48 protein-coding genes (1 of these 48 running past the window's edge) are annotated in these 56,883 nt (G+C 71.3%); 21 read left to right on the top strand and 27 right to left on the bottom strand.

From position 1 onward, the window contains the following. Window positions 1-65: 65 nt before the first annotated feature. The 4 genes from ACUYMY_RS04670 to ACUYMY_RS04655 all read left to right on the top strand — a co-directional run bounded on the left by ACUYMY_RS04670 (window position 66) and on the right by ACUYMY_RS04655 (window position 4,617). Entirely contained in the window at window positions 66-2,219 is a 2,154-nt protein-coding gene (locus ACUYMY_RS04670) for an McrB family protein (RefSeq protein WP_481702457.1), read from the top strand. 38 nt (window positions 2,220-2,257) lie between these two features. Then, window positions 2,258-3,403 carry a 5-methylcytosine restriction system specificity protein McrC gene (locus ACUYMY_RS04665; protein ID WP_481702456.1) on the top strand — a complete coding sequence of 382 codons (1,146 nt, stop codon included), beginning with the start codon at window positions 2,258-2,260 and terminating at the stop codon, window positions 3,401-3,403. 13 nt (window positions 3,404-3,416) lie between these two features. Then, on the top strand, window positions 3,417-3,770 hold the full coding sequence (locus ACUYMY_RS04660) for an iron chaperone (RefSeq protein WP_481702455.1): 354 nt from the start codon (window positions 3,417-3,419) through the stop codon (window positions 3,768-3,770). Window positions 3,771-3,897: 127 nt separating this feature from the next. Next, a complete protein-coding gene (locus ACUYMY_RS04655) occupies window positions 3,898-4,617 on the top strand; it encodes a DNA alkylation repair protein (protein ID WP_481702454.1) in 720 nt (239 codons plus the stop codon). A gap of 6 nt (window positions 4,618-4,623) precedes the next feature. On the opposite strand, the gene ACUYMY_RS04650 is transcribed toward ACUYMY_RS04655, so the two are convergent. Together ACUYMY_RS04650 and ACUYMY_RS04645 are read right to left on the bottom strand one after the other, a co-directional pair. Further along, complete coding sequence (locus tag ACUYMY_RS04650) at window positions 4,624-5,346, bottom strand: HNH endonuclease family protein (protein ID WP_481702453.1); 723 nt, start codon at window positions 5,344-5,346, stop codon at window positions 4,624-4,626. A 131-nt stretch (window positions 5,347-5,477) separates the two neighbouring features. Then, entirely contained in the window at window positions 5,478-6,425 is a 948-nt protein-coding gene (locus ACUYMY_RS04645; RefSeq protein WP_481702452.1) for a pullulanase X25 domain-containing protein, read from the bottom strand. Window positions 6,426-6,665: 240 nt separating this feature from the next. Here ACUYMY_RS04645 and ACUYMY_RS04640 point away from each other — a divergent pair, with 240 nt between their 5' ends. Continuing rightward, the gene (locus ACUYMY_RS04640; protein ID WP_481702451.1) at window positions 6,666-10,250 is read left to right on the top strand and encodes a TM0106 family RecB-like putative nuclease; all 3,585 of its coding nucleotides are present in this window, start codon (window positions 6,666-6,668) and stop codon (window positions 10,248-10,250) included. A 76-nt stretch (window positions 10,251-10,326) separates the two neighbouring features. Here ACUYMY_RS04640 and ACUYMY_RS04635 read toward each other — a convergent pair whose 3' ends face one another. The 11 genes from ACUYMY_RS04635 to ACUYMY_RS04585 form a co-directional block, all read right to left on the bottom strand. Beyond that, window positions 10,327-11,208 carry a DUF4190 domain-containing protein gene (locus ACUYMY_RS04635; RefSeq protein WP_481702450.1) on the bottom strand — a complete coding sequence of 294 codons (882 nt, stop codon included), beginning with the start codon at window positions 11,206-11,208 and terminating at the stop codon, window positions 10,327-10,329. A gap of 132 nt (window positions 11,209-11,340) precedes the next feature. After that, the gene (locus ACUYMY_RS04630) at window positions 11,341-11,790 is read right to left on the bottom strand and encodes an acyl-CoA thioesterase (protein ID WP_481704960.1); all 450 of its coding nucleotides are present in this window, start codon (window positions 11,788-11,790) and stop codon (window positions 11,341-11,343) included. A gap of 102 nt (window positions 11,791-11,892) precedes the next feature. Then, window positions 11,893-12,060 (bottom strand): hypothetical protein, encoded by a 168-nt coding sequence (locus ACUYMY_RS04625; RefSeq protein WP_481702449.1) that lies wholly within the window; start codon window positions 12,058-12,060, stop codon window positions 11,893-11,895. A 469-nt stretch (window positions 12,061-12,529) separates the two neighbouring features. Then, entirely contained in the window at window positions 12,530-13,186 is a 657-nt protein-coding gene (locus tag ACUYMY_RS04620) for a hypothetical protein (RefSeq protein WP_481702448.1), read from the bottom strand. 92 nt (window positions 13,187-13,278) lie between these two features. Then, complete coding sequence (locus ACUYMY_RS04615; protein ID WP_481702447.1) at window positions 13,279-14,376, bottom strand: HoxN/HupN/NixA family nickel/cobalt transporter; 1,098 nt, start codon at window positions 14,374-14,376, stop codon at window positions 13,279-13,281. Beyond that, window positions 14,376-15,308, bottom strand: a complete 933-nt coding sequence (locus ACUYMY_RS04610) for an urease accessory protein UreD (RefSeq protein WP_481702446.1) — start codon at window positions 15,306-15,308, stop codon at window positions 14,376-14,378. The genes ACUYMY_RS04615 and ACUYMY_RS04610 overlap by 1 nt, the downstream gene beginning before the upstream one ends. After that, entirely contained in the window at window positions 15,305-15,919 is a 615-nt protein-coding gene (ureG, locus tag ACUYMY_RS04605) for an urease accessory protein UreG (protein WP_481702445.1), read from the bottom strand. Before ureG ends, ACUYMY_RS04610 begins: the two co-directional genes overlap by 4 nt. A gap of 9 nt (window positions 15,920-15,928) precedes the next feature. Beyond that, complete coding sequence (locus ACUYMY_RS04600; protein ID WP_481702444.1) at window positions 15,929-16,651, bottom strand: urease accessory protein UreF; 723 nt, start codon at window positions 16,649-16,651, stop codon at window positions 15,929-15,931. Window positions 16,652-16,659: 8 nt separating this feature from the next. After that, window positions 16,660-17,169, bottom strand: a complete 510-nt coding sequence (gene ureE, locus ACUYMY_RS04595) for an urease accessory protein UreE (RefSeq protein WP_481702443.1) — start codon at window positions 17,167-17,169, stop codon at window positions 16,660-16,662. Window positions 17,170-17,207: 38 nt separating this feature from the next. Then, the gene (ureC, locus tag ACUYMY_RS04590; RefSeq protein ID WP_481702442.1) at window positions 17,208-19,388 is read right to left on the bottom strand and encodes an urease subunit alpha; all 2,181 of its coding nucleotides are present in this window, start codon (window positions 19,386-19,388) and stop codon (window positions 17,208-17,210) included. 9 nt (window positions 19,389-19,397) lie between these two features. Continuing rightward, a complete protein-coding gene (locus ACUYMY_RS04585) occupies window positions 19,398-19,700 on the bottom strand; it encodes an urease subunit gamma (protein ID WP_481702441.1) in 303 nt (100 codons plus the stop codon). A gap of 162 nt (window positions 19,701-19,862) precedes the next feature. On the opposite strand from ACUYMY_RS04585, the gene ACUYMY_RS04580 reads away from it, so the two are divergent. The 9 genes from ACUYMY_RS04580 to ACUYMY_RS04540 all read left to right on the top strand — a co-directional run bounded on the left by ACUYMY_RS04580 (window position 19,863) and on the right by ACUYMY_RS04540 (window position 31,254). Next, window positions 19,863-20,309: a pyridoxamine 5'-phosphate oxidase family protein gene (locus ACUYMY_RS04580; RefSeq protein WP_481702440.1), complete on the top strand. Its 447-nt coding sequence runs from the start codon at window positions 19,863-19,865 to the stop codon at window positions 20,307-20,309. Window positions 20,310-21,536: 1,227 nt separating this feature from the next. Continuing rightward, window positions 21,537-22,625 carry a sugar ABC transporter substrate-binding protein gene (locus ACUYMY_RS04575; protein WP_481702439.1) on the top strand — a complete coding sequence of 363 codons (1,089 nt, stop codon included), beginning with the start codon at window positions 21,537-21,539 and terminating at the stop codon, window positions 22,623-22,625. A gap of 57 nt (window positions 22,626-22,682) precedes the next feature. Next, entirely contained in the window at window positions 22,683-24,263 is a 1,581-nt protein-coding gene (locus ACUYMY_RS04570) for a sugar ABC transporter ATP-binding protein (protein WP_481702438.1), read from the top strand. A gap of 88 nt (window positions 24,264-24,351) precedes the next feature. Continuing rightward, window positions 24,352-25,362, top strand: a complete 1,011-nt coding sequence (locus tag ACUYMY_RS04565) for an ABC transporter permease (RefSeq protein WP_481702437.1) — start codon at window positions 24,352-24,354, stop codon at window positions 25,360-25,362. Window positions 25,363-25,412: 50 nt separating this feature from the next. Further along, window positions 25,413-26,363 carry an aldo/keto reductase gene (locus tag ACUYMY_RS04560; RefSeq protein ID WP_481702436.1) on the top strand — a complete coding sequence of 317 codons (951 nt, stop codon included), beginning with the start codon at window positions 25,413-25,415 and terminating at the stop codon, window positions 26,361-26,363. Between the two features lie 43 nt (window positions 26,364-26,406). Next, window positions 26,407-28,059 carry a GMC family oxidoreductase gene (locus ACUYMY_RS04555; protein WP_481702435.1) on the top strand — a complete coding sequence of 551 codons (1,653 nt, stop codon included), beginning with the start codon at window positions 26,407-26,409 and terminating at the stop codon, window positions 28,057-28,059. Window positions 28,060-28,098: 39 nt separating this feature from the next. After that, complete coding sequence (locus tag ACUYMY_RS04550; protein WP_481702434.1) at window positions 28,099-28,812, top strand: gluconate 2-dehydrogenase subunit 3 family protein; 714 nt, start codon at window positions 28,099-28,101, stop codon at window positions 28,810-28,812. A gap of 149 nt (window positions 28,813-28,961) precedes the next feature. Beyond that, the gene (locus tag ACUYMY_RS04545) at window positions 28,962-29,963 is read left to right on the top strand and encodes a LacI family DNA-binding transcriptional regulator (protein WP_481702433.1); all 1,002 of its coding nucleotides are present in this window, start codon (window positions 28,962-28,964) and stop codon (window positions 29,961-29,963) included. A 196-nt stretch (window positions 29,964-30,159) separates the two neighbouring features. After that, the gene (locus tag ACUYMY_RS04540; protein WP_481702432.1) at window positions 30,160-31,254 is read left to right on the top strand and encodes a nitrilase-related carbon-nitrogen hydrolase; all 1,095 of its coding nucleotides are present in this window, start codon (window positions 30,160-30,162) and stop codon (window positions 31,252-31,254) included. A 106-nt stretch (window positions 31,255-31,360) separates the two neighbouring features. On the opposite strand, the gene ACUYMY_RS04535 is transcribed toward ACUYMY_RS04540, so the two are convergent. From ACUYMY_RS04535 to ACUYMY_RS04500, 8 genes are all read right to left on the bottom strand, one after another. Next, complete coding sequence (locus ACUYMY_RS04535) at window positions 31,361-33,307, bottom strand: ABC transporter ATP-binding protein (protein WP_481704959.1); 1,947 nt, start codon at window positions 33,305-33,307, stop codon at window positions 31,361-31,363. Window positions 33,308-33,396: 89 nt separating this feature from the next. Further along, a complete protein-coding gene (locus ACUYMY_RS04530) occupies window positions 33,397-35,139 on the bottom strand; it encodes an ABC transporter ATP-binding protein (RefSeq protein ID WP_481702431.1) in 1,743 nt (580 codons plus the stop codon). A gap of 77 nt (window positions 35,140-35,216) precedes the next feature. After that, window positions 35,217-36,851: an MDR family MFS transporter gene (locus ACUYMY_RS04525; RefSeq protein ID WP_481704958.1), complete on the bottom strand. Its 1,635-nt coding sequence runs from the start codon at window positions 36,849-36,851 to the stop codon at window positions 35,217-35,219. A 13-nt stretch (window positions 36,852-36,864) separates the two neighbouring features. Further along, window positions 36,865-37,410: a MarR family winged helix-turn-helix transcriptional regulator gene (locus ACUYMY_RS04520; protein WP_481702430.1), complete on the bottom strand. Its 546-nt coding sequence runs from the start codon at window positions 37,408-37,410 to the stop codon at window positions 36,865-36,867. A gap of 185 nt (window positions 37,411-37,595) precedes the next feature. Further along, window positions 37,596-39,302 carry a thiamine pyrophosphate-binding protein gene (locus ACUYMY_RS04515; protein ID WP_481704957.1) on the bottom strand — a complete coding sequence of 569 codons (1,707 nt, stop codon included), beginning with the start codon at window positions 39,300-39,302 and terminating at the stop codon, window positions 37,596-37,598. A gap of 77 nt (window positions 39,303-39,379) precedes the next feature. Further along, window positions 39,380-40,447 carry an agmatinase gene (gene speB, locus ACUYMY_RS04510; RefSeq protein WP_481702429.1) on the bottom strand — a complete coding sequence of 356 codons (1,068 nt, stop codon included), beginning with the start codon at window positions 40,445-40,447 and terminating at the stop codon, window positions 39,380-39,382. A gap of 96 nt (window positions 40,448-40,543) precedes the next feature. Continuing rightward, a complete protein-coding gene (locus ACUYMY_RS04505; protein ID WP_481702428.1) occupies window positions 40,544-41,266 on the bottom strand; it encodes a hypothetical protein in 723 nt (240 codons plus the stop codon). Between the two features lie 11 nt (window positions 41,267-41,277). Continuing rightward, the gene (locus ACUYMY_RS04500) at window positions 41,278-42,015 is read right to left on the bottom strand and encodes a hypothetical protein (protein ID WP_481702427.1); all 738 of its coding nucleotides are present in this window, start codon (window positions 42,013-42,015) and stop codon (window positions 41,278-41,280) included. 316 nt (window positions 42,016-42,331) lie between these two features. On the opposite strand from ACUYMY_RS04500, the gene ACUYMY_RS04495 reads away from it, so the two are divergent. Next, window positions 42,332-44,305 (top strand): APC family permease, encoded by a 1,974-nt coding sequence (locus ACUYMY_RS04495; protein ID WP_481702426.1) that lies wholly within the window; start codon window positions 42,332-42,334, stop codon window positions 44,303-44,305. 26 nt (window positions 44,306-44,331) lie between these two features. Here the strand turns inward: ACUYMY_RS04495 and ACUYMY_RS04490 are convergent, their stop codons facing one another. Beyond that, window positions 44,332-44,907, bottom strand: a complete 576-nt coding sequence (locus tag ACUYMY_RS04490) for a helix-turn-helix domain-containing protein (RefSeq protein ID WP_481702425.1) — start codon at window positions 44,905-44,907, stop codon at window positions 44,332-44,334. Window positions 44,908-45,069: 162 nt separating this feature from the next. On the opposite strand from ACUYMY_RS04490, the gene ACUYMY_RS04485 reads away from it, so the two are divergent. Next, a complete protein-coding gene (locus ACUYMY_RS04485; protein ID WP_481702424.1) occupies window positions 45,070-46,587 on the top strand; it encodes a sodium:solute symporter family protein in 1,518 nt (505 codons plus the stop codon). A 256-nt stretch (window positions 46,588-46,843) separates the two neighbouring features. Next, a complete protein-coding gene (locus tag ACUYMY_RS04480) occupies window positions 46,844-47,956 on the top strand; it encodes a VIT1/CCC1 transporter family protein (RefSeq protein WP_481702423.1) in 1,113 nt (370 codons plus the stop codon). A gap of 98 nt (window positions 47,957-48,054) precedes the next feature. Here ACUYMY_RS04480 and ACUYMY_RS04475 read toward each other — a convergent pair whose 3' ends face one another. Continuing rightward, window positions 48,055-49,020, bottom strand: a complete 966-nt coding sequence (locus tag ACUYMY_RS04475) for a LysR family transcriptional regulator (protein ID WP_481702422.1) — start codon at window positions 49,018-49,020, stop codon at window positions 48,055-48,057. 99 nt (window positions 49,021-49,119) lie between these two features. Here ACUYMY_RS04475 and ACUYMY_RS04470 point away from each other — a divergent pair, with 99 nt between their 5' ends. Next, complete coding sequence (locus tag ACUYMY_RS04470; protein WP_481702421.1) at window positions 49,120-50,142, top strand: MBL fold metallo-hydrolase; 1,023 nt, start codon at window positions 49,120-49,122, stop codon at window positions 50,140-50,142. A gap of 45 nt (window positions 50,143-50,187) precedes the next feature. Then, a complete protein-coding gene (locus tag ACUYMY_RS04465) occupies window positions 50,188-51,513 on the top strand; it encodes an MFS transporter (RefSeq protein WP_481702420.1) in 1,326 nt (441 codons plus the stop codon). A 154-nt stretch (window positions 51,514-51,667) separates the two neighbouring features. On the opposite strand, the gene ACUYMY_RS04460 is transcribed toward ACUYMY_RS04465, so the two are convergent. Both ACUYMY_RS04460 and ACUYMY_RS04455 read right to left on the bottom strand, forming a co-directional pair. Next, entirely contained in the window at window positions 51,668-52,786 is a 1,119-nt protein-coding gene (locus tag ACUYMY_RS04460) for an LOG family protein (RefSeq protein ID WP_481702419.1), read from the bottom strand. A gap of 79 nt (window positions 52,787-52,865) precedes the next feature. Then, the gene (locus ACUYMY_RS04455; protein WP_481702418.1) at window positions 52,866-53,924 is read right to left on the bottom strand and encodes a Gfo/Idh/MocA family oxidoreductase; all 1,059 of its coding nucleotides are present in this window, start codon (window positions 53,922-53,924) and stop codon (window positions 52,866-52,868) included. A gap of 144 nt (window positions 53,925-54,068) precedes the next feature. Between ACUYMY_RS04455 and ACUYMY_RS04450 the strand changes: the two genes are divergently transcribed. Further along, window positions 54,069-55,118: a LacI family DNA-binding transcriptional regulator gene (locus ACUYMY_RS04450; protein ID WP_481702417.1), complete on the top strand. Its 1,050-nt coding sequence runs from the start codon at window positions 54,069-54,071 to the stop codon at window positions 55,116-55,118. A gap of 39 nt (window positions 55,119-55,157) precedes the next feature. Here ACUYMY_RS04450 and ACUYMY_RS04445 read toward each other — a convergent pair whose 3' ends face one another. Continuing rightward, window positions 55,158-55,748, bottom strand: coding sequence for a helix-turn-helix domain-containing protein (locus ACUYMY_RS04445; protein WP_481702416.1), 591 nt, complete (start codon window positions 55,746-55,748; stop codon window positions 55,158-55,160). Window positions 55,749-55,835: 87 nt separating this feature from the next. On the opposite strand from ACUYMY_RS04445, the gene ACUYMY_RS04440 reads away from it, so the two are divergent. After that, on the top strand, window positions 55,836-56,780 hold the full coding sequence (locus ACUYMY_RS04440; RefSeq protein ID WP_481702415.1) for an NAD(P)/FAD-dependent oxidoreductase: 945 nt from the start codon (window positions 55,836-55,838) through the stop codon (window positions 56,778-56,780). A 12-nt stretch (window positions 56,781-56,792) separates the two neighbouring features. Here ACUYMY_RS04440 and solA read toward each other — a convergent pair whose 3' ends face one another. After that, on the bottom strand, window positions 56,793-56,883 hold the 3' end of the coding sequence (gene solA / locus ACUYMY_RS04435; RefSeq protein WP_481702414.1) for an N-methyl-L-tryptophan oxidase. The gene runs 1,085 nt beyond the window's last position; only the last 91 of its 1,176 coding nucleotides appear in the window; its start codon lies beyond the right edge, outside the window; the stop codon is at window positions 56,793-56,795.

The raw sequence follows: 56,883 nt of genomic DNA, 5'->3' as shown, positions 1-56,883 counted from the left end.
GCACGTGCTCGGGAGACAGGGAAACGATGGCAGAAGTGGGCGTTCCAGAAGGTCAGTACTGGTTTGTGGGGGCGTATCAGAGCGACCGCGAACCGCACGACCAGACGGAGCGGTTCCTCGCCGAGGGCATCTGGGAGAACGGGTTCGAGGACCGCTACCTCGACACCGTCAAGTCGATGAAGGTCGGCGACCAGATCGCGCTCAAGGCCACCTACGTGCGGAAGAAGAACCTCCCCTTCGACCCGCGCGGGCACGCCGTCTCCGCCATGGCGATCAAGGCGACCGGCACCATCACGGCGAACCCGGGCGACGGCCGCAAGGTCGGGGTCTCCTGGACGCGCCTGGACAGCCCGCGCGAGTGGTACTTCTACACGGGCCGCCACTCGATCTGGAAGGTGACCCCCGGGCACTGGATGCGCGAGGCCCTCCTGCGCTTCGCCTTCTGGGGCGAGGCCCAGGACACCGACAGGTTCCGCAACGACCCGGCGTGGGCCAAGCGCTTCGCCGACCTCCAGCCCAAGCCCGAGCAGAACTTCGAGTGGGCCGCGTTCTACGAGGAGGCGGCGACGGCGCTGCTCGCCTTCCGCAACCGCCGCCCCGAGCTCCTCTCCCACCTGCGCGAGATGCAGGAGCGGCACGAGGTGCTCGGCGTCCTCATGGACCGCGACTGGCGGGACAACCCCGTGCCGCTGCGGGACATCTGCCCGTTCACCGTGATGGGCACGTTCAACCGCGGCTCGACGCCGGAGAAGCGCACCGCGATCGCCGCGGACTGGGCCCAGCTGCTCGGCGTGAGCACGCCGGCGCCGTCGAGCTTCGACGGGATCCCTCTGCTGAACAGCCAGAACTCGTGGTTCTTCCCGACGGCGGGCACCCGGCAGAAGGACGACATCGACACGCTCTGGGACGTCTTCGAGGCAGCGATCGCGGCGGCGGACAGCTCCGAGGACCACGCCCGGATCCGCTTCGCGGCCGCGTACAGCCGCGCTCGAGACATCTACCGGGTGGGCACGAAGCTCACGATGGGCCTCTTCTGGATCCGGCCGTGGAACTTCGTCCCGCTCGACGGCCGCTCGCGCCAGTACCTCAAGACCGAGCTCATGCTCGACCAGGACTTCTTCACGGCCGACGGCACGGCCTACGTGACGCTCATCGACACGCTCGCGTCCAAGTTCGAGGACCCGCAGTTCGCCGTGCATTCCTTCCCCGAGCTGTCCTGGACGGCGTACCTCGAGCGGGACGGCCGGGGCGCCCACGCCGACACCAGCGGTGCCGACGAGGCCCCCGAGCCCGACGACGACGACCCGACGCCCGTCTCGCCGCAGGCCAGCTACACGGTCCACGACATCGTCACCGACGGCTGCTTCCTGCCCGAGTCCGCGCTCAACGGCTACCTCGCGCGCTGGCGCTCGAAGAAGAACCTCATCCTCCAGGGCCCTCCCGGCACCGGCAAGACGTGGCTCGCCCGCCGGCTCGCGTACGCGCTCATCGGCACCAAGGACAACAAGTCCGCCCTGCGCGCCACGCAGTTCCACCCGAACTCGAGCTACGAGGACTTCGTGCGCGGCTGGCGCCCCGGCTCGGACGGCAAGCTCACGCTCGTGGACGGGCCGTTCCTCGAGATGGTCGAGCGGGCCAACGCCAACCCGGACGTGCCGCACGTGGTCCTGATCGAGGAGATCAACCGCGGCAACCCCGTCCAGGTGTTCGGCGAGCTCCTGACCCTCATCGAGGCCGGTAAGCGCTCCCCGCGCGAGTCCCTCCAGCTCGCCTACCCGCGCTCGGGCACCGAGAGCGTCCACGTGCCGAGCAACCTGTACATCATCGGCACGATGAACCTCGCGGACCGCTCGCTCGCGATCATGGACCTCGCCTTCCGCCGCCGCTTCGCGTTCGTCTCGCTCGAGCCGGCCGTGAACGAGGCCTGGGAGGAGTGGATGTCGCTGCGCCACGGCGTCGCGGCGCGCGAGCTCGAGCTCGTCCGGCACCGCTTCGAGGCGCTCAACGACCGGATCGCGTCCGATCCGGCCCTCGGCACGGAGTTCCGGCTGGGGCACTCGTTCGTCACGCCCCCGGCCGAGGAGCGCGTGAACTCGTTCCCGGACTGGTTCCGCGGCGTCGTCGACACCGAGATCGTCCCGACGCTCGAGGAGTACTGGTTCGACGACGCGGCCAAGGCCGAGGCGGCCTCGGAGGCGCTGCTCGAAGGACTCGAGTGACGGAGCCTCCCGGCCACGGCTCCTCTGAGCAACCGGAGGTGCAGCAGCCGACGGCGCAGCAGCCCCCGGCCGCCGCCGACGGGTCCGTCGTCGTCGCCGGCGGCGTGCGCATCCCCGTGCGCAACGTCTGGCTCCTGCTGCTGTACGCCTCGGAGTTCTACCAGTCGGGGCCGGAGGCGTTCGACGGGATCGAGGAGTACCCGGAGAAGCTGCCCGAGCTCCTCGCCGAGGTGCTCGTCGCGAGCACTGAGGACCGGCTGCGGCGGCCGCTCACGCCGTCGTTCGCGAAGACCTCGCGGGACCTCTCGCGGGTCCGCGGCGGCATCGACACCCTGCGCACCGAGTCCCACCAGCTCCTCTCCCGCGGCCTCGTCGCGTGCCGGTTCGAGGAGCTCACGGTTGACACGCCCCGCAACCGCCTCATCCGGACCGCCCTGGACTCGATCGCGCGGCTGTGCTCGGACGAGGAGCTCATCCGCCGCTGCCAGGGCCAGTCGCAGCGGCTCGAGCGGCTCGGCGTCGGCCGGGTCGACCTGCGCGCGGGCCAGCGCGACGCCGGGGTCCGGCTCACGCGCAACGACGCCCAGGACCGCTCGGTGCTCCTCGCCGCCCGGCTCGCCCTCGAGCTCGCGCTCCCGTTCGGGCGCACGAATCCCGGGCACGGGCGGGGCCAGCTCGACGAGCGCCAGTTCCGGCACCTCTTCGAGCGGGCCGTCGGCGGCTTCTACACGGTGCACGGGCGCCCGCGCGGGTGGACCGTGCAGCGCGGGCGCAAGGTCGGCTGGAACGCGCTCAGCCCCACCCCGGGCATGGCCGCCGTCCTCCCCCACATGGTCACGGACGTCTGGATCGACAGCCCCCGCAGCGGGCGGCGCCTCATCGTCGACACGAAGTTCACCCCGGCGCTCCGGGCGGGGCGGTTCGCGCGCGAGACGCTCGACAGCGGGCACCTGTACCAGCTCTACACGTACGTCCGCGAGCAGGAGGACCCGGCCGACGCCGCGTCCCTCGTCGCCGGCGGCCTCCTCCTCTACCCCTCGGCGGGGGCGTCCCTCGCGGAGTCGTTCAAGACCGCGGGGCACCGGCTCGGCGCCGCGACGGTGGACCTCTCGGTCGAGTCTGTGCTCGTGCGGGACCAGCTCATCGCGGTCGTCGCCCCCTACCTCTCGGACCCGTCGGCCTGAGACCATTCCCTTCATGGGTGAGGTCGCCGACTACCTGGAGTCCCTCGACGGGCGGGACCGCGCCGTGCTGGAGCGGATCGTGGAGATGGCCCGGGAGCTCGCACCCGAGGCGACGGAGGGGCGCTCGTACGGGATGCCCGCGCTGCTGCTGCAGGGCAAGGGCTACGTGAGCGTCCTCGCGACCAAGAAGCACCTCGCGATGTACCCGTTCAGCGGCCAGATCCTGCCGCAGCTCGCGGACGAGCTCGAGGGCCGCGACTGGGCGCCCGGGACTCTCCGGTTCACCGCGGACGACGCCGTGCCGGAGCCCCTCGTGCGGCGCATCCTCGAGGCCCGGATCGCCGAGATCGGCCCGCCGCGCGGCTGAGCGGGCTAGTGCCGGACTCCGGGCGGAATGCACGCGTCACGGTTGGCCTGCGCCGCCGAGGGGTACCAGAGGGTCCGGGCGAGGGCTACCCTCGAACCAAGATCTCTGTCGTTGCCTGGGGGTGGGCATGTTCGCCGGGGTGGAGACCGCCGGGGCCTTCCTGGCGGCGCTCGAGGCCCTGAGCTCCGATGACGAGCTCAGGAAATACAAGCGCGCGTTCCCCCTCGCCCGGAAAGGTGGGGACAGGTTCCTGGGCGTCCGCATGGGGGACGTCTTCGAGCTCGCCAAGGCCTCCGGTGACATGCCCCTGGACGAGGTCGAGCGGCTGCTCGAGAGCCCCTGGCACGAGGCCCGGGCCGGGGCGGTGTCCATCCTGGACTTCCAGGCCCGGCGCCGCACGACGACGCCGGCACAGCGGCGCGAGCTCTACGAGCTCTACCTGCGGCGGCACGACCGGATCAACTCATGGGATCTCGTCGACCGCGCGGCCGCGCACGTCGTCGGCGGCTACCTCGTAGACAGGCCGCGGGACCAGCTCTACACGCTCGCCCGCTCGTCCTCACCGTACGAGCGGCGCACCGCCATCGTGGCCACGATGCACTTCCTCTCGCTGGGCCAGACCAGGGACACCTTCGCGATCGCCGGGATCCTCGCGGAGGATCCGGACCCGGTCGTGCAGAAGGCCGTCGGCTGGGCGCTGCGCACCGCCGGGAGCCCGGGCCTCGAGGACTTCCTCGAGCGCTGGGCGCCGCACATGGCGCGCGTCGCGCTCCGCTACGCCGTCGAGAAGCTCCCCAAGGAAACGCGCGAGCGGTTCCTCAAGGCCCAGTCGCTCAAGGCATCCTGACCCCGCCTACCCCCGGGGCGCGCACGCGTCGAGCAGCTCCCCCGCCCGCCGGTGCTCCGCCTCTGTCATCCACAGCCCGTAGGCCGACTTCACCGCGACGATGCGCGCCGTGTACTCGCACCGGTACGCCTTGTTCTGCGGCAGCCACGTCGCAAGGTCCGAGGCGCCCTTGGCCTGGTTCGCCTCGCCGTCGACGGCGAGCAGGTTCGCCGGGTCGTTGGCGAACTGCTCCCGCCGCTGCGCGGTCCACTGCTGGGCACCCTTCTGCCACGCGTCGGCGAGGGGGACGACGTGGTCGATCTGCACCTCCGCGGAGCGCGGCCCGCGCACGAAGTCGATCCGGGTGCCCGTGTACGGGTCCTCGAGGGTCCCCGAGGCCACGACGCACTCATGCGTTCCCTCGCGGAACGCCACGCCCGTGAGGTCGCGGGCGAGGACGTCGTTGCGGGTGTCGCAGCCGTTCCGGTCCACGTCGGCCCAGGCCTGGCCGAACTCGCTGCGCTCGTAGCCGCCGGTTCCCGCGCGCCCCTTGACCGGGATCCCGCCGAGCTGGGCGCGCGCGGCGGCGAGCTCGGCCGCCGGGAGCGTGTCTGCTTCGGCCTCTGCGCCAACCGGGAGAGGCCAGCCGGGCGGAGCGACCCAGCCCGCGGCCCACGCAACGCCCCACAAGGCCGCGAGAACGGCCAGAACGCCGATCACCTTGGCCGCCCCGCCCGCGATACTGCCCACAGTCCCCCACCTTCCACTCCTGCTTCGGACCCCAGTACATCAGGGGGGACCGACAGTCGTGGAACCGGCATGGGCGAGGACGCCGGCCGGGCCCGTCGGCTATACGGGCCCGGCCTGCGCGCCATCAGGACTCAGGAGAAGGCGATGTCCTTCGTGCGGTGGTCGTACGCGATGGTGACCGGCCCGCCGTCGTGCGCGAGCTCGTGGTTCGCGCCGTTGAAGGTGCCGAACGCGCCGTAGTTCTCGTCCCACGACCGGTTGATGGCGATCTTGAAGGTGTAGTGCCCGGCGGGAAGCTCCACGGTGCGCACCCAGCGGCGCCCGTGCGCGTCGAAGCCCATCTGGACAGCGTCGGGCGTGGGCTCCCAGTCCTCCTCGGCACCAAGGTACTTCGCGAAGTCGCCGGCGATCGCAACGGCCTCGGGCTGGTGCAGGTCGACGACGATGGGCGCCTCGGCCCGTTCCTCAGCGGCCGGGACAACGGCGAGCGGCGACTCGGCGTCGCCCTCGAGGGCCTCTGCCAGCTCGGCGGGGGCGGCCGTGACGGCGGGCGCGAGAACCTCCTCCGCGGGCGCTGCGGCTGCGGCCTTCTTGGACGCGCGGGCCGGAGCCTTCTTGCGCTCGGCCTTCTTCGGGGCAGGAGCCTCGGTGGGGACCGGGGTGTCGGCCGGGACCGGCGTCCCGGCGGCGAGGGCCTCGGCGAGCGCGGCCGCGGTCGGGAACGCTACGGTGGCGCGGAGCCCGTCCTCCGTGATGGTCCAGCCGGAGCGGCCCTTGACCATCCAGCCCGCCTTGACGAGCTTGGCCGTCGCCGCGGTCAGGGCCTTGTGTCCGCGCGGGATGCCGCCCGAGAGGAGGAACGCCTCGTGGTCATTGAAGGGGACCTGCTCGACGGCGGCGGCCAGCACGGCGCGTGCGTCGGCGGCCTCACCCGCGAAGGCCGCCTCGGCCAGGCCGTCCAGCACTGCCTTGAGCCGGAGGTCGGACTGCTCGGCCTTCTCGGTCGTCGCTGCCTTCGATGCCGTCGCTGCCGTTACAGTCTTCGCTGCCTTCTCTGTCCCGTTTGCGTTCCTCGCCATTGCTACCCTTCCCATAGGTTCACTAGGTGCGGTCCGCGGCGCGCAGAGCGCGCCCGTCCCCCTTCACATGCTGGTCTGTTACTCCCGGGTCACCTTGTCGGTGACCGAGTGTGACACGCCGAACACGGGATGATTCTCCCACCCTTCACGACCGTGGTTTCCACAGGGTTACGGCGGTGCAACAGAAAAGAGCGGAAGACGGCCTCGAAGACTGTCGGAGGGGTGTGCTTCGCTGGGGTCATGTTCTTCCTCGAGGACCGCCGGCTCGTCTTCTCGGCATCGGATCTGGTCACGGCCGCCGAGTGCGAGTTCGGCCTCCTGCGCCGGCTCGACGAGAAGCTCGGGCGCGCCGAGCGGCTCGATGTCTCAGACCCCATGCGGGAGCGCGCCGCCGCCCTCGGGGATGTCCACGAGCAGGCCGTGCTGCAGGCCTACCGCGACGAGTTCGGGCCATGGACGCCGGGCAGGGCCGGCGGCGTGGCGGAGATCGAGCCGGCCGCGGACATGGACCGGGCAACGCTCGAGGCCAAGCATGCGGAGTCGATGGCTGCCCTCGCAGCGGGGGCGGACGTCGTCTTCCAGGCGAGCTTCTTCGACGGCGACTTCCACGGCCGGGCGGACTTCCTCGTCCGCGGCCCCGGGGGCCGCTACGCGGTCTTCGACACGAAGCTCGCCCGCCACGCCAAGACCACGGCCCTGCTGCAGCTCGCGGCATACGGCGACCAGCTCGCTCGGGCCGGCTTCCCGCCGTCGGACGCCGCGACCCTCATCCTCGGCACGGGCGAGAGCGAGTCGTTCAGCCTCACCGACCTCGTCCCGGCCTTCCGAGAGCGCTGGGCCCGGCTCCGCGCGCTGGCCCTGACCCATGCTGGGCAGGACTCCCCCGCGGCCTGGGGCGCGCCGGGCGTGGCCGCGTGCGGGCGCTGTGAGTACTGCGCCGTGCAGGTCGAGGAGCACCGCGACCTCTTCCTGACCGCACGCATGACGGCGCCGCGGCGGCGCGCGCTCAACGCCCGCGGCGTCTTCACCATCGAGCAGCTCGCCGCGCTCGAGCCCGAGGGGGACGAGGTGCTCGCAGGCCTCATCGCGCAGGCGCGGCTCCAGACGGGCGCCGTGGCGGGCGACGGCGGCGGGCTGGCCCCGGGGCACGAGGGCTCGCCCGAGCACTGGGTCCGGTATGAGGTGGTGCCCGACCACGGGCTCGGAGCCCTGCCCCCGCCGTCGCCCGGCGACGTGTACTTCGACTTCGAGGGGGACCCGCTGTGGTTCGACCGGACCTCGCGCACGTGGGGGCTCGAGTACCTCTTCGGCGTCATCGAGGCTCCTTCTCCGGGCGCGGGGGCTGCGGAGCCCGTGTACCGCTCCTTCCTCGCGCACACCCTCGCCGAGGAGCGCCAGGCCCTGGTCGACTTCGTCGCCTACATCGAGAAGCGGCGCGCCGAGCACCCGGGCCTGCACGTCTACCACTATGCCGCCTACGAGAAGGCCGCCCTGCGCAAGCTTTCCGTGCGGCACGGCGTGTGCGAGGCCGAGGTGGACGGGTGGCTGCGCGACGGCGTCCTCGTGGACCTGTACCAGGCCGTCCGCAGCGGGATCCGCATCTCCGAGCGCTCGTACTCGATCAAGAAGCTCGAGCCGCTCTACATGGGCAGCGAGCTGCGCACCGCGGAGCTCCAGGGCGGCGCCGCGTCGGTGGAGATGTACGCGCGCTTCACCGCGGCCCGCGAGGCCCGGCGCGAGGGCGAGGCTCGGGACCTTCTGGGCCTGATCCTCGAGTACAACCGGGACGACTGCGTCTCGACGCTGCGGCTGTGCGAGTGGCTGCGCGGCCTCGCCGAGACCCATCCGTCGTCGGGGCGCGCGGCGCACGCGGCACTGTCGTCGGCGCGCGAGGAGCGCGAGGCGCGGCCGCCGGTCCCCGTCGATCCCGACGAGGCCGCGCTCACGGAGTTCGTGGCCCGACGGCGAGCCGCCCGCGCCGAGTCAGGCCCCGCGGGCGGCCAGGACGCCGCCGACGATACGGCCCTGGGGCTCCTCGCCGCGGCCGTCCGCTTCCACCCGCGCGAGCGGAAGGCGTACTGGTGGGCCCACTTCGACCGGCTTGAGCGGCCCCTCGACCGGCTCGAATCGGTGCGGAACGCGTTCATCGTCGAGGAGGCCGAGGTCGTCCACGACTGGGAGCCCGACGGGCGCCTGTTCGGGCGCACGACCCGGCTCGTGGGGACTGCCACCCCGGGCTCGGACTTCCGGGAGGGCACGACGTGGTTCCGGGAGTTCGAGCAGCCGCTGCCCGAGGGACTCGAGCCGACGGATCCCCTCGGAATAGGCCGCAGCGGCATGAGCGGCACCGAGATCCTCGGGATGGGCCGGGAGGGGGACCGCGATGTGTTCACGGTGCGCGAGAAGTGCACGAACAGGGTGCCGCCGTACGCGCAGCTGCCGGTGGCCCTCACCGAGGATGCGCCCATTCCGACGGGCTCGATCGAGGCTGCCCAGCGCGAGGTCGCGCGGCAGGCGGCCCGGGCCCTCCCCGGGCTCCCGGCCCAGCCGGCCGTGGACGTCCTGCGCCGGATCCCGCCGCGCACGGCAGGCGCCGTCCCGCTGCCTCCCGCCCCTGAGAGCGTGCACGACGGCGACGGGCTCGTCGCGGCGATCGAGGCCGCCGTGCGCTCCCTGGACCACTCGTACCTCGCGGTGCAGGGCCCGCCGGGGAGCGGCAAGACTCACGTCGGCGCGAGCGTGATCGCGGGGCTCGTCACGAGCGGCTGGAAGGTCGGGGTCGTGGGCAACTCGCACAACGTGGTCGAGAACCTGCTCACGCGCTCGGTCGCGGCCGGCGTGCCCTCGGGATCGGTCGCGAAGAAGCACAGGAGCGGTCTCGCGCCCGAGGACATGGATGTTCCGTGGCCGCCCGCCCACCGGCGGAACGGGTCCGTCGGCGAACTCGTGGCGTCTCCGGGCGGCTGCCTCGTGGGCGGAACGGCGTGGCAGCTCACGGGGCAGGAGATTCCGGCCGGGTCCCTCGATCTCGTCGTCATCGACGAGGCCGGCCAGTTCTCCCTCGCGAACACGGTCGCCGTGAGCCGGGCGGCCCCCCGCCTGCTCCTGCTCGGCGACCCGCAGCAGCTCCCCGAGGTGAGCCAGGGGCAGCATCCGGAGCCGGTCAACGAGTCCGCGCTCGGCTGGCTCGCTGCCGGTGAACGCGTCCTCCCGTCCGAGTTCGGCTACTTCCTCCCGGAGTCATGGCGGATGGCTCCCGCACTCTGCGAGGCCGTGTCGCGGCTCTCGTACTCCGGGCGCCTGCGCTCCGCCCCCGCGGCCACGGCCCGTCGGCTCGACGGCGTCCCCTCCGGGGTGGCCGTCCGCTGGGTCGAGCACAGCGGCAACGCCACGAGCTCGCCCGAGGAGGCCGACGCCGTCGTGCGCGAGGTCCAAGCCCACGTGGGGCTCACATGGCACGACGAGGCCGGGGCGCGCGTGCTCGACGCGTCCGACGTGCTCATCGTCGCGCCGTACAACGCCCAGGTGAACCTCATCCGCGAACGCCTCGACAACGCCGGGCTCTCCACGGCGAGGGTCGGGACCGTGGACAAGTTCCAGGGGCAGGAGGCCGTCGTCGTGATCGTGTCGATGGCGTGCTCCTCCCCCGCCGAGGCGCCCCGGGGCCTGGACTTCCTGCTGAACCGGAACAGGATCAACGTCGCGGTCTCCCGGGGGAAGTGGCGGGCCGTGATCGTGCGCTCGCCGCAGCTCACCGCGGCTCTCCCCCGGCGCCCGGCCGCGCTCGAGGAGCTCGGGGCCTTCATCGGGCTGTGCGGGGGCTGACCCGTCAGAGAACTGCGGCGCCACACGACTGCGGCCCCAGACAGGAGTCCGGGGCCGCAGGATCCGTCGCGGGGTCTCAGTCCGAGGTTCCCGAGCAGACCGCCATGGCGCCGGGACCCGAGGCCGACTCCTGGGACACGATCGTCCCGTCGATGACGATCTCGCAGCTCACCTGGGCATCGTTGTTCTCGAAGTCGGCCATGACGGACAGGGTGGAGAACACGAGGCCGGTCTCCGTGATCTCCTTGTCCCAGTTCGCCGTGATCCGCTCGTTCTTCGATCCGTTGGTGTCGCTGTAGTCGACCTCGGCCGGGCCGTTGGTGGTGACCTTGTACTGGACGGTGTGCTGGGCGTTCGCCTGGGCGGAGAACGTCTCGCTGATCTTGGAGAGCTCATTGGTTGCCGACGACAGGACCGCGGCGGTGAACACGTTCACCGCGATCGAGATGATGATCGCGACGACGGAGAGCGCCGCACCGGTGATGGCGAGCGGCTTGCCGCCGAGCTTGCGCACGAGCGCGATGACGCCGCAGACGACGCCTGCGATGGCGAAGGCGATGGCGACGAAATTCACGAACGGGATCCAGCTCAGAAAGAAGGCGAGCCCGCCGAGGACGAGGGCGACGATCGCGAGGACCTTGCTCTGCTGCGGACCCGGAGCGCCGTACTGCTGGCCCAGCTGCCCGTACTGCTGACCGGGCTGCCCGTACTGCTGACCGGGCTGGCCGTACTGCTGGCCGGGCTGCCCGTAGGGCGCCTGCCCCTGCTGCCCCGGCTGGCCGTACTGCTGGCCGGGCTGCCCGTACTGCTGGCCCGTCTGGGTGTACTGCTGCCCCGTCTCGGCCAGCGGCGTGTGCTGCTGTCCGGGCTGTCCGTACTGCTGCCCCTCCGGCTGCTGGCCCTTCTCCTGGCCCTGCGGCTCCTGCGGTGTGCCGTCTGTCGGCGTGCTGCTGCTCATCGAGTCCCCCTCTGGCGCGAGCGCGCGCCCCTTCCGGCCCCCTGCCGGAACGCCCAAGCGCGCTGGGTGTGAGTATTCCACGCCATGGGGCGGAATGCTGCGGTTCGCGCGCTCCCTGGGGGTCGGTGTTGTTCAGCCCGCTCGGACGCCTGCGGCGAAGAGACCTGCCCCCACGTACGGGGCGAGCCGGGCGCGCTGCTCCTGGCTGAGCCGGATGAGCGCCCCGGTGGCCTCGTCGACGAAGGCGAGCTGCGTCGTCGCGCGCACGCACTCGTGGCCGTCGATGGGATCGTGGACCACGTAGTCGAGCGTCAGGGCGGCGGCCTTGAGGCCACTCACCCAAACGTCCACCTCGGCGGGCACGTTGCGGTAGTCGAGCGGGCGCAGGTAGCGCACGCGGTGCTCGACGACGAGCGCCAGGGTCCCGTCGGGGACCGCGGAGAAGAGCGGGACGAGGGGCTCGACCCCCGCCGCGCCCGTGCCCCCGGGAGGGCCGAAGGCCGCGATCCGGGCCTCCTCGAGCATGCGGATGATCTCGACGTTGTTGATGTGCCCGTAGGCATCCATGTCTCCCCAGCGCATGGGGACGCGCACGCGGAGCCGGCCCCCGCCATCGTGCGCCCCGCCCGCCGACTCCCCGGCCGCGTGCTGGCCTGCGCTCTCTGTGCTCACCCGAGTGGTCTATCACGCGGCGTGGCTGATCACGAACGAGATCAAGACTCCGGCGCCGAAGGCCATGACGAGCCCGACGACGTTGGGCGGCACCCGCCACCACCAGGCGACCGCGGCTCCGAGCACGAGCGCGGCGCCCGCGACGCTGCCCCAGACCAGGGCCTCGAGGCACTCCGGCACGTCCGCTCCCTCCGCCGCCTCCGAGCCCACCCTGAGCCCAGGGGGGACCAGCGGGCGGGGGACGACGGCGGGGGCCGGGGCGGCGGGTTGACGTGGGAAAGTGCACAACTCAGGGCCGATGTGCGGCGGGCAGCGTCGCCCGCTGGGCTGAATTGTGCAGTTTCTGACGTCGGCCCGAATGCGGGACTCGGGCGGGCCAGAATGGCGCCCCGTCCCGGAGTGACCAGTCGGGACGGGGCGCTGGCCGGACGTAGCCTCCTGACGCCCGACTCCGATGCCGCGGGACACCCGCCCGGGACGCTCCGTGCCCCGCCGGCGCCAGCCCCGCGGCTGGCTTCGTGTGGTCCGTTCCTGGGGACCCAACGCTCTGTGGCTGGCCGTCCCCTCCGGACCGATGGTTCGAGCCTACGGAGGCGAACTTGCGCGGGGGTGTCTTGGCTGTTTAATCGCGGTTACGGGCCGGGGCCGGTCAGGGGCGCCGTTTTCCACGCCCGCGGTGGGCCTCCGCGCGGGCATGTGCGGCCGCTGTCGTGCGCCGCTCGATGTGGGCGAGCTCGACCCAGCCCGTGGCCGCGAAGAGGAGGCCCCACACGGCCACGATCGTCGGGCCGATCCACGTCGAGTCGGCGGCGCCGGTCATGGCGAGCCACGGGTACACCGCGACGACGGGATAGACGCCCACGGCGAGGGGCAGGTACCGGGCCCAGCCGTCCCACACGTGGGCGCGTACCGCGGCCGCGCCGGCGAGGATGAAGCCGAGGGGGATGAGCAGGGTCGCGGCGACGAACGGCCACGTCACGGTGGGCGCGAACGGCTCGATGGCGTTGCCCGTCGCGTAGAGGACGAGGCCGACGATCGCGAGCGCGAGACCCGTGCGGGCCAGGACGCTGCCGCCGAAGGAGTGGTGCAGCCATAGGCCCGCGCAGCCCGCGGCGATGCCGAGCTGGCCGAGGGCGACGACGATCCCGGCAGCGCGGCGGTAGGCGTCGGAGCCGCCGGCCAGGACCCGGGCGAGCTCGAAGAGGGCCATGATCGCGCCGCCGACGATCATGGCAACGGCGGCCCAGCGGAGGAGTGTGGCGTGCTCGGCGTGCAGGGGTCCGTGCGCGTGCCGTGTCGAGTCCATGGCTGATCCTCCTACCGGCTCGCGGCCGTTCGGGAGGTTCGCGCCCCGGCCGCCGGGGGGCCGGGGCGTCGGCCAGCGAGGGCCTCTCCAGTCTAGGTCCGCGTCGGCGGGTCCGCCGAGGGCCGGCGCAGCCGCTCGGCCAGGACCGCGAGCAGCCACGCCGCGCCGAACGCCCCCGCCAGGAGCAGGCCGGCCTCGCCGAGGTCGACGGCGGCGAGGAACCCCGTGAGCGGGTCGCTCAGCCCGAGCAGCTGCCGGGCGAGCCCGCCGAGGGTCAGGACGGCGACCAGGAGCGCCGAGGCCGCGGACATGCCCGTGACAACGAGGTTGAACGCGATGCGGCGGCCCGGGACGGCGAGGGCCCGCCGGTAGAGCCGCATCATGGCGATCCCGTTGGCCGTGTCGCACAGGGTCATCGCGCCGGCGAACGCGAACGGCACGGCGAGCAGCGCCGCCGCCGGGACGCCCGCGAGCACGGCGGCAGCGGCGGCGACGAGGAGGCCCACGGTCGTGGCGGTGTCGAAGCCGAGTCCGAACAGGAACCCGACCACGTAGATGTCGCGCGGCCGGCGCACGAGCCGGAGGGGACGCTCGAGCAGCCGGGCGAGGACGCCGCGCGGCTCGAGGTCCTCGCGGGTCAGGACGGCTCCAGCCCGGTGCAGGCGACCGGCGCGGGCCGCGGCCGCGAACGCGGCGAGGTTGGCCAGGCCCAGGGCCAGGAGGAAGCCCCCCGAGACGCCCGCGCCGACCGCGCCGAGGGCCGTCGTCGAGGCCGCGGACCCGTCCTCGAAGGCCGGGCCGACGGCGCCGACGCCCGCCAGGACGAGCGCGGCCGCGGCGCCGACGACGCTCGAGTGGCCGAGGCTGAACGCCAGCCCCACGCCCACCGGGTCCTGGCCGCGCCCGGCGAACCGGCGGCTCGAGTTGTCGATCGCGGCGAGGTGGTCCCAGTCGTACGAGTGCTTGACGCCCGCGAGGTAGGCCACCCCCGCGAGCGCCAGCACGGCCGGCGCGTGCTCGGCGGGCACCGCCGCGAGGAGCGTGGCGGCCACGGCGTGGAGGAGGACGACGACGGCGAGCGCCCCGGCGGCGCGGCGCCCCCAGGACGCCCGCTCGATCCGGGCGGAGAGCCTGTCGAGGGAGAGCCTGCCGAGGGAGACCCTCTCGAGCGGGCTGGGGCGGGCGGGCATCAGTGCTTCCTCAGCTCGAGCGGGCCCTGGCCGTGCCAGGCGGCGCGCATCCAGTCGAGGGCGGCGTGCAGGACTGCCTCGGCGGACTGGGTCGAGCCGGCGAGGACGCGCAGGGCGAAGCCGGGCACGGCGAGTCGGGTGATGCCCGCGAGCGGCGCGGTTCCCGGCGGCGGTGGCCCGGCGCCGTCGTGCGCGGGGGCAGCACTGCCCGGCACGGCGTCGATGCCGAGGTGGGAGCGCAGGGCGGCGACGGCGGCGTCGTCGGCGCGCGGGTCGACGACGAGGAGCGAGCCGAGGTGGCTGCGGCCGGCGAGCATGAGCCAGGCGGTGCCGCCGTCGGCCGGGCGGATGAGGAGGTTGTCCGCGACGGCGGGCCGCCCGCCGATCCCGACGCGCGTGCGCAGCGAGACCTCGTCGAAGCGGAACGCCTCGCCGTCGGGCGACCAGCCGTGGGTCACGACGTCGGCGAGCGCGAGGCTCGCGTCCGGGGCCATGTCCACCTCGGTGTCCTGCCGGTACGCCGCGCTGCGGTAGGCGATGAGCGGATCGGGGACGGACTCGAGCCGCGCGCCGGCGTCGAGCCGCACGCGGTGGAGCGCGTGGGCCGGGCCCTGCGGCGTGCGGTAGACCTTGGTCGCGGACTGGGTCGTGAGCAGGGCCGAGGCCCCGGGGCCGAGGGCGACGTCCATCGCGTAGGCGTCCCCGCCGAGGTACCCGCCGCCAGGGTTCACGACGGTGAGCACGGGCTGCCCCGTGCCGTCCGGGTAGAGCGCGCGGAGCACGCGCAGGGCGCCCTCGTGGTACTGGCGGGCGACGACGCTGCGCCCGCCGCGCCGCTCGAGGCCGAGCCGCAGCTCGCCCGTGAGGCGAGGCCCCGCCGTCGTGCGCTCGCCGGGGCCGGAACGCACACGGGGCTCGGCGGGCGCCGTCACGCGAGGTCCGTCAGGAGCACATCGCGGCGGATCCAGTCGAGCACGTAGTCCAGGCCCTCGTCCGTCTTGAGGTTCGTGAAGCAGAACGGCCTCTCGCCACGGAAGGACTTCGAGTCGCGCTCCATGACGGCGAGGTCCGCGCCGACGTGCGGGGCGAGGTCGGTCTTGTTGATGACGAGGAGGTCGCTCTTGATCATGCCCTGCCCTGCCTTGCGCGGGATCTTCTCGCCCTGCGCCACGTCGATGACGTAGACCGAGAAGTCCACGAGCTCGGGGCTGAACGTGGCCGAGAGGTTGTCCCCGCCGGACTCGACGAAGATGAGCTGCAGGTCGGGGTGCCGTTCCTTGAGGTCCTCGATCGCGGCGGTGTTCATCGAGGTGTCCTCGCGGATCGCGGTGTGCGGGCAGCCGCCGGTCTCGACGCCGACGATCCGGTCCTCGGGCAGCACGCCGTTGCGGGCCAGGATCTTGGCGTCTTCGATCGTGTAGATGTCGTTGGTGATCGCGGCCATGGACAGCTCGCCGATGAGCGCGCGCGTGACGCGCTCGACGAGCTGGGTCTTCCCGGCGCCGACCGGGCCGCCGATGCCGATGATGACGGGATCGCTCATGCTCTTCTCCTAGCTTGCGAACATGCGGGCGCGCTGGTGCTCGTGCCGCATCTGGTGGATCTCGAGGGCCGGTGCCGCGGCACCGAAGTGCCGCGGGTCGGTGGTGCGGGAGCGGACGACGGCGGCGGGCACGTGGGCGCGGAGCGCGCCGAGGACGCGTTGGCCGGCGAGCTGGCCGAGGGGGATGGCGCGGACGGCGTTCTGGGTCAGCGACGTGAGGGTCGAGTACAGGTAGGCCTCGACGAGGATGTCCTCGTCGATCCCCTGGCCGGCGCCCGCTAGCGCGAACGCGACCGGGTAGTGGCCCACGCACGCGCCCGCGGCGACGTCCGACGCGTAGGAGGCGACGGCGTAGGACGCGAAGTTCTCCGCCGCGATCTCGAGCAGGCGCCGGCCCATGCGGATGCTCGCCTGCCGGACCTGGGCGGGGACGAGGAGGGCGGTGAGCTCGGCGTCGAGCTGGCGGAGGCCGCCGAGTCCTGCGTCCTTGGCCCCCACCTCGGCGTCACAGGCCCCCATCTCGGCGAGGCGGTGGGCGCGGCGGACGGCGACGGCGTCGGTGAAGGTGAGCTGGGTCGCGAGGAAGCCCTCGAGCCAGGCGGCGAGGCTCGCCTCGTCGTGCACCTCGCCGGACTCGAGGTACGCCTCGAGCCCGAAGGAATGGCTGAACGCGCCGGTCGGCAGGGCCGAGTCGGTGAGCTGCAGCAGCGCGGCAAGCGAGGCGATGGACACGGCAGACCTCAGTGCGTGTGCGACGCGTGGCGGAACGGCACGGCCATGACCCGCTCCTCGCGCCGGTACGGGACGCCGTGGGCGTCGAGGAAGTCGGCCACCGTGTGGTCGTACTGGCAGACCATGACGTCCTGGCCCGCGGCGCCCGCGACCTCGCTCCCGGCGCCGAAGAACTGGGCCTGGAGGTGCCGGTTCCCGAGCGAGTGAGCCGTGAAGAGGGCCTCGCCGATAGTCCGCGGCGCGATGACGAGCACGTCCGTGCCCTCGACCGAGACCACGACGACGTTCCCGCGCGTCCCCTCCCCCGGCTCCTGCGCCGCGAGGATGTCCCCATCGCGCAGGTCGGGCGAGCCGGCGGGCAGCCGGATCCCGAGCTCCGTCCCGTGGTCGGTGCGGACCCGCTGGATCCGCTTGGCCAGGTCAGCGCTCGGCAGCACCACCCGCTCGCGGTGCCGGCCCGCGTAGGCGGCGGCAGCTCCGTCGTCGTGCAGGTTGCCGAGGACTTCGGTGACGATCATGGCGACCTCCGGAGGAAGAAGAAGGGGAAGTAGAGGGGTCAGAAGAGGAAGTAGCGCTGGGCGAGGGGCAGGGTCTCGGCCGGCTCGCACGTGGCGAGCTCGCCGTCGACCCGCACCTCGTACGTCTCGGGGTCGACGTCGATCGAGGGCATCGCGGCGTTGAACGGCAGGTCCGCCTTCGTGAGCGAGCGGATGCCGCCGACGGCGCGGATCTGCTTGCGCAGCCCGAGCCGCTCGGGAACGCCGGCCTCGATCGCGGCCTTGGGCAGGAACGTGATCGAGGAGGACTGCAGGCTCCGCCCGTACGCGCCGAAGGCCGTCCGCAGGGTCTGCGGCTGCGGGGTCGGGATCGACGCCCCGGGGTCGCCCATGACCGAGGCCGCGATCGTGCCGCCCTTGATCACGAGGTCCGGCTTGACGCCGAAGAACGCCGGGTCCCACAGGACGAGGTCCGCGAACTTGCCCACCTCGACCGAGCCGACCGTGTCCGCGATGCCCTGCGCGAGGGCCGGGTTGATCGTGTACTTCGCGACGTAGCGCTTGATCCGGAAGTTGTCGGCGGCAGGCGATTCCCCGCCGTCGTCCTCTCTAAGCACCCCCCGCCGGGCCTTCATCGCGTCGGCGAGCTGCCACGTGCGCGTGATGACCTCGCCGACCCGGCCCATGGCCTGCGAGTCGCTGGACATGATCGAGAAGACGCCGAGATCGTGCAGCACGTCCTCGGCGGCGATGGTCTCGGGGCGGATGCGGGAGTCCGCGAACGCGACGTCCTCGGGGATCTGCGGGCTCAGGTGGTGGCACACCATGAGCATGTCGAGGTGCTCCTCGGCGGTGTTGCGCGTGTACGGGATGGTCGGGTTGGTCGAGGCCGGAAGCACGTTCGGCTGCGCGGCGATCGCGATGATGTCCGGCGCGTGCCCGCCGCCGGCGCCCTCGGTGTGGAAGGTGTGGATGACGCGGCCGCCGATCGCAGCGACCGTGTCCTCGAGGAAGCCGCATTCGTTGAGGGTGTCGGTGTGGATCGCGACCTGGACGTCGTACTCGTCGGCCACGCGCAGCGACGCGTCGATCGAGGAGTGCGTCGCGCCCCAGTCCTCGTGGATCTTGAGCCCGATCGCGCCGGCCTCGATCTGCTCCGCGAGCGGCTCGGTGCGGGACGCGTGCCCCTTGCCGAGGAGCCCGATGTTGACCGGCAGGCCCTCCGCGGCCTCGAGCATGCGGCTGATGTGCCACGCGCCCGGCGTGACCGTCGTGGCCTTGGTCCCCTCGGCCGGGCCGGTGCCGCCGCCGATCATGGTCGTCACGCCCGAGGCGAGCGCCGTGGGCACCTGGTCGGGGTGGATGAAGTGGATGTGCGTGTCGATCCCGCCCGCCGTGAGGATCTTCCGCTCGCCCGCGATGATCTCGGTCGCGGCGCCCACGACGATATCCACGCCGTCCTGCACGAGCGGGTTCCCCGCCTTGCCGATGGCCTGGATGTGGCCGTCGCGCAGCGCGACGTCGGCCTTGTAGATGCCCGTGTAGTCGATGATGAGCGCGTTCGTGATCACGGTGTCGGGCACCTCCCCGCGCACGACGCCGGCCTGGCCGCCGGCGGCGCCCGTCTCGCCGTCGCGCGTCGCGCGCCCGTTCTGGCCCATGCCGTCGCGCAGGACCTTGCCGCCGCCGAACACGACCTCCTCGCCGTAGACCGTCATGTCCCGCTCGACCTCGGCGTACAGGTCGGTGTCGCCGAGGCGGATCCGGTCGCCCGTCGTGGGGCCGTAGAGCTGGGCGTACTGGGCGCGCGGGATCGCCCGGTTCGGAAGCGCCGACCCCATCTCGGCGTCACCTGCCCCCATTTCGGCGGCGCCGGCCCCCCTCTCGGCGGGATCGAGGGGGGCGTTGGTCAGGTTGCGCAGGCCGTACACCTCTCGGGCGCCGCCGAGGGGCACGAGCCGGACGGTCTTGGCGTCGCCGGGCTCGAAGCGCACTGCCGTCCCCGCGGGGATGTCGAGGCGACGTCCGTGCGCCGCGGCCCGGTCGAAGGCGAGGGCCCGGTTGGCCTCGGCGAAGTGGAAGTGCGAGCCGACCTGGACGGGCCGGTCGCCCGTGTTCGTCACCTCAAGCTCGGACACGGGCCGGCCAGCGTTGAGCACGATGTGGCCCTCGGCGGCGATGACCTGGCCCGGGACGTTCCGGCCGGAAAGCGGGACGGCGGTGCCATCGGTGTGTGCCATGCGCTGCTCCTAGCGGATCGGCTCGTGGACGGTCACGAGCTTCGTGCCGTCGGGGAAGGTGGCCTCGATCTGGACGTCGTGGATCATCTCGGGCACGCCGTCCATGACGTCCTCGCGCGTGAGGATCGTGGTGCCCCAGCTCATGAGCTCGGCGACGGTCCGGCCGTCGCGCGCCCCCTCGATGAGCTCGTAGCTGATGATCGCGACCGCCTCGGGGTAATTGAGCCTGAGCCCCCGGGCCTGACGCCGCCGGGCGAGGTCCGCGGCGACGACGATCATGAGCTTCTCCTGCTCGCGGGGGCTGAGTCGCATGGCGCTCCTTGCTCGACGGTCTGGGATCCCGATCGTAGGGCCGGCGTGTTTCGGGCGTGTGTCCGTGCAGGCTGGCAGAGCCCGGGCTTCGCCCAGGCCAAACCGTCCATTCCGCATGGGGTGGGGCGAGCCTACGATGGCTGGGACAGGGAGGGGAACACCATGCTGTTCGACCACGACAACGACGATCCCGTCCGCATCCTCACCGAGGCCGAGAGCTGGGAGCTGCTGACCCACGCAAGGCACGGCCGCCTGGCCACTCATGCCGCAGGCGAGCTCGACATTGTGCCCATCAACGTCAAGGCCGTCGACGGGAAGCTCTACGTGCGCACGATCCCGGGGACGAAGCTCGCCGAGCTCGTCATCAACCCCACCGTGGCCTTCGAGGCGGACGGCGTCATGGAGGACGAGGCGTGGAGCGTCGTCGTCAAGGGCAGGGCGAGGATGCTCGAGACCTCGAAGGAGATCGAGGCCGCCGAGTCGGTGGGCATCGATTCGTGGCTCCCGACGCCCAAGAACTTCTACGTCGAGATCACCCCGGAGCACGTCGAGGGCCGCCACTTCATGCTCGGCGTGGAGCCTGAGACCACGGTCGTGCGCGACTACTGAGAAGGATCCCCATGGCCAACTCGCCGTCCGGCGAATCCATGGTGCACGGAGAACCAGCCCCCGACGCCTAACCCCACCCACGTTTCGGGTATGAAGCTCGCGTACCGGAAGGCGGGTACCCGGGAGCGGTTTCGACGACGTCGTACCAGCCGATCTGCACGCCGGCGTCGACGATGAGGCGTGTGGGTCGTCCCAGACGAGACGCTGAGCGTCCGGTCCTGGGCGTCGCCGCCCGACTTGGCCCTGACCCCTGGGGTTGGCGATCGCGACCGTGACGAGGCGCCGCGCGTGGTCCAGCCCCGTCGAAAATTTCCAGCCCCCGGGGTGCCTCTACATGGGGTCGGGCCAGTTGCCGATGTTGGCGACCGCTCCACTGTCTGGCTCGCCGGAGCCCGCCGAGGCGGGCGGACTGGACGTGCCGGCCCCGTGCACCGAGGTCGGGACGACTGCGATCAGGAACGCCAGAGCCGCACCAGCGATCATTTCCCGCCACCGCTGATTGGCTCTGCGAACGGTCGTGGCATGCATGAGTAGCCCCTCTCTTGAGCTCCCAGCCGCCTCCCCCCATAGTCCACCCCGGAGAGTGCAGTTTCAATGCCCAAGTTCCATCGACAGTCTCGTGGGTTATTGCTTGTGGCTGCTCGAGGAGGCGGTCGCGTTCACGCTCGCCGGCCTCGGCCCGGGCTTCGGGTGGCGTGGGGCTCCAAGAGCGCGGAAGCCTTTCCCAGATTGTCCACCGCTGTCTCGGACTTCCAGCGGGCCCGGAGGGCCTCGTTCGCCCGCCGGAGCCGTTCGAGCTCGTGCCTGTCGTTTGCCCTCATTGCGTCCATGGTTTCCCTGCTTCCGGGGCCTTCCTTCAGCCCGCGCAGCGTTCCGGCCGGGCCCTGCAGCCAGTCCTGGATACGGACGGGCTGGCCCTGAGCCGGCGCGCCCGCGCGAACCTGGCCCACGGGCACGGCGACAGGGCGACGAGGTGGGGTTGCCATCCCCCTGCATCCCAGAGGTCTCGGTTTAGCGTTCACCCACGGCCCAACGGCGGTAGCGATGTTCAAGGCTTGGGGCTTTCAAGTGGCAAGAAGTCAGGGGTTTTCAGGCTTTGAGGCGCGTGAGCCGCTAACCAAAACTCGTCCTCAAAAAACTCTTGATAGTGCGCTAACTCACCCTGTACATTCTTATGCAACGCCCCGATGGCGGGGCCTTTCCCCCAAGCACAAGGAAGTGTTGTCCATGCGTAGAACTCCCTCTGGAACCCTCAAGCGCCGTGGTCTCGCGGGAGCAGCTGCGGTTTCCGTGCTCACCCTCGCCGCACTCGGCCTGACTGGCTGCAAGGGCAGCGCCAGCGCCGCCGACGAGGCGGAGAAGTCCAGCGGCAAGGGCCTCGTCATCGGCTGGAGCCAGCGGGGCATCAGCGGCAGCGACTGGTGGAAGACGCTCGTGGACGGCGGCCAGTCCGAGGCCGGAAAGATCGGAGCGCGCATCGAGCTGCTGGATGCCAACGGCGATACCGTCCGGCAGAACGCTGACGTACAGACGCTCATCACCAAAGGTGTGGACGTCGTGGTGATGAATCCCAACGACCCGATCGGCGTCGGGCCCTCGGTGCAGGCGCTCAAGGACGCGGGCATCCCGCTCGTGACCGTCAACTCGAATCTTGACAAGTCCCTCGTCCCCGACCTGTTCTGCTACGTCGCAGAGGACCAGGAGCACACTGGCTCGCTCGCCGGAGAAGTGGCAGCACAGCAGGCGCTCGAGAAGTATGGAGACAAGGGCGAGATCAAGATCGTCGGCATCGGGGGCTTCCCCGGCGATGTGCTGACGGACCTTCGCTTCAACGGCTTCGTGGCGGGCTGGAACCGCGTCATGGACAAGCACCCGGGCGTGAAGAGCGTGCTGCTCGAGACCAAGTACGGCGAGTGGAAGCCCGACAAGGCGCTCGCCCCGATCAGGGACGTCGCGACCGCCAACCGCGACATCAAGGTCGTCTACAGCATGAGCGACGTCATGCACGGCGGCATCGTTCAAGGCCTGCAGCAGGCCGGCCTGTGGGGCGACGGGATCATCATGGCCAGCTACGACGGTGGCATGGGTGCCATCAAGGAAATGGTCGACGACCCGAAGGGCCCGCTGCAGGCCGACGCGTCCAACCAGCCGTGGGATCAGGGGGCGACGGCGGTCCAGATGGCGCTCGCCGCCTTCAACGGGGACCAGTCGAAGTGTGCCGACAAGACCCACTACATCGATACCACCGTCGTCACGCCTGCCAATGCCGCCGACTACTACGTGCCGACGGAGACGTACGTCCGCGCCAAGGACTGAGGCCTGGGACACCACCCCTCAGTCGGCCCCTCCGTCCACCGTATGTAAGGAACATCTATGCTCGCCCACAACCCGGCACCCGTGGAAGTCACTGCTGACGACACGACAAGGAAAACCACCTCCGGCGCCCTGGAGCTCCAGCTCGACGGCGTGACGAAGTCGTACCCCGGCGTACAAGCGCTCAAAGGTGTGAGCTTCAGCGTCCGCCGCGGGTCCATCCACGCGCTCGCTGGACAGAACGGGGCCGGCAAGTCCACTCTCGTCAAGATCCTCTCCGGCGCCGAGTCCCCGGATTCAGGTTCGATCCGACTCGGCGGGGAGCTCCAGCGGTTCCGGGATCCGACGGATGCCCAGCGTGCCGGTATCCACACCATCTACCAGGAGCTCTCGCTCGTGCCGTCGCTGTCAGTGGCCGAGAACATCTTCCTGGGCCAGCTCCCCCGACGGGGAGGCGCCGCCGTCGACTGGCAGAAAATGCAGCAGCAGGCCCGGATCGCCCTGGACAGGGTGGGCTTCGACCTCGACGTCCGGCGTCCCGTCGGCAGCTACTCGACCGCGGAGCAGCAGGCGGTGGAACTCGCGAAGGCACTGCACAAGGACGCCCGGGTCCTGCTGCTGGACGAGCCGACCTCGACCTTGCCGCTGCCCGACGTCGAACGCCTCTTCACCGTGCTCCGCTCGCTTTCCGCGCAGGGGGTGACGCTCCTGTACATCTCGCACCGCATGGACGAGCTGTTCTCGCTCTGCGACGCCGTGACGGTGCTCCGCGACGGGGTTAACGCCGCCGACTTGAAGACCCTGGACTCGAAGCCCGCCGACGTCGTGACGGCGATGGTCGGGAAGAGTTTGGAAGGATCGATCGCGGACGCAGCGCTCCGCGGCGAGCGCTCGCCGCGGCTCGGCGCCGGCCCCCAGGAGAAGGTCATCCTTTCCGCCCGGGACCTGTCAGAGCACGGGCACGTCGACAACGTGTCGTTCGAGCTGCGCGAGGGCGAAGTCCTCGGAATCTCGGGGCTCATCGGCAGCGGACAGTCGGAGCTGGCGGGCCTCATCGCGGGCGCGCGGAAGCGGACCTCCGGCCAGATCCGGGTCGACGGGAAGGCCGCAGACTTCCGCGCCCCGCGCGACGCGATCCGCCGCGGCATCGGCCTGCTGCCGCAGGACCGCAAGGCGGCGGGCTTCATTCCCGAGATGTGCGTCGCCGGCAACATCACGCTGGCCAGCCTTCCGCAGTTCAGCCGCCTGAGCGTGATTCAGTCCCGGCGGGAGCGCGGGGTTGCCGGGGAGATGATCGCCCGGCTGGGCATGAAGGTCTCCGGGGTCAACCAGCCGCTCAAGACGCTGAGCGGCGGCACCCAGCAGAAGGCCATCCTGGCCCGCTGGCTCGTCCGCCAGTCGCGCATCCTCGTCTGCGACGAGCCCACCCGCGGCGTTGACGTGGGCGCCAAGGAGGACATGTACGAGCTCCTCCGCGAGTTCGCCAAGGCGGGCGGAACCGTCGTCGTGGCGAGTTCGGAGATCACCGAGGCGATGATGTGCGACCGCGTCCTCGTGATGGCGCGCGGCCGAGTCGTCGCAGAACTCGACCACGACGAGATCGACCCTTCCGGCAACGCCATCCTCGAGCGCTTCGCCTGACGGCCCCCTTCCCCTCAGATTCCACTTCAGGAGGACACCCATGTCCCGGACCTTGTCGCCTCTGCCCCAGAGGAGTGACGCCCCACCGATGACACCCAACGTCAGCAGGCGCCTGCGCGGCGCAGCCCTCCGAGCCCTGCCGAAGAGCTACCTCATCCTGGTGCTCCTCGCCATCGTCGCGGTCGGCTACTACGTCTCGGACGACTTCCTGACGCTCCGCAATGCGGAGAACGTCATCACCGCCGCCTCGATCGTCGTCGTCCTCGCCATCGGCCAGTACTTCGTCATCCTGACTGGCGGCATCGACCTCTCCGTCGGGTCGATCCTGGCTATGTCCACCGTGCTCACAGCACTGACGCTCCAGGCAGGAATGCCCGCTGGAGCTTCAGTGGTCTTCGTCCTGGCCTGCTGCGCGGCCGCGGGCCTGATCAACGGCGTCCTCGTCGTGTGGCTGAACATCCCTCCGTTCATCGCCACCCTCGCCATGATGAGCGCCGTCAAGGGCTTCAGCTACATCATCCAGTCGACCAGCCTGATCGAGATCCGCGACCAGGGCTTCATCCAGGCCTTCTCGCGGGGGTCGTTCCTCGGCGTGCGCAACCCCGTGCTGATCTTCATCGTGGTCGCGGTCGCCGCGGCGCTGGTGGCGAAGTACACGACCTTCGGCCGCTCCCTGTACGCCATCGGCGGCAACCCGGAGGCCTCCCGGCTCTCCGGTCTGCCGGTGGCGCGCAACCTGATCGTCACGTACACGATCTCGGGCCTGCTCGCCGGTTTGGCCGGCCTGGTCGCCGCGGCCCAGCTGCGGCAGGGGAGCTCGTTGATCGGTGTCGGCTACGAGCTTGACGCGATCGCCGCCGTCGTGGTCGGCGGAGCCTCTCTCATGGGCGGCAAGGGCGACCCCCTGAACGCAGTGATCGGCGTGTTCATCCTGACGACGATCATCAACATCATGAACCTGGTCGGCATCTCGTCGGAGCCGCAGCTGGTCATCAAGGGCGCGGTGATCATCCTCGCGGTCTTCCTCTCGAGTGCAGGCGGCGTCCGGCGCATCTCGGCGTTCTTCTCCAAACACGTACTCCGGACCGGCACGGCCTAGCCCGGCGCGGTCTCCCCGTCCCCCGACCACCAGCACGAAAGCAGGTACCCATGTCCACTCGTCCCTTCGGCCACACCGACCTGGCCGTCTCTGAAATCTGCGTCGGCACGAGCGCCCTGGGGAGCTTCCCCGCCCAGTACGGCTACGAGGTCGACCAGGACACGGCCGTCGCCACGATCCACCGGGTCTTCGACGGGCCGTTCACGTTCATCGACACCTCCAACGAGTACGGCGGCGGCGCCAGCGAGGAGCGCATCGGCCGGGCGATCGCCGAGCGCGGCGGCATCCCGGAGGGGTTCGTGGTCGCCACCAAGGTGGACCCCATCCCCGGCACGACCGACTTCTCCGGCGACCGCGTCCGCCGGTCCGTCGAGGAAAGCCTGGAGCGGCTGGGCCTCGACAAGCTGCAGCTGGTCTACCTGCACGACCCCGAGAAGATCTCCTTCGAGGAGGGCGTGGCGAAGGGCGGGCCGCTCGAGGCCCTCATCGACCTCCGCGACCAGGGCGTGATCCAGCACCTGGGCGTGGCCGGCGGCCCGATCGACCTCGAGCTGCAGTACCTCGCCACCGATGCCTTCGACGCCGTCATCAGCCACAACCGCTACACGCTCGTGGAGCAGACCGCGGAGCCGCTCCTGGACGACGCGGCCCGCCGCGGGGTCGCCTTCGTCAACGCGGCTCCGTTCGGCGGCGGCATGCTCGTCAAGGGACCGCGAGCCGTGCCGCGCTACTGCTACGCCCCAGTGGACCAGGCCACGATCGACCGCGTGCTGCGCATGGAGGCGCTGTGTGCCCAGTACGGCGTGCCGCTGGCCGCCGCGGCGCTCCAGTTCTCGGTGCGTGACGAGCGCGTCGCCTCCACCATCGTCGGCATGTCGCAGCCGAGCCGGGTCGAGGCGACCGTCGAGCTCCTGAGCCATGACATCCCCGAGGAGCTCTGGAACGAGCTCCTGCCCCTGGCCCGGGTGGGGCGGCACGGCCTCGAGGCCGCAGCCGCCTGAGCGCGCACCCCACCCCACGCATCCATGAAAGGAACCAAGAGCAATGACTAGGAAGAAGCAGCCCGAGCCGGTCGACGTCGTCATCGTCGGCGCCGGGGCGGGAGGGGCCACGGCAGCAAAGGTGCTGTCCGAGGCTGGCCTGCGGGTCGTGGGCCTCGAGCGAGGGCCGTGGCTCAAGCCAGAGCACGCCTCGGGAGATGAGCTGAAGTTCCTCAACCGCAACTTCATCTGGCAGGACCCCAAGGTGAAGCCGCGGACCTACCGGCCGAACGACAAGGTCGAAGCCGAGATCACGAACTTCTCCGCAACCCCTCAGGTGGTCGGCGGCGGCACCACGCACTGGGGCGGCATGGTGCCGCGGATGGCGGAGAGCGACTTCAAGCTCCGCAGCCTGCACGGCGACGTCGAGGGCGCGAGCCTCGTCGACTGGCCGATCTCCTACGACGAGCTCGAGCCGTACTACACGCGGGTCGAATGGGAGTTCGGCACCTCGGGCCTGGCCGGGGCGAACAAGTGGGAGGCGTGGCGCAGCCGCGGCTACCCGACCAAGCCCTCGCCGCTGAGCCAGATCGGCCGCACCTTCGCCACGGCGATGTCCAAGCTCGGCCACAGCACCTTCCCCATGCCCCAAGGCATGGTCACGGAGCCCTACCGCGGCCGCCAGCCCTTCAGCGAGAACGGCTTCTGGCAGCAGTACCCGGACCCCGGCAGCGGCAAGTCCTCCACCCTGATCAGCTTCATCCCCGACGCGATCGCCACGGGCCGCTACGACCTCCGCCCCGATTCCTACGTCAGCGAGATCCTCGTCGGCAAGGACGGCCGCGCCACCGGCGTCCGCTACCAGGACGAGGACGGCGACGAGTTCGTGCAGCACGCCAAGGCCGTCATCGTCTGCGGCGGAGGCATCGAGACGCCGCGCCTGCTGCTCATGTCGAAGTCCGGGCTCTTCCCGGACGGCCTCGGCAACGGCAGCGGCATGGTCGGCAAGAACGCCACCTTCCACCAGTACTCCTTCTCGGTGGGCCTGTTCGACCGCGAGGTCAGCGACCCCCTGTACGGCTGGGCGGGGCACTACATGAGCCTGTGCTCGTTCGACTTCTACGAGACGGACGAGAGCCGCGGGCACATCCTCGGGTCGCTCATCTTCCCGTCGATGATCGGCCACCCCGTGAACTGGAGCTTCCCGGGCCGGCCCACCTGGGGCCAGGCGGCCAAGGATGCCGACAGGAAGTACTTCAACCACAGCATGAAGATCGGCGTCCTCCTGCATGATCTGCCGGTCGAGGACAACCGCGTTGATCTCGACCCGAACGTCAAGGACGCCTGGGGCCTGCCGGTCGCCCGCATCACGCACACGCCGCACGCCAACGACTTCGCCCAGGAGCGGTGGCAGGTCGCCAAGAACGGGGAGATCCTCGAGGCGGCCGGGGCGAAGAAGGTGATTCCCGTGAACATGGAACGCATCACCGGCAACACCTCCCACGAGCTCGGCACGTGCCGCATGGGCAACGACCCGGCGAGCTCCGTCGTCGACCGCTGGTGCCGCTCGCACGAGGTGCCCAACCTCTACGTCTTCGACGCGAGCTTCTTCCCCACGGCCACGGGCATCAACCCCGCGCTGACCATCATGGCCAATGCCTGGCGGTGCTCGGACCGCATCCTCCAGGTCGACCGCCACGGCTGGAGCAAGAACTGAGCCGCACGCCGGCACCCGATACGAAAGGACAGATGTCACATGGGACAGGCTGAGTGGGCCACGGTGCCCATCTCCACACGGGACGTCGAGGGCCCGATCTTCTTCACCGAACACGAGTGGAACACCATCGAGGCCGCGACGGCGCGCATCATCCCCACTGACCATCATCCGGGCGCCCGCGAGGCCAAGGTGGTCCGCTTCATCGACCGGATGCTGGCCGGGACGCAGTTCATCTTCCCCGCCGCCGACGGGAATGGCTTCCTCAAGATGGAGGGGCGTGACGAGGCGGCCTGGCAGGAGCGGATCAAGCAGCGGCGGCAGTTCTACCGCGAGGGCATCGTCGAGCTGGACCGCCTCGCGAAGGAGAGGGCGGATGCCCAATTCGTGGAGCTCACCGAGGAAGACCAGGATGCGGTGCTCGAGGCACTGTCCGGCCAGCCGAAGCCGAAGCCCTATTCCCTGGCGCATGTGGACCTCGGCCTCGGCGGGGCACCTGCCGGCAACCAGCCGGTCAACGAGGACTTCCTGGAGTTCTTCCCGCTGCTGGTCCTCAACACACGTCAGGGCTTCTACGGCGACCCAGTCTACGGCGGCAACGAGAACAGGATCGGGTGGGGCGTCATCGGTTTCGATGGGCCACCATCGCTCGCCGCGACGATGGACGGAAGCTACACGACCCGGAAGTACATGGTTGAGGGGGCAGAGTGGCCGTACGACCAGCATCCAGAGGTCCTGAAGTACCGGCGGCCCTGACACCGCGCCGACCCTCAGGCGCCGTCCTCATCGGCCCGGACCGGCAGGGCGGGCATAATGAGGTGGTGACCCAGACGCCCGCCCATTCCGAAACCCGGACCACCAATGGGCGCGGGGAGAGGTTGGCCTCACGGTCCAAGGGTCCTCGCATGATCGACGTCGCCCGGCTTGCGGGCGTGTCGCAGCAGACCGTGTCGCGGGTTGTCCGGGGAGCCTCCAACGTGGCCCCTGAGATCCGCGAACGCGTCGAGCACGCCATCGAACAGCTCCACTACCGGCGGAACCCGGCCGCCGCCGCCTTGGCCAGCAACCGGACCATGACGATCGGAGTCGTCAGCTTCGAGCTGTCCGTCCTCGGCCCGACGGTAGCCCTGTACGGCATCTCGGAGGAGGCGCGGAAGCACGGCTACGCGACGCGTCTGGTCACGCTGGGATCGCTCGAGAAGAAGGTCATCAAGGCCGCCTTCGACTCGATCAACTCGGATACGGTGGACGGCGTGGTCGTCCTCGCCCCCCTCTACGACGCCTTGTCGGTCCTCGAGGGGCTGGACATCGATGTCCCGGTGGTGACCTTCCAGCAGGGGTCTGCTCCGAGCCCGACGAGCGTGTCGGTCGACGAGGTGGGTGGCGCGCGGATGGCGGTGCGGCACCTGCTGGAGCTGGGCCATGAGACGGTGTGGCACATCCAAGGCCCACCGGGCTGGATGGCGACCACCGCTCGTGTCAGGGGCTGGGCGGAAGAGTTGGGGGCGGCCGGGCGGGCCGCTCCCCCGCCGCTGGAGACGTCCGACTGGTCCGCGGCCGAGGGGTACCGGGCAGGGCGGGAGTTGGCCCCGTTGGTCGCTCAGAAGGATGTGACCGCGGTGTTCTGCGCTGATGATCCGTTCGCCCTGGGCCTCATCAAGGCCTTGGACGAAGCGGGATTGTCCGTACCGGACGATGTCAGCGTCGTCGGCTTCGACGACATCAAGGAAGCCCCGTACTTCCGACCGGCGCTCACCACTGTGACGCTGGATTTCGAGGCCATCGGCCACGTCGCCGTCGCCCGCATCCTGGCCATGATCAAGGATGAAGCTGAGGGCGACATCCCTCTCATCGAATCGCGCCTCGTCGTCCGGGAAACGACGGCGCCCCCGCGCAGTCGGCGCTGATTCCTCCTGCCTGCGCACCTCCTGAAGGCGCGCCTGGTTCAAGCGAGGCCTCCCCAGCCTTGTTCCAAGAAATCTGAGACCTCCAAAGGTCTTGCATACTCCCAAATCACGTGATTATGCTGAGTTAGCGCTAACTCGGAGACGCTGAACGTTTCTCCGTTTCGCGTCTTGCCTCAAAGAAGAGAAAGAGAAAATCATGATCGACCCATTCGTCGTTGTGGCTGTATCGCCGCGGACCTTCAACGTGAAGAACCCCGGAGACGGCGTCGCCAACGTCAAGCGCATCAATGAATTCATCGACACCGCTGTGATGGTGGGAGCCTGGGAAGGCTCACCCGTCAAGCTCGTCGTCCTTCCTGAGATGGCGATCCAGGGCATGATCGCCAACACTCCCGGGAACCGCGAGGCGGAGCGCCACTTTGCCGTGACGATCCCCGGCCCCGAGACGGACGAGCTGGCGAAGAAGGCCGTCGAGCTCAACACGTACATCGCGGCCGAGCTCTACATGGTCAAGGACGACGACTTCCCCGACCGCCATTTCAACGTCGCTTTCATCATCGACCCTCAGGGTGAAATCGTCTACAAGCGCTACAAGGCCACGAGCGACGCCTATGAGGGCGGAATGCTCGGAAACATGAATCCGCACGATGTGTGGGACGAGTGGATCGAGAAGAAGGGGAATGGCAACCCCATGGACGCCATTTTCCCTGTGGCGAAGACCGAGATCGGCAATATCGGAATTGCCATCTGCCATGAGGGAGTTTATCCCGAGGTCGTCCGCGGCCTCGCAATGAACGGGGCAGAAATCATCATCCGCCCGACGCTGATCGAGCCGGCCGTTCAGAACGGCATGTGGGAACTGCAGAACCGCGCCCACGCCATGTTCAACTCCGCCTACGTCGTCGCTCCTAACCTGGGCCCCGAGTACCGCGAGGACGGCGGCGTGCAGGACCTGTTCGGCGGGCAGTCGATGATCGTCGGGCCCAGAGGGCAGGTCCTCACGCAGCAGAGGGGCTGGACCACGGGCGACTCGTTCGTCTGCACGACCATCGACATCGAGGCCCTTCGCCGGGCCCGCGTGGCGAACGGCCTGTACAACCAGTTCAAGGACCTCCGCACCGAGCAGTACCGGGTGATCTACGACAACCCGATCTACCCGAAGAACCAGTACCTGGACGCTCCTCCGGCCGAGGACTGGCTGGCCCGGGAGGACTCGACCCGCGCTGCCAACATCGAGAAGCTGATCGAGCGGGGCGTGCTGACCCCGCCCACGGGGTACGCGAAGAACTGACGCGATCAGGGGTCATGGGGAGGGGCCGGGCGGCGCACGACGCGCCGCCCGGCCCCTCCCCATGCCGGGGATGGCAGCCCTGGCGGGCCGGCCATCCCCCCGACCGCTACTTCTCCTGAAAGGTGGGCGCCCCCGCCGTCGCCGCGGCCTCCTCCGCCTCCAGGTCGTGGCCGCCGGCGAACTGGCTCCTGTACAGCCGGTGGTACGCCCCGCCGCGGGCGAGCAGCTCCTCGTGGCTGCCCTGCTCGACGATGCGCCCGGCCTCCATGACAAGGATCGTGTCCGCGTCGCGGATGGTCGAGAGCCGGTGAGCGATCACGAAGGACGTCCTGTCGGTCCGCAGCGCCCGCATGGCCTTCTGCACGAGCAGCTCGGTGCGCGTGTCCACGGACGAGGTCGCCTCGTCGAGGATCAGCAGCGACGGGTTGGACACGAAGGCCCGCGCGATCGTGATGAGCTGCTTCTCGCCGGCGGAGATGTTCGAGCCCTCCTCGTCGATCACCGTCTGGTAGCCGTCCGGCAGCGCGCGCACGAACCGGTCCACGTAGGTGGCCTTGGCCGCGGCCATGACCTCCGCCTCGGTCGCCTCGAGGTTGCCGTAGCGGATGTTCTCGTAGATCGTGCCGCGGAAGAGCCACGCGTCCTGGAGCACCATGCCCACCTTGGAGCGCAGCTCGGCCCGGGAGAGGTCGCGGATGTCCACGCCGTCGAGCAGGATCCGGCCCGAGGAGATCTCGTAGAAGCGCATCACGAGGTTCACGAGCGTCGTCTTGCCCGCGCCCGTCGGTCCCACGATCGCGACCGTGTGCCCGGGCTCGGCCGTGAGCGAGAGGTCCTCGATGAGCGGCTGGTCGGGCGAGTAGGAGAAGGTCACGTGCTCGAAGTCGACGTGCCCGTCGGTGGCCTCGGGCAGGTGGCCCGTCGGCGTCTCGGGCTCCTCCTCCTCGGCGTCGAGCAGCTCGAAGGTCCGTTCGGCGGAGGCCACGCCGGACTGGAGCATGTTGGCCATGCCCGCGATCTGCCCGAGCGGCTGGGTGAACTCGCGCGAGTACTGGATGAACGCCGTCGCATCCCCGAGGGTCATCTGCCCGGCCGCGACGCGCAGGCCGCCCACGACGGCGATGCCCACGTAGGCGAGGTAGCTCACCCAGTTCATCACCGGGAAGATCATGCCGGAGACGAACTGCGCCCCGAACGAGGCGCGGTAGAGCTCCTCGTTCTTCGCATCGAAGCGCTCGACCATGTCCGTCTGGCGCCCGAACACGGTCGCGAGGTCGTGGCCCGAGAAGGACTCCTCGATCTGGCCGTTGAGCGCGCCCGTGTTCTTCCACTGCGCCTGGAACAGCTTCTGGCTGCGCGCGCCGATCACGCCCGCGACGACGCCGGAGAGCGGCAGCGCGATGAGGGCGATGAGGGCCAGCTGCCACGAGACGATGAACATCATCACGACGATGCCGAGCACCTGCAGGACCGAGGAGAGCAGCTGCGAGAACGCCTGCTGCAGGCCCTGCTGGATGTTGTCGACGTCGTTGGTCACCCGGGAGAGCACGTCGCCGCGCTGGCGGGTGTCGAAGTAGCCGAGCGGGAGCCGGTTGAGCTTGGCCTCGACGTCCTGCCGCAGCCGGTAGATGACCCGCATGACGAGCCGGTTGAGCAGGTAGCCCTGGGCCCACATGAACACCCCGGCCACCGAGTACATGAGCAGCACGACGGCGATGAGGAACGTCAGGCGGCCGAAGTCGATCCCCTGCCCGGGCACGAGGTCCATTCCTGCGAGCATGTCCGCGAAGTTGCCCTGCCCCTGGGCCCGGAGGCCCTCGACGACCTGCTCCTTCGAGGCGCCGGCGGGCATCTGCTTGCCGATCGCGCCCGAGAAGATGACGTCCATGGCCTGGCCGAGGACCTTCGGCGCGATGACCGTCAGCACCACGGAGACGAGGATGAACGCGACCACGACGGCCATCTGGGCCCGCTCGGGGCGCAGCAGGCCCATGAGCCGCTTCGCGCTCGGCCCGAAGTTCTTGGCCTTCTTCGCGGGCAGGTCCCCGAACATCCCGCCGTCGGCCTCGGTCGGGCGGTACTCCTCCTCGAGGAGCTCGTCCTCGGGCTGCGGATGAGGCTTCTTCTCTGCCTTCTCCGGGCTCACGCGATCTCCCCCACTTCCTCGGCGGAGATCTGCGACTGCACGATCTCCTGGTACGTCGGGCTCGTCTCGAGCAGCTCCTCGTGCGTTCCGCGGTCCACGATCCGCCCGCCGTCGAGCACGAGGATCTGGTCGGCGTCGACGATCGTCGAGACCCGCTGGGCCACGATGATCACGGTCGCGTCGCGCGTGTGCGCGTGCAGGGCCCGGCGCAGCCGCGCGTCGGTCGCGACGTCGAGGGCCGAGAAGGAGTCGTCGAAGAGGTAGACGGCGGGCCTCGCGACGAGGGCCCGTGCGATGCACAGCCGCTGCCGCTGCCCGCCCGAGACGTTCGTGCCGCCCTGGGCGATCCGCGCGCCGAGCCCCGCGGGCTTCTCGCGCACGAAGTCCGCGCCCTGGGCGACCTCGAGCGCTTCCCACAGCTCGCCGTCGGACGCCTCCTGCCGGCCGAAGCGCAGGTTGTGCTCGACGGTGCCGGAGAACAGGTACGGGCGCTGCGGCACCATGGCCACGCGCGAGGTGATCTCGGAGCGCGGCATCCGGTCCACGGGCACGCCGTCGAGCAGCACCTGGCCGCCGCCGGCGTCGTAGAGCCGCGGGATGAGCGAGAGCAGGGTGGACTTGCCTGAGCCGGTGGCGCCGATGATCGCGAGCGTCTCCCCCGGCCGGGCGGTGAAGCTCAGCCCCGAGAGCACAGGCGCCTCCGCGCCCGGGTACCGGAAGGACACGTCGCGGAACTCGACGACTCCCTCGCGCCGCTGCGGGACGAGCGGCTCGGCGGGCGCCTCCATCGCGGGCACGACGCCGAGCACCTCGCCGATGCGGTCGGCGCACACCGAGGCGCGCGGGATCATCATGGCCATGAAGGTGCCCATCATGACGGCCATGAGGATCTGCAGGAGGTACTGGAGGAACGCGGTGAGCGAGCCGACCTGCATCTGCCCCGCGTCCACGCGCTGCCCGCCGAAGTACAGCACCGCGGCCGTGGCGAGGTGCAGGAGCATCATGATGATCGGGAACATGAGCACGAAGATCGCCCCGACCCGGAGCGAGACCTCGGTCAGTGCCCGGTTGGCCTCGGCGAAGCGGCCCTCCTCGTAGGGCTCGCGGACGAAGGCCCGCACCACGCGGATGCCCATGATCTGCTCGCGCAGCACGCCGTTGATCCCGTCGATCTTCTGCTGCATCCCGCGGAAGAGCGGCAGGAGCAGGTACACGAGGTAGCCGACGATCCCGAACAGGACCGGCACCGAGACCCACACGAGCCACGAGAGACCGAGGTCCTCGCGCAGGGCCATGATGATGCCGCCGATGCACATGATCGGGGTCGAGACCATGAAGTTCAGGGCCATGAGGAGGAGCATCTGGACCTGCTGGACGTCGTTCGTGCCGCGTGTGATGAGCGTCGGCGCGCCGAAGGACTGGACCTCCTGCGCCGAGAACGAGGTGACCTTGCGGAACACGGCCTGGCGCAGGTCGCGGCCGAACGCCATCGCCGTCTTCGAGCCGAAGTACACGCCGGCGATCGCCGTGGCGACCTGGGTCAGGGCCACGCCGAGCATGAGCCCGCCCTGGCCCCAGATGTAGTCCGTGTCGCCGCGGGCCACGCCCTGGTCGATGATCTGGGCGTTGATGCTGGGCAGGTAGAGCGTGGCGATCGTCGTGGCGAGCTGGAACACGACCACGGCGAGGATCCACGCCCAATAGCGGGCGCTGTAGCGCCGGATGAGGGTGAGGAGCATCGAAGTCCTTCGCGTCGGGCCCGCACCGGCAGGCGGTGGGGGCGAGTCCAGACTAGACCCGCCAATGCGGGGAGCCATCAGCCTTGAGGAGGATTCGCACGGCCTGCGGACAGGGGCTGTCCGCTGGCTCCCAGAGCGGGCACGACGGCGGGTTCCCCGCCCGCGCGGGCCGGCCCACCGGCGTCGTGCGCGGCACCCGCAGGAGCCGCCGGAGTGATGTCCACGCTCCGGCGCAGCGGCACCTCGCGGATGAGCAGGACCGCGACGAGCGCGAGGACGGCGATCGCGGCCGAGACGAGGAAGATGAGCGCGGTGGCGTCGCCGAACGCGGCGCGCACGACCTCGGCGACGGGCGCGGGCATGTCCTTGAGGTCCAGGGACGCCCCCGAGCCCGAGCCGGGGGGCACCTCGATGCCGTGGCTCGCGAGGCCCTCGGCCACGAGCGTGCCGGAGCGGTTGCTCAGGACGGCGCCGAGGACCGCGACGCCCACGGCACCTGCCACCGAGCGGAAGAACGCGACCGTGGCGCTCGCCGTGCCGATGTCCGTCGCGCGGACCGTGTTCTGCACCGCGAGGACGAGGTTCTGCATCGTCATCCCGAGGCCCACGCCGAGGACGAAGGTGTAGGCGCCGGTGAGCGCGAGCTCGGTCGTGTGGTCGATCGTGCCGGTGAGCCCGAGGCCCGCGACCGTCAGGACGCTGCCGAGGACGAGGTACCGCTTCCACTTCCCGTAGCGCGTGATGAGCTGGCCCGAGACGACCGAGCCGGCGAAGTTGCCCGCGATCATCGGCAGGGTCAGGAGCCCGGCCTCGGTCGGCGTGGCGCCGCGGGCGACCTGGAAGTACTGGCCGAGGAACGAGGAGGAGCCGAACATCGCGACGCCGATCGCGGCCGAGGCGACGATCGCCAGCGCCGTCGTGCGGTCCGAGACGATCTTCAGCGGGATGATCGGCTGGGCCACGCGGGACTCGACGACGATGAGAAGCACGAGGGCGACGACCGCGCCGCCGACCATCGAGGCGCTCTGCCACGACCACCAGTCGTAGTACCCGGCCTTGCCCGCGAACGAGACCCAGACCAGGAGGGTGCTGACCCCGAGGGCGAGCAGGAGCGTGCCGAGCCAGTCGATCCTCGCGGGGCGCCTCACGTGCTTGATCTTGAGGGTCACCTGGATGAGCACGAGCGCGATCACGGCGAGCGGGACGCACACGAAGAACGTCCAGCGCCAGCCGAGCGGCGAGTCCACGATGAAGCCGCCCAGGAGCGGCCCGCCCGCGGTGCCGACGGCCATGACGGCGCCCATGTAGCCCGAGTACCTCCCGCGCTCGCGCGGCGGGATCATCGTGCCGATGATCGCCATGGCCAGGGCCGTGAGGCCGCCCATGCCGATGCCCTGGACCACGCGCGCGGCGATCATCGAGGGGATGTCCTGCGCGAGGCCGGCCACGACCGAGCCGAGGACGAACACCACGATGTTGAGCTGGGTCAGGAGCTTCTTGTCGAACAGGTCGGCTAGCTTGCCCCAGACGGGCGTCGTGACGGCGTTCGCGAGCAGGGCCGCGGTGATGACCCACGCGAAGTCGGTCTGGGTGCCCTTGAGGTCCGCCATGATCGTCGGCAGGGCGTTCGCGACGATCGTGCTCGAGAGGATCGCCGTGAAGAACGCGGCGAGGAGTCCCGTGAGCGCCTCCAGGATCTGGCGGTGGCTCATCTGCGGGGCCGTGTCAGCGGGCAGCAAGCGGGTGCTCCTTCTCTGTCGTGGCGGGTTCGCCTGTCGCGCCGGGGACGCCTGTCGTTGCGGAGGTCCCGGCGCGGGTCCCTCGCGCGCCGTCCCGGAGGGCGAGGGAGAGCTGGCCGAGGACGACGGCGGCGTCCGCCGCGCGCTGCTCGTCCCAGTCGGCGAGGTAGGCCCTGAGTCGCTCGATCCGATGCTCCTCGATCTGGGCCAGCAGGCCGCGGCCGGACTCGGTGAGGGCCAGGAGCTGGGCGCGCCGGTCCTCGGGATCGCGCCGGCGCTCGATGCAGCCGAGGGCCTCGAGCTCCGCGACGTGCCGGGACAGCACCGGCGCGCTCACGCCGAGCTTCCCCGCGAGGTCGACGGCGCGGCCGCCGTGCTCGTCGATCATCCGGAGGACGCCCTGGGAGGCGACGCCGAGCTCGCCGCCTCGTTCGCTGCCGCGAAGTTCGGCGCTCGCGACGCAGCGCACGATGCGCTGCAGGTCGAAGATGCGGTGCACGAGCTCGCGCGCGGTCTCCGGCTCGACGGGCACGGCGGCTCCCCTCCCTAGATGATTGCTTTCAGCAACTATAGGGGGGGAAGGTTGCTTATGCAAACTAAACGCTGCCCCGCCGGGACCCCGAGGATCGTCTCCGGCCGCCGAAAGCCACCGAGGCAACGCAGACCGCCCCCGGTCGGAGGACCGGGGGCGGTGCGAGGGGTCGGGCTTGGAGGGGGCTACGCCTCCAGATGCGTCGGGGCGAACATCTTCAGGAGGGTCTCGACGACGACGACGTTCGGCCCGTCCGCCGCGAAGCCCTCCTCGAGCGCCTCCCGCACGTCCTCGGGCGCGACCTTGCGGGCCGGGACGCCGAAGGCCTGGGCGAGGGCGACGAAGTCGGGCCGGGCGAGCTCGGTCGCGGTGGCCTGCCCGAACGCCCCGACCATGTACTCGCGGAGGATCCCGTACCCGCCGTCGTCGACGATGAGCCACGTGACCGGTACGTTGTGCTGCTTCGCCGTGGCGAGCTCGCTGATCGAGTACATCGCCGAGCCGTCGCCCGAGACGGCGAGCACGCGCGCGGGCTTCCCGATCGTCGCGAGCCCCACGGCGCCGCCGATCGCTGCCGGGAAGCCGTAGCCGAGCCCGCCGGCGCCCTGGGCCGAGTGGAACTGGCCCTGCCGGGCGTCCCAGCAGCTCCAGCCCCAGTAGGCCGCGATCGTCATGTCCCAGAAGGTCTGCATGTCGTCCGGGACGGCGGCGCGCAGGTCCGCCATGAAGCGCAGCTCCTTGGCGAGGTCCTGCGACTCGAGCCGCGCGCGGACCTTCGCGAGCGAGTCGGCGACGACCTGCTCGGGCGTGGCGCCGTGCCAGTCCGGGCCGGGCCGCCCCGCGGCGGCCGGGTCAGCGAAGGCCTCGGCGAGGGCGGCGTCGAGCGCGGCGAGGGCCTGCCCCGCGTCCGCCCGGATGCCGAGCCCCGGCCTGTTGGACTCGAGGACGCGCGGCTCGGCGTCGATCTGGATGATCCGGCCCCGGGGCTCGAAGGTGAAGTAGTTCGACGTGACCTCGCCGAGCGAGGAGCCGATGACCACGAGCACGTCCGCGTCCTCGAGGACCTCGGTCATGTGCCGGTCCTCGATCCACGACTGGAGCGAGAGCGGGTGCTCCCACGGGAACGCCCCGTTGCCGCCCGGCGTGCAGATGACCGGCGCGCGCAGCTGCTCGGCGATCGAGAGGAGGGACTTCTCGGCGTGGCCGCGCCGGGTCCCACCGCCCGCGATGATCGCGGGCCGCCGGGCCTCGCCGAGCCAGCGCACGGCCTCGCGGACCAGCTCGACGCGCGGCGGGTTGTCCGCCGCGACCGCGAGAGCGTCCTCCACCGGCGGCACGACGATCGGGTCAAGCAGCACGTTCTGCGGGATCTCGATCCATACGGGCCCCTGCGGCGAGGAGATCGCCTCGGTCCACGCGTCCTGGATCGCGCTCGGGATGCCCGAGGCGTGCTGGATGAGGCGCTGGCTCTTCGTGACGTTAGCGGCCGAGGCCTTCTGGTCGTCGAGCTGGTGCAGCATGCCCTTGCGCCGCGCGCCGAGCCCCTCGAGCGGGATCTGGCTCGCGACGACGACCATCGGCACACCTGTCGCGTACGCCTCCTGCAGGCCCGCGAGCGAGGTGAGCGCGCCGGGTCCGGTCGAGAGGAACAGCACGCCGACCTCGCCGGTCGCTCGCGAGTACCCGTCCGCCGCGAAAGCGGAGTTGTTCTCGACCCGGCTAGAGACGAAGTGCAGGTTGCCGCGGCCCATCGCGTCGAAGAGCCCGAGGGCGTGCTGGCCAGGGATGCCGAAGACGGTCTTCGCGCCGAGGGCCTCGAGGGTCTCGACGACGAGGTCGCCGCCGTTCCGGACGGAAGGAGCGCCGGGGGCCGCCGCCGCTCCGGGGCGCACGACGGCGCCGCCCGCCTCGTGCGCCCGGATCGCCTCGGCCTCCCCCGTCCGGGGCGACTCGGGCGACTCGACCGGGCTCACGGGGCGACCGCCGTCGTGCGCTCGGCACCGGCCGAAGCGGCAGAAGCCGACACGGCCTCACCATCCGCCGCGGCCCCTGCCGCTGATCCCGCCTGGGCCTTCGGCAGCTCGCTCATGAGCGACACGAGGTCGTAGGCCACGTGGCTCGCGGCGACGCCGGTGATCTCGGCGTGGTCGTAGGCCGGGGAGACCTCGACGATGTCGGCGCCGACGAGGTTGAGCCCCCGCAGGCCGCGCAGGATCTCGAGGAGCTCGCGGCTCGTGATGCCGCCGGCCTCGGGGGTGCCGGTGCCCGGGGCGTGGGCGGGGTCGAGGACGTCGATGTCGATCGAGACATACAGGGGGCGGGAGCCAATGCGGTCCCGCAGCTTCGCGACGATCTCGCGCACGCCCTGGTAGTAGACGTCCGAGGAGGTCACGATGCCGAAGCCGAAGCGGCGGTCGTCCTCGAGGTCCTTCTTGCCGTAGAGCGGGCCGCGGGTGCCGACGTGGGAGATGGCCTCCGTGTCGAGGATGCCCTCCTCGACCGCGCGGCGGAACGGGGTGCCGTGGGTGTACTCGGCGCCGAAGTAGGTGTCCCACGTGTCGAGGTGGGCGTCGAAGTGCAGGAGCGCGATGGGCTCGCCCGCGCGCTCGGACGCGGCGCGCAGGAGCGGCAGGGCGATCGTGTGGTCGCCCCCGAGCGTGAGCAGCCGCGCGCCGTCGGCCGTGAGGTCGAGGGCGTTCTGCTGGACGGTCTCGATGGCCTCGTGGATGTTGAACGGGTTCACCGCCATGTCCCCGGCGTCGGCGACCTGGGCGGTGGCGAACGGCGAGAGGTCCAGGGCCGGGTTGTACGGGCGCAGGAGGCGGCTCGCCTCGCGCACGTGGTTCGCCCCGAAGCGCGCGCCCGGGCGGTAGGAGACCCCGGAGTCGAACGGGACGCCGACTACCGCGACGTCCGCCCGGGGCACCTGGTCGAGGCGCGGGAGGCGGGCGAACGTGGCGGCGCCGGCGAAGCGTGGGATGCGGGACGAATCGATGGGACCGAGGTTGCCGTTGGCCTCGATGCGCAGCTCTTCCAAGATGACCCTCCGGAGTGTGGCAGTGAGTGTTGGCTTGTGACTCACACTACAGGAAAGTTTTCGAATACGCACCTACTGTTTACTTGTCGGCTCCCGCTAGTAGACCGTGAGGCTCAGCAGCACCTGCCGCAGCTGCTGGCCCAGCGGCGAGGCGAGCCACTTCCGCGCCGCCTCCGGGCTCTCGAACTCCAGGAGCGCGGGCGGGACGTCGGCAGCAACGGCGTAGCCGCTCGAGATCCGGACCACGCCCTTGTCGAATCCCCCGTGCCGCTGCCCGGGCCCGTCGATCGGCCGGCCCGGCGAGATGGTCATGAAGTACTCGACGTCCGAGGCCGCAGACCCCGAGGCTGGGGTCTCCGCGTAGAACGCGTAGTGCCCCGGCTCGGCGGCGGCCGACCCGAGGCCGGGGATCGGCTCGGCGTCGAGGACCGAGCGCGTGACGTCAAAGCCCACGTCCTGCGGCGTCCAGTTCAGGAAGACACCCAGGACCTCCGTGCCGTCTGCGGTGCGCAGCGTCGCGATCTCACGCATCGCGGGGCCCATGGGGTGCAGCTCGCTCGTCACGGTCCAGTCGGCCGGGTAGCGGAAGGCCAGCTGGTGGGCCGTGAAGTTGTGCAGCTTGAGGGCGGGCGACGGCGTGGGGCTGGGCGTCGCCCCGGCGTCGCCGCCGGAAGGCGCAGAGGCCGAGGCGGAGGCGCCCGCGGGCGCGGGCGCGGAGGACGATGGTGCGGCGGCTTCCGGCCGGGGCGCGCCGCAGCCGGCGAGCGCGAGGACCGCCGCGGCGAGCGCCGCGGCGGCCCAGGACAGGGTGCGTGCCATGGCAGCGCCGCTCACGAGGCCCGCAGGCTCAGCAGGAGGGCGCGCAGCTGGCGGCCCTCGTCCGAGGCGTACCAGGCCTTTGCCTCCTCCTCGGAGGCGAACGGCTGGGGCGTGTCCCACACCACCTGGGCGGCCAGGACGCCCTCGTGGGTGCGGATCAGGCCCAGGGCCTCGCCGGGGGTCGAGGCCCCGGACGCCGCCGGGCCTGCGGTGAGCTGGAGCCAGTACACCGAGGTGTCCTCGCGGTACCACGAGAGGTGCGCCTGCGGCGACGGCAGGGAGGCGAGGCCGGGGACCGGGACGGTCTCGTAGACCGTCCGCTCGACGTTGCTCGCGACGACGTCTGCCACTGCCCCGATGTACACCGTGGCCATGGTGCGTCCGGCGGCGTCCTTGACAGTCGCCGTGACGGTCGTGACCGGCGCCTCCACAGAATGGAAGCCCTCGACCATCCACTCCTGCGGGTGGTCGAACGAGAAGCGGCCGCCCGGGAACGTGAACGTGGACAGGGCCGCGGACGGGGCCGGCGAGGAGGGCGCCTCCGACGTCGCGGTGCCGGCGGGACGGCTGGCCTCGGTCGCGGTCGACGGCGCCGGGCTGGCGGCGGAGGTCGTAGCGGACGGCTGCGCGCTGGGCGCCTGGGTGGCAGCGCCCTGCGAGGCGGCCGTCCCGCAACCCGAAAGGGCGAGGGCCAGGGCGGCGGCCGCGAGTGTGAGGATGGGCCGATGTGTGGGCCGGTGGGGGTGCATGGCTCTCCAGAGGGGGTGCGGAACTTCGTCGGGGGCGGGGGTGCTGCGAGGTCTAGCGAGACCACCGTCTCACCTCGATCCGGGCGGGAAGAAGAGCCCGGATAATAAATCCACCGAAATGAGATAAAGCCGTTACGAGAAGATCCGCCCCGGGCGCCTGCCGTGAAGCAACGGTGACCGAACCGCCCCGGTGAGCGCCGGCGTCGTGCGCAAAGACACCGCAAAGGCGCGTTAAGGTTCCGTCAAGGCCCCGGTTCCGCGCCGCGCACCCGCCCTACGCTCCTGAATGCATCCCCCCGTAGAAGACGCAGGAGCCATGAGCACACTGATGCGGCCGCCGGCCGAACCCTCCATCCGCCGCAGGCAGCCGCACCCCGTCCGGACCTGGCTGCTCGAGGGCATGCCCGAGGCGGCCGGCAAGCGCCAGGGCCCGCACGGCGTCCCGCGCGAACACCACACCCCGGCGTCCTGGTGGCGTGTCATGTGCCTCACCGGCGTGGACTACTTCTCGACCCTCGGCTACCAGCCGGCGATCGCCGCGCTCGCGGCCGGGCTGCTCGCGCCGCTCGCGACGGTGATCCTCGTCGTCGTGACCCTCGCCGGCGCCCTGCCGGTGTACCGGCGCGTGGCGCGCGAGAGCCCGCGCGGCGAGGGCTCGATCGCGATGCTCGAGAAGCTCATGGGCCGCTGGACCGGCAAGCTCGTGGTCCTCGCGCTGCTCGGGTTCGCGGCCACCGACTTCATGATCACCATGACCCTCTCCGCGGCCGACGCGAGCGCGCACCTCCTCGAGAACCCCTTCGCGCCCGAGTTCCTGCACGGGCAGCAGGTGCCGATCACGCTCGGGCTCATCGCCGCTCTCGGGGTCGTGTTCCTGCGCGGGTTCAAGGAGGCGATCAATGTCGCCGTCGTGCTCGTGGGGGTATACCTGGGGCTCAACGCGATCGTGGTCCTGGCGGGGATCGTCCATGTGGTCGCGGAGGGCCACCTCGTCACGGACTGGTGGGCGGCGCTGACCACCCAGCATGGCGACCCCTGGCTCATGGTCGGGATCGCGCTTCTCGTCTTCCCGAAGCTCGCGCTCGGCCTCTCGGGCTTCGAGACCGGCGTCGCCGTCATGCCCCAGGTCAAGGGCGAGCCCGGCGACACCGAGGAGCGCCCGGCGGGCCGGATCCGGGGCACGCACCGGCTCCTGAGCTCCGCGGCGCTCATCATGTCCGCGTTCCTCATCGCCTCGAGCTTCGTCACGACTCTGCTCATCCCCGCGGCGGAGTTCGCGCCCGGCGGCGCCGCCAACGGCCGCGCGCTCGCCTACCTCGCGCACGGGTTCTTCGGTGACGGGTTCGGCACGGTCTACGACGTCGCGACGATCGCGATCCTGTGGTTCGCCGGCGCCTCGGCGATGGCCGGGCTGCTGAACCTCGTGCCGCGCTACCTGCCGCGGTACGGCATGGCGCCCGAGTGGGCGCGGGCCGTGCGACCGCTCGTGCTCGTCTTCACCGGGGTCGGGTTCCTCATCACGTGGATCTTCGAGGCCGACGTCGACGCGCAGGGCGGCGCGTACGCCACCGGCGTGCTCGTGCTCATGACCTCAGCGGCCGTCGCCGTGACCCTCTCGGCCCGCACGGCGCGCGAGCGCGTGCGCACGTGGGCGTTCGGCGCCGTCGCGGCGGTGTTCGTGTACACGACGGTCGCGAACGTCGTCGAGCGGCCCGACGGCATCCGGATCGCCGCGATGTTCATCCTCGGGATCCTGCTGGTGAGCTTCGCCTCGCGCGTGCGGCGCTCCTTCGAGCTGCGGGCGACCCACGTGCGGCTCGACGACCAGGCGCTCGAGTTCCTCTCCGACGTCGAGAGCGGGCCGATCCGGCTCATCGCGCACGAGCCGCAGCGGCTCGACGCCGAGCGGTACCGGACCAAGCTCGCCCACGCCCGCGCGGCCAACCACGTGCCCGAGGACGCGCGGATCCTGTTCATCGAGGTCGTCGTGGACGACTGCTCCGAGTTCGAGCAGGAGCTCGACGTCCGCGGGATCAAGCGGCACGGGTTCAAGGTCCTCGAGGTCCACTCGAACAACGTGCCCAACACCCTCGCCGCCGTCCTGCTCCACCTGCGCAACGTCACGGGCCTCATGCCGCACATCTACTTCCGCTGGACCGAGGGCAACCCGGTCGTGAACCTGACGAAGTTCCTGTTCTTCGGCGAGGGCGAGATCGCGCCCGTGACCCGCGAGGTGCTGCGCGAGGCCGAGCCGGACATCACGGAGCGCCCCTGGGTGCACGTCGGCTGACCCGCCTGAGCGGCTTCCGCCCGGCGTCAGCGGGAGGCGGCCGGGACCAGGATCCAGAGGACGGTCGCGGGCTCGTTCGTGGGGTTGACCCACGTGTGCGGCTCGCGCCCCGGGAACGTGAGCGTGTCCCCTGCGCGGAGCGAGTAGCGCTCGTTGGTCATGATGAGCGTGATCTGCCCGCGTACCACGTGCAGCACGTCCACGTCGCAGTCGACGGCGTAGAGGTCGGACTCGCCCGAGCCGTGCGGCTCGATGTCCGCCTGCAGGAGCTGGACGCGGCGCTCGGACCGGGCCGTGAGCAGCCGCTCGACGATGCCCTCGCCGCCGAGCGAGATGCGCGGCGCCTCCTGCGCGCGGGTCAGGTGCGTCTCCGGCACGGCGAAGAGGTCCCCGATCGAGACCGAGAGCACCTGGCACAGGGTCACGAGCGAGGCGACCGACGGCGAGGTGAGGTCCCGTTCGACGCGGGAGAGGAAGCCCTTGGTCAGGCCTGTGGCGTCCGCGACCTGCTCGATCGTCATGCGCTGGGCCTGGCGCGCCGCGCGGATGCGGGAGCCGATCGCGACGGGGGCGTTGCTCGGCTCGACTGGCAGGGCTTTCATGGCTGTCTCTCTCTGGAAGCGGCTCCCGCCATCCTACTGGCGGGTGCTGCATTGACTGTTGTTCCCATCACAAATTAGTCTAGCGGGCAACACCTGTTGCTTCTCAGGCATCTAGCCCGGCAACCGGAACCCTCTTCAAAGACACTCCCCCAAGGACTATCCATGGACGCAAACGCCGTCAACATCGGCATCGTCGTGGCCTATCTCGCCGCGATGCTCGCCTTCGGCTGGTGGGGCAAGAGCCGGACCAAGAACAACAGCGACTTCCTCGTCGCGGGCCGCCGCCTCGGCCCCCTCCTCTACACAGGCACCATGGCCGCCGTCGTGCTCGGCGGGGCCTCGACCGTCGGCGGCGTGGGCCTCGGCTACCGCTTCGGCATCTCCGGCGCGTGGCTCGTGATCGCGATCGGCGCCGGCGTCATCGCCCTGAGCCTCGCGTTCGCCGGCACGATCCAGCGGCTCAAGATCTACACCGTCGCCCAGATGCTCACGCTGCGCTACGGGACCCGGTCGACCCAGACCTCCGGCATCGTCATGCTCGCCTACACGCTCATGCTGTGCGCGACGTCGACGAGCGCCTACGCGACGATCTTCGTCGTCCTCTTCGGCTGGGAGCGCTGGCTCGCGATCGCCGTCGGCGGCGCGATCGTGCTCGTCTACTCCACGGTGGGCGGCATGTGGTCCATCACCCTCGCGGACCAGGTCCAGTTCGTCATCAAGACCGTGGGCATCTTCCTGCTCATGCTCCCCTTCGCCCTCAACGCCGCGGGCGGCTTCGACGGGATCCGGCAGCGCGTGGACGCCTCGTTCTTCCAGTGGGACGGGATCGGCGTCCAGACGATCATCACGTACTTCGTCGTCTACACCCTCGGCCTGCTCATCGGCCAGGACATCTGGCAGCGCGTCTTCACGGCCAAGACCCCCGAGGTGGCCCGCTGGGGCGGCACGACCGCCGGCCTCTACTGTGTGCTGTACGGCCTCGCCGGCGCCGTCATCGGCATGGCCGCCAAGGTCGCCCTGCCCAACATCGACATCGCCGCCGTCGGCAAGGACGCCGTGTACGCCGAGGTCGCGAGCCAGCTCCTGCCCATCGCCGTCGGCGGCCTCGTGCTCGCTGCGGCCGTGGCCGCCATGATGTCCACCGCGTCCGGGGCGCTCATCGCCGCCGCGACGGTCGCGCGCACCGACGTCGTGCCCTTCGTCGCGAGCTGGTTCGGGCGCAGCATCGCCGTCGAGCACGACCGCGACCCCGAGGAGGACGTGCGCGAGAACCGCTGGTGGGTCCTGGGCCTCGGCGTGGTCACGATCGTCATCGCGATCCTCGTCAAGGACGTCGTCGCGGCGCTGACCATCGCCTACGACATCCTCGTCGGCGGCCTCCTCGTCGCGATCCTCGGCGGCCTCGTGTGGAAGCGCGGAACGGGCCTGGGCGCCGCGATCTCGATGGCCGTCGGGACCGTGGTCACGCTCGGCACCATGATCTACCTCGAGGCGAATGCCGCCGTGCCGCTCGACGGCATCTACGCGAATGAGCCGATCTACTACGGCCTCGCCGCCTCGGCGATCGCCTACATCGCGGTCTCGCTCGCGACCCCGCCCACCGAGGCCGGCGTCCGGGCCGCGTGGGAGGCCCGCATCAGGGGACGCGTCGAGGAGGCGGAACCCGAGAAGGTCGCCTAGCCTCTCTCCCCGCACGACGGCGGGGCGCCGCCCCCTTCGCGGGGTGGGGCACCGCCGTCGGGGGTTGAGCACGACGGCGCGTGGCCGGGTCAGCGCGACCCGGCCACGCGCCGTCGTCCGCGTCCCTGAAGGGGCACAGAGTTCCGGTCCGCCTAACTCCCGGGTGCCGGGGGACCGGCCGAAATCCGCGCCGCGAAAGGGCTACAGTGGCTGGGGCAACGGCGCCCGCAGTACCCGCCACAGCCCAGGAGCCACGATGCAGAACACCCTGTCCAACCACCACGGAGCGCGCCGCGAGCCCTCGGCCGCGGACATCCGGCGATGGCGGCAGTACCTGGCCGACGAGAGGGCCGAGGCCGCGATCTACCGCTCCCTCGCGAGCCGCCGCGAGGGCGAGGAGCGCCAGATCCTGCTGGGCCTGGCCGAGGCCGAGGGCCGGCACGAGGCGCACTGGCGCGCCCTGCTCGGCGACGCCGTTGGCAAGCCGCGGCCTGCCTCCCTGCGCAGCCAGGTCCTGGGGTTCTTCGCCCGGCACTTCGGGAGCGTGTTCGTGCTCGCGATGGCGCAGCGGGCCGAGAGCCGCTCCCCCTACGCGACCGACCCATTCGCGACCCCGGCCATGGCCGCGGACGAGCGCATCCACGAGGAGGTCGTGCGCGGGCTCGCGGTCCGCGGCCGCACCCGGCTCTCGGGCTCGTTCCGCGCCGCCGTCTTCGGGGCGAACGACGGGCTCGTGAGCAACCTCTCGCTCGTGGCCGGCATGGCCGCCTCGGGCGTCTCGAGCCAGATCGTGCTGCTCTCGGGCATCGCGGGGCTTCTGGCCGGCGCCCTCTCGATGGGGGCCGGGGAGTTCATCTCCGTCCGCTCGCAGCGCGAGCTCCTGAACGCCTCGCGGCCCACGCAGGTCACCCTGAGCGCGGCCCCGGCCCTGGACCTCGACCACAACGAGCTCGTGCTCGTCTACAAGGCCCGCGGCATGAGCCAGGAGGCCGCGGAGCACCGCGCCGCCGAGCGGCTCGGGCACTTCGCGTGCGACTGCGACCCGAGCCTCTCGCTGCACCCCGAGCGGGGCGAGGACGAGCACGAGGCCGTCGGCTCGGCCTGGGGCGCGGCGATGAGCAGCTTCTGCTTCTTCGCCTCCGGCGCGATCGTGCCGGTCCTCCCGTTCCTGTTCGGCATGGTCGGGGTCGCGGCGCTCGTCGTCTCCGCCGTCCTCGTGGGGCTCGCGCTCCTGGCGACCGGCGCCGTCGTCGGCCTGCTCGCGGGGGCCTCGCCGCTCAAGCGGGCCATCCGGCAGCTGGGCATCGGCTTCGGCGCGGCCGCGGTGACGTACCTGCTCGGCTGGGGCTTCGGAGTGGCGGTCGGCTGACCCCGGGTCCTTCAGGGGTGACCCCGCATTCTTGAGACCTGACCCCGCATCCTTGAAAGGTGACCCCGCATCGTGCATCACATTGCGGGGTCACCTTCCTACGTTGCGGGGTCACCTTCCTGCGTTGCGGGGTCACCTTCCTGCGTTGCGGGGTCGCCTTCCTGACCCGAGGCGATGTCCCGCGCGGCGTCGATGACGGCGTCGACCCTCCGCGGCCGCCGCACGCCGGGGGCCACTGCCGCTACGACCGCGTTCGAGGGCGTCGCGTCGGCGACCGGGACGAGCACGACGCCCGCTGCGCCGAACGGCTCGCGCATGCCGCTCCAGACGTTCGTCACGCTGTAGGCCCGCCCCGTCGCGACGATCCCGCGGATCGTCTCCGACACGACGCTCTTCCAGCGCACCCTCGGCTCCACGCCCGCGGCCCGGGCCATCCCCAGGACGCGCTCGGCGCTCGGCGGCACATCGAACAGCACTGCATCCTCCTCCGCGAGGTCCGCGAAGCGCAGCTCGGCCTTGCCCGCGAGCGGATGCCCCTCGGCCAGGAGGAAGTGCGGCCGGGAGTCGGCGACATGCACGACGTCGACTCCGGGCACCGTCTGGAGCGAGTAGACGAACGCCGCGTCGAGCTCGCCGTCGGCCACGGCCCGCTGGAGCTCCTCGGCGGCGCCCTCGGTGAAGTCCAGCTCGACCTCCGGAAGGCGCTCGGCGGCGTGCCGCAGGAGGGCCGGGACGAGCCGGGGGCTGATCGCGATCATGCAGCCCACCCGCACGCGTCCGCGCAGCTCCTCCCAGCCGGAGTGCACGGCGGCACGCAGCTCCCCCGCTTCCGCGAGGATGCGCCGGGCGCGGACCCCGAGGGCTGTCCCGGCGGCCGTCGGCATGACGCCCTTCGAGCGGGTGCGGATCAGGAGGTCGACGCCGATCGCGCGCTCGAGCTGGGAGATCGCCATCGAGGCGGCGGCCTGGGAGATCCGGCTGCGCTGGGCGGCCTCCGTGACGGAGCCCGAGTCGAGCACGGCGACGAAGTACTCGAGCTGCCGGAGCGTGAACTCGGATGCCATCAACTCTCCTTATGAGCCTCGTTGAATTGATTGATTATACAAATCAAGTGGCGCGGGACACACTGGAGTCCAGTCCAGAACCGAAGGAGCTTCACCGCTATGAGCCCCAGCCTTGCACCCCACGTCGTCACCCTCGGGACCGCCGGTGGCCCCCGCTGGTGGGCCGCCGCCGACTCGGGCGAGCGCACCGGGATCGCGACCGCCGTCGTCGTCGGCGACGCCTTCTACCTCGTGGACTGCGGCCAGGGATCGGGCCGGCGCATCGCCCAGGCCGGGCTCTCGATGGCCGATCTGCGCGCCCTGTTCATCACCCACCTGCACTCGGACCATGTGTACGACCTCGCGGGCATCGGCATCTTCGGCCTGTACGCCCTCCTGGACCGGACCGACCGGCCGGTGACGATCCTCGGCCCCGGCAACCGCGGCGCTCTGCCCCCGGTGTCCCCGCGCGCCGTCGTGCCTCCCGAGCCGCTCGCGCCGGAGAACCCGACGCCGGGCACGCGCGAGATGTTCGCTACGCTCATGGCGGCGCACGCGACGGACCTCAACGACCGCATCCTCGACAGCCTCAAGCCCAGCCCGCTCGACGTGTTCGACGCGCGGGACATCGAGATCCCCGCCGAGGCCGGCTACCACCCCAACGACAACCCCACCCCCGCGATGGACCCGTTCGAGGTGTACCGCGACGAGCTCGTCACGGTCACCGCGATCCTCGTCGAGCACCCGCCCGTCGCCCCGGCGTTCGCGTTCCGCTTCGATACCGCCGAAGGTTCCGTCACGATCTCGGGCGACACCTGCTACACGCCCAACCTGATCACGCTCGCGCAGGGCACCGACCTGCTCCTGCACGAGGCGATCGACTTCGAGTGGGTCGAGTCTCTCTACGGGGACAAGACCGACGAGGCCTCCCGCGCCGCGCGGGACCACCACTACAAGTCCCACACGAGCGTGCGCGAGGCCGCCAAGGCCGCGGAGGCGGCCGGCGTCGGCACCCTCGCGCTGCACCACCTGGTCCCGGGCCACGCCCCGGACAGGGTCTGGGAGGAGGCGGCCGAGCACTTCGCCGGGCGCTTCGTCCTCCCGGCCGACCTCGAGGTCATCCCCTTCGGCCGTCAGCGCTGACGCCCTTAGGCCCCCGCAGTCCATCATTGAGGACAGGACAACGAAGTGAACACCGAAAGCACCATGACCGCGCCGAGCACCCAGAGCGTCCCCGAGACCCTCAACACGAAGGACATGCGCCGCATCCTGGCCTCGTCCTTCGTCGGCAGCGCGATCGAGTACTACGACTTCATGCTGTACGCGACGGCCGCGTCCCTCGTGTTCAACAAGGTCTTCTTCGCCAACCTCGGCCCGGGCTTCGCGCTCTTCGCCTCCTTCGTCACGCTCGCCGTCGGCTACGTGGCCCGCCCGCTCGGCGGCCTCATCTTCGGCCACTTCGGCGACATCGTGGGCCGCAAGAAGATGCTCGTCCTCTCGATGCTCATCATGGGCGCCGGCACCGTCGCCATCGGGCTCCTGCCGCCGACGGCGCAGATCGGCATCGCGGCGCCCGTCACCCTCGTGCTCCTGCGCCTCGTGCAGGGCATCGCGGTCGGCGGCGAGTGGGGCGGCGCGGCGCTCATGGCGATCGAGCATGCCCCGCAGAGGCACCGCGGCTTCGCGGCGTCCTTCGCGAACGCCGGCGGCCCGGCCGGCGCAATCCTGGGCACTCTCGCCCTGTCCCTGTTCGCCGCCCTCTCCGGGGACGGGTTCCTCGACTGGGGCTGGCGCGTGCCGTTCCTGCTCTCGGCGGCGCTCATCGTCGTCGGCATGGTGATCCGGCTCAAGGTCTCGGAGACGCCTGCATTCGTCCGGCTCGAGGCGGTCAGCGAGAAGCGCCGGGTGCCGATCGTCGACGTCCTGCGCACCGCCAAGCGCGCCGTCCTGCTCGGCCTCGCCGCGACCACGGCGTTCTACGTCTGCCAGGCCATGACGACCGTGTGGGGCGTCTCGGTCGCCGTCGAGTCCGGCGCTGACAAGAACGGCGTACTCAACATCAAGGCGGGCGCGGCCGCGCTCACCCTCGTGATGTGCTTCGTCTCGGCCCGGCTCTCGGACCGGTACGGACGACGGCGCGTGCTCGCCTTCGGCACGCTGCTCGGCACCGTGCTGGCCTACCCGACGATCCTGCTCATGACCAACGGCACGCTCTGGGGCTTCGGCCTCGCGATCTTCATCGGCAACGGCCTGGTCCAGGGCGTCCTCTACGGGCCGATCGCCGCGTACGTGGCCGAGCAGTTCCCGACGCGCATCCGCTACACGGGCGCCTCGCTCGCGTACCACTCGGCGTCCATGCTCGGCGCGGGCTTCACGCCGATGATCGTCACGGGCCTGACCCTCGCGGCCGGCGGGGCCCTGTGGCCGGTCGCGGTGTTCTGGATGGGGATCCTGCTCGTCGCGCTCGTCGCGGTCCGGGCGACGGCCGAGGGGACCAAGCGCCAGCTCGACTGACCCCGCAACCTAGGGACGTGACCCCGCACGCTAGGGACGTGACCCCGCAACCTAGGGAGGTGACCCCGCAAGCTAGGGACGTGACCCCGCAACGTTGAGACGTGACCCCGCATCGGACTTCTCCCATGCGGGGTCACCTTCCTGCCTTGCGGGGTCAGTCGAGGATCACGACGGCCTCCTCGACCGAGTCCACGAGATGGACGCTCCCCTCCATGCCCTTCCCCCGCGCCAGCGCCGAGAGGAGCGGCCATGCGGGCAGGTCCTCCGTCCAGTGGCGCACCCCCACGAGCACCATGGGCGTGACCGCCTCCGCGGCGGCGTAGTAGTTCTCGCAGCCGTCCTGGAAGATCTCCTGCACGGTCCCGGCGGCGCCCGGCAGGAACACGACCCCGCCCGTGCACTTCTCGAGCAGCACGGCCTCGCGGACGGCGTTCGCGAAGTACTTCGCGATGTGGGTCGCGAACAGGTTCGGCGGCTCGTGGCCATAGAACCACGTGGGGATGCCGAGGCTCGCCGTCCCGGCCGGATGCTCCTTGAGGACCGCGAGCGCCGCCCTGGCCCATCCGCTCACCGAGGGCCGGTAGGAGGGCACGACGGCGAGCCTCGCCAGCGCGTCGTCGAGCGCCTCGTCGGCGGCCGCGGCGAGGTAGGCCCCGAGGTTCGCCGCCTCCATGGCGCCGGGCCCCCCGCCGGTGGCGACCACATGCCCAGCCGCAGCGAGTCCGCGCCCGAGGCGAGCGGCGTCGTCGTACGCCGGGGTCCCCCGGCCCGCCGCGTGCCCGCCCATGACCCCGACCACGCGGTTGTCCGCGCCGAGCTGGGCGAGCACGGCGCCGAGGGCGTCACCGATGTGGTGGTCGTGGAGGGCTGCGGCGATGGCGGAGTCGACGCCGGCTCGGCCCTGCCGCTGCGTCCACGCGTAGATCCGTGCGTCGGGGGTCCGCTCGTAGGGGTTGGCATCGACGCCCTCGTACAGCTCGAGCCCCGTGTAGAGGTCCGGGCGGTAGGCATTGAAGGGCACGTCGGGCAGGAGAGGGAAGACGAGGGCCCCGCGGGCGCGCAACGACTGCTCCATCCCCGGCTGGAGCACACAGCCGAGGAACATCGACCCCGTGGGGTCAAGGGCCTTGAGCTCGCTCGAGCGGCCCGTCAGGTCCACGGACTGCAGGTGCCAGCCCTCCATGGACGTCGCCCCGTTGCCCAGGAGCTCGTCGAACCTCTCGAGCGAGTCGACCTCGAGGATACGCGGCATGGGGTTGAGTGCGGCGTCCATGGAGAAACATTAGCCGGGGTGTGGCGGCATGGCGCAGGGCACTTCTGGGATCTCGCCGGATGGCTCCGTACCCGGAACGTCAGGCCGGGGTGGGGACCTGGACCCTCACCGGGGCGCCGGTCTCGAGGGACTCCTGGGCCGCGTCCGCGACGCGGGAGGCGGCCACCGCGTCCTCTGGGGTGCACGGGTTCTCCCGCTCGCCGAGGACGAGCTCGACGAACGCGGCGAGCTCCGCCCGGTACGCGGCGTCGAACCGCTCGGCGAAGGTCTTGTGCGTCTCGCCGGCGGGGAACGCGACGCCCAGCTCGGCCGAGCGCAGGGCCGTCTTCGCGTCGAGGCCCACCATGACCGAGGACTGGGAGCCCTGGATCTCGAGGCGCACGTCGTGCCCGGCGCCGTTGTAGCGCGTCGCGGAGACGGTGCCGACGGTGCCGTCGTCGAAGGTCACGACGGCGAGCGCCGTGTCGACGTCGCCGACCTCGCCGATCGCCGGGTCCCCGTTGTTGGACCCCTTCGCGTAGACCTCCACGATCTCGCGGCCGGTGAGCCAGCGGAGGATGTCGAAGTCGTGCACGGAGCAGTCGCGGAAGAGGCCGCCGGAGGTCGCGATGAACTCGACCGAGGGCGGGGCCATGTCGCCGGTCATGGCGCGCAGCGAGTGGATCCAGCCGACCTCGCCCGCGTCGAAGCGGCGCTTGGCCTCGAGGTAGCCGGCGTCGAAGCGGCGCTGGTGGCCGATCTGGACGATGCCGCCCTTCGCCGCGATGTGCTCGAGGACGGGCAGCGAGTCGGCGACGGAGCCCGCGACCGGCTTCTCGCAGAACACGGGCACCCCCGCGTCGACCCCGGCGCGGATGAGCTCGGGGTGGGTCTGCGTGCCGGTCGCGACGACGAGGGCGTCCACCCCCGAGGCGAGCAGCCCGGCGGCCCCGCCGGGGACGAACTCGGCGCCGACCTCCGCGGCCACGGAGCGGGCGTGCTCCTCGGCCACGTCGGTGAGCCGGAGCGAGAGCGCGACCTCCCGCTCGGCGAACTGCGGCACGAGCGCGGCGATGTTGCAGGCGTGCATGACGCCGATGCGGCCGACGCCGACGAGGCCGAGCGTGACTGCCTGGGCGGTCTGGGTGGTCTGGGGCATGGGGCACTCCTTCGTAGCCGGGCCGGCGGCCCAGAGCGTATGGGAACGTTCCAACGTTTGCAGTAGAGTATCCCCGTGCCGGGGCCCTCGGTCAAGGTTTGTCCTGACAAGGAGAGCTCGGCCGGGACCTGAGAAGGAGGCGCCATGGCGAAGGCTGTGTCCAAGTCGGCCACGATCCTCGACGTCGCCGCACGCGCCGGCGTCTCGAAATCCGCCGCCTCCCTCGCCCTGCGGGGGACGGGCTACGTGAGCGAGGCCAAGCGGCAGGCGGTTCTCGCCGCGGCCGCCGAGCTCGGCTACCGGCCCAACGCCGCCGCCCGCGCGATGGGCTCCGCCCGGTCCGGGACGGTCGGCGTCATCCTCGACGACCTGCGCAACCCCTGGTTCGTGCCCGCGATCGAGGGCCTCTCGGAGGGCCTGCATGCGGGCGCGCTGCGCCCGCTCCTCGGCGACTGGCGGCTCGAGGGCGCGGCCCTCGCCGAGCGCTTCCTCGAGCTGCGGGTCGAGGGGCTCGTGCTCGTCGGGACGCTCGAGGGTGCCGAGGCGGCCCTGCCGCCGCTCTCGCCGGTGCCGGTCGTCCAGGTCGGGGCGGCGCGGCCCCAGGCGCCAGGCGCCGCGGTCGTCACGAACGACGACGCCGAGGGCGCCCGCCGCGTCGTGCGGCACCTCGCCACGTTAGGCCACCGCCGGATCACCCACCTCGCCGCGCCGGGGACGGGCGTGGGCGACGCCCGTCGGGCCGGGTTCGAGGACGAATGCGCGCGGCTCGGGATCGGGTTCGAGACCGTCGCGGCCGGGCTCACGGAGGAGGCCGGGCGCCGCGCCGCGCTCCCGCTCCTGCGCTCGCCCGCCGAGGCCGGACGCCCCACGGCCGTCTTCGCCGTCAACGACATGGCGGCCCTGGGCGCGCTCTCGGCCGCGGAGGAGCTCGGCCTGCGCGTGCCCGAGGACCTCTCGCTCGCCGGCTACGACGACACGCCTGCGGCGAGGCTGCGCGCCGTCGGGCTCACGAGCGTGGACAACGCGAGCCGGGAGGCCGGGCGCGTGGCCGCCGGACTCCTCGTAGAGGGCATCACAGCGCGCATCGCAGCCCCGGGCGGGCAGGCGGACGACGCCGACGGCGAGCCGCCCGCCGTCGTCCTCCTGCCGCCCGGGCTCAAGGCGCGCTCGAGCACGGCTCCCCCGCCCGCCTGACCGGCAAGACGGCCGGACGACGGGCCCGGGGAGGTCGCCTCAGTCCTCGAGCGGCGTCACGTGGACGCGCTCCCCGCGCGGGCCGAAGAGGCTCAGGAACTCGACGGCCTGGGGCCCGGCGGTACCGAACCAGTGGGGCGTGAGAGTGTCGAACTCGGCGGCCTCGCCGGGGCCGAGCTCGAATTCGCGCCCGCCCAGCACGAGCCGCAGCCGCCCGGCGAGGACGTACAGCCACTCATGCCCGGCATGTGTGCGGGGCTCGGGCTTGGCGGGTCTGGCACGTCCGGGGATCACGTGCTTGTACGCGCGCAGCCCGATCGCGCCGCGGCTGAGCGGGACCAGGACCTGCCCGTGCCGGCGGACGGGGCGAAGGTGGATCCGCGGGTCCCCGACCTCGGGCGCGCCGACGAGCTCGTCGAGCGGCACGCCGTAGACCCGGGCGAGCGGCAGGAGGAGCTCGAGCGTCGGCTTCCTCCCGCCGGATTCGAGACGCGAGAGCGTGCTCACGGAGGTGCCGGTGGCCTCGGAGACCTCCGTGAGCGTGAGGCCCCTCCCCTCGCGCAGCGCCCGAAGGCGCGGCCCCACCCCGGCGAGGAGCCCGTCGTCGCCGCTGGGCGTGTCACGTTCCATGCCCCGCAGTTTGCCATTCCGGCAATATGGATTGCCAGTCGGACAGCGGGCAGCTGAGAATCGTTCCTACCAACACGAGGAGGAACCATGGAACCAGAGGCGGACTACGACGTCGCCATCGTGGGCGGCGGCGCCGCCGGGCTCAGCGCCGCGGTGGCCCTCGCGCGCTCGCTGCGGCGCGTCGTCGTCATCGACGCAGGCGAGCCGCGCAACGCGCCGGCCGAGGGGGCGCACAACGTCCTGGGCCGAGAGGGCGTCGGTCCGCTCGAGCTCCTCACCGCCGGCCGTGCGGAGGCTGAGGGCTACGGGGCGCACATCCGACGGGGTCGGGCAGTGGGGGTCCGGCGCACGGAGACCGGATTCGCGCTGACGCTCGAGGACGGCGCGCAGCTGGGCGCCCGTCGGCTCCTCCTCACGACGGGCCTCGCCGACGACCTTCCCGCGATCCCCGGCCTGCGCGAGCGCTGGGGCCGCACCGCGCTCCACTGCCCCTACTGCCACGGCTGGGAGGTCCGCGGGCGGCGGATCGGGGTGATCGGCACGGCGTCCCAGAGCGTTCACCAGGCCCTCATGTTCCGCCAGCTCAGCGACGCCGTGACGCTGTTCCGGAACACGATGCCCGAGCCTGACGCCAAGCAGTGGGACCAGCTCGCCGCGCTCGGCGTCGAGGTCGTGGACGGCGCAGTGGCGAGGCTCGACGACGACGGCGGCCGGACCGCCGTCGTCCTCGCGGGCGGGCACCGCGAGACGGTCGACGCAGTCGCGGTCGCCCCGCGCTTCCTGGCCCGCGGGGAGCTGTACGAGCAGCTCGGCGGGACGATGGCTGAGCACCCGATGGGAAGGTTCATTCCCACGGGGCCCATGGGCGCGACGGACCTCCCGGGCGTGTGGGCCGCCGGCAACTCGAGCGACCTCGCCGCGATGGTATCCGCCGCTGCGGGCGCCGGGGTCGCCGCGGCGGCCGCGATCAACGCCGACCTCGTCCAGGAGGATGCGCGGGCCGCCGTCGTGCAGCGCGCCGTCAACCGGTGACGTGGAGCCGGATCACGAGAGGCGGAAGACCGGCTCGAAGCCCGGATCGGTGATGGCGGGGCGGCGCAGGGAGAACGGCTCGATCGGGTGGGGCGTGCCGCCG

This window comes from Sinomonas sp. T428B (assembly GCF_056780155.1).
Note: the sequence above shows the minus strand (reverse complement) of the source record. Positions and strands in the feature narration are given on the sequence as shown.

Bases quoted from the DNA above. Each gene is read 5' to 3' on its own strand.
- ACUYMY_RS04660 (WP_481702455.1), top strand. From the start codon at position 3,417: ATGGGTGAGGTCGCCGACTACCTGGAGTCCCTCGACGGGCGGGACCGC.
- ACUYMY_RS04655 (WP_481702454.1), top strand. From the start codon at position 3,898: ATGTTCGCCGGGGTGGAGACCGCCGGGGCCTTCCTGGCGGCGCTCGAG.
- ACUYMY_RS04645 (WP_481702452.1), bottom strand. From the start codon at position 6,425: ATGGCGAGGAACGCAAACGGGACAGAGAAGGCAGCGAAGACTGTAACG.
- ACUYMY_RS04640 (WP_481702451.1), top strand. From the start codon at position 6,666: ATGTTCTTCCTCGAGGACCGCCGGCTCGTCTTCTCGGCATCGGATCTG.
- ACUYMY_RS04635 (WP_481702450.1), bottom strand. From the start codon at position 11,208: ATGAGCAGCAGCACGCCGACAGACGGCACACCGCAGGAGCCGCAGGGC.
- ACUYMY_RS04630 (WP_481704960.1), bottom strand. From the start codon at position 11,790: ATGCGCTGGGGAGACATGGATGCCTACGGGCACATCAACAACGTCGAG.
- ACUYMY_RS04620 (WP_481702448.1), bottom strand. From the start codon at position 13,186: ATGGACTCGACACGGCACGCGCACGGACCCCTGCACGCCGAGCACGCC.
- ACUYMY_RS04615 (WP_481702447.1), bottom strand. From the start codon at position 14,376: ATGCCCGCCCGCCCCAGCCCGCTCGAGAGGGTCTCCCTCGGCAGGCTC.
- ureG (WP_481702445.1), bottom strand. From the start codon at position 15,919: ATGAGCGATCCCGTCATCATCGGCATCGGCGGCCCGGTCGGCGCCGGG.
- ureE (WP_481702443.1), bottom strand. From the start codon at position 17,169: ATGATCGTCACCGAAGTCCTCGGCAACCTGCACGACGACGGAGCTGCC.
- ureC (WP_481702442.1), bottom strand. From the start codon at position 19,388: ATGGCACACACCGATGGCACCGCCGTCCCGCTTTCCGGCCGGAACGTC.
- ACUYMY_RS04585 (WP_481702441.1), bottom strand. From the start codon at position 19,700: ATGCGACTCAGCCCCCGCGAGCAGGAGAAGCTCATGATCGTCGTCGCC.
- ACUYMY_RS04580 (WP_481702440.1), top strand. From the start codon at position 19,863: ATGCTGTTCGACCACGACAACGACGATCCCGTCCGCATCCTCACCGAG.
- ACUYMY_RS04575 (WP_481702439.1), top strand. From the start codon at position 21,537: ATGCGTAGAACTCCCTCTGGAACCCTCAAGCGCCGTGGTCTCGCGGGA.
- ACUYMY_RS04570 (WP_481702438.1), top strand. From the start codon at position 22,683: ATGCTCGCCCACAACCCGGCACCCGTGGAAGTCACTGCTGACGACACG.
- ACUYMY_RS04565 (WP_481702437.1), top strand. From the start codon at position 24,352: ATGACACCCAACGTCAGCAGGCGCCTGCGCGGCGCAGCCCTCCGAGCC.
- ACUYMY_RS04560 (WP_481702436.1), top strand. From the start codon at position 25,413: ATGTCCACTCGTCCCTTCGGCCACACCGACCTGGCCGTCTCTGAAATC.
- ACUYMY_RS04555 (WP_481702435.1), top strand. From the start codon at position 26,407: ATGACTAGGAAGAAGCAGCCCGAGCCGGTCGACGTCGTCATCGTCGGC.
- ACUYMY_RS04550 (WP_481702434.1), top strand. From the start codon at position 28,099: ATGGGACAGGCTGAGTGGGCCACGGTGCCCATCTCCACACGGGACGTC.
- ACUYMY_RS04545 (WP_481702433.1), top strand. From the start codon at position 28,962: ATGATCGACGTCGCCCGGCTTGCGGGCGTGTCGCAGCAGACCGTGTCG.
- ACUYMY_RS04540 (WP_481702432.1), top strand. From the start codon at position 30,160: ATGATCGACCCATTCGTCGTTGTGGCTGTATCGCCGCGGACCTTCAAC.
- ACUYMY_RS04535 (WP_481704959.1), bottom strand. From the start codon at position 33,307: ATGTTCGGGGACCTGCCCGCGAAGAAGGCCAAGAACTTCGGGCCGAGC.
- ACUYMY_RS04530 (WP_481702431.1), bottom strand. From the start codon at position 35,139: ATGCTCCTCACCCTCATCCGGCGCTACAGCGCCCGCTATTGGGCGTGG.
- ACUYMY_RS04525 (WP_481704958.1), bottom strand. From the start codon at position 36,851: ATGAGCCACCGCCAGATCCTGGAGGCGCTCACGGGACTCCTCGCCGCG.
- ACUYMY_RS04505 (WP_481702428.1), bottom strand. From the start codon at position 41,266: ATGGCACGCACCCTGTCCTGGGCCGCCGCGGCGCTCGCCGCGGCGGTC.
- ACUYMY_RS04500 (WP_481702427.1), bottom strand. From the start codon at position 42,015: ATGCACCCCCACCGGCCCACACATCGGCCCATCCTCACACTCGCGGCC.
- ACUYMY_RS04495 (WP_481702426.1), top strand. From the start codon at position 42,332: ATGAGCACACTGATGCGGCCGCCGGCCGAACCCTCCATCCGCCGCAGG.
- ACUYMY_RS04490 (WP_481702425.1), bottom strand. From the start codon at position 44,907: ATGAAAGCCCTGCCAGTCGAGCCGAGCAACGCCCCCGTCGCGATCGGC.
- ACUYMY_RS04485 (WP_481702424.1), top strand. From the start codon at position 45,070: ATGGACGCAAACGCCGTCAACATCGGCATCGTCGTGGCCTATCTCGCC.
- ACUYMY_RS04480 (WP_481702423.1), top strand. From the start codon at position 46,844: ATGCAGAACACCCTGTCCAACCACCACGGAGCGCGCCGCGAGCCCTCG.
- ACUYMY_RS04475 (WP_481702422.1), bottom strand. From the start codon at position 49,020: ATGGCATCCGAGTTCACGCTCCGGCAGCTCGAGTACTTCGTCGCCGTG.
- ACUYMY_RS04470 (WP_481702421.1), top strand. From the start codon at position 49,120: ATGAGCCCCAGCCTTGCACCCCACGTCGTCACCCTCGGGACCGCCGGT.
- ACUYMY_RS04460 (WP_481702419.1), bottom strand. From the start codon at position 52,786: ATGGACGCCGCACTCAACCCCATGCCGCGTATCCTCGAGGTCGACTCG.
- ACUYMY_RS04455 (WP_481702418.1), bottom strand. From the start codon at position 53,924: ATGCCCCAGACCACCCAGACCGCCCAGGCAGTCACGCTCGGCCTCGTC.
- ACUYMY_RS04450 (WP_481702417.1), top strand. From the start codon at position 54,069: ATGGCGAAGGCTGTGTCCAAGTCGGCCACGATCCTCGACGTCGCCGCA.
- ACUYMY_RS04445 (WP_481702416.1), bottom strand. From the start codon at position 55,748: ATGGAACGTGACACGCCCAGCGGCGACGACGGGCTCCTCGCCGGGGTG.
- ACUYMY_RS04440 (WP_481702415.1), top strand. From the start codon at position 55,836: ATGGAACCAGAGGCGGACTACGACGTCGCCATCGTGGGCGGCGGCGCC.